We start from the raw sequence: 57671 nt of genomic DNA on the forward strand, positions 1-57671 counted from the left end.
TTCTCATCATCATGAATCGATAGGATGATTACGCGTGAATCAGGATGTCTTTCAAGCAGCTGTGCTGTTGCTTCAACCCCGTTCATTGTCGGCATATTGATGTCCATGATGACGACATCTGGATGATATGTATCTACAATGGAGAGTGCATCTGGTCCATCATCTCCTTCGGCTACGACTTTAAAAGACGATTCAAAATCAAGAATACGCTTTACACCTTCACGAAAAAGCTGATGGTCATCTACGATTGCGATTGTTGTTGTCATTATGTCTCCTCCATTTCTCGTACATTTGTCTATCACTATTATATTCTTGATTTTCCTAAAACTACAAACATTTGCCAAAAATATAACTAGATAACTATTTTCCTCATTTATTTACACTTTAGATGATGACTTTAGCGGAATTTGTATATAAACCAATGTTCCTCCGCCAACACTTGACTGGATTGTCAATTCTCCCTCAAGTGTGTCGACACGCTCATTCATACCCATAATGCCGAATGAACCCTCTGTATGCTTCTGCGGAACAAAGCCTTTTCCGTTGTCACGTACGGTCAGTGTTCCTTTATCATTCAAAAGCTCTAATTTCACAATAATAACGGACGCTTCCGCATGCTTAATCGCATTTTGAACAGCCTCCTGGGCCAATCGAAACAAGGCCACCTCATAATTTGGCTCAAGCCGTTTCTCCTGCCCATACACCTGAAACTTAAATTCAATCTGCGGATTATACTCTCCGATTGTCTGCAAATATTTTCGCAACGTCGGAATGAGCCCTAGATCATCTAGTGCCATTGGGCGAAGATCATAAATAATGCGGCGCACTTCTGAGAGAGCGCTTCTTACCATCTGCTTCAAGGAGCGGATTTCAAGGAGTGCTTCTTCTGGTCCTCTTTCTCTGAATATTCGCTCAGTTAAATCAGAACGAACCATGACATTTGCGAGCATTTGTGCAGGTCCATCATGAATATCACGCGAAAGCTTCTTCCTCTCCGCTTCCTGCGCTTCGATAATCTTGAATCCGAAGTCCTGCTTTTGTTTAAACATATCCAATACATCAGACATTTCACGTAAATCACTGTTTAAGTATTGCAGCACGACCGTAATCTGTGACACGAGATTATCGGCCCGATCGATTGTTTCCTGTAATCCGGTCAGACGCCTCTCCAAATCATCGCGGCGCTTTCGCAGCTGTTTCTCAAGCTCCCTATTCATCGTCAAATCCACCTGGAGCATATGTGCCTTCTCATAGGCATTCCGGACCTGTTCCTCCGTAAACTCCTTAAATCGGGAAGAAACAAAGCTCAGCCGCTTCCTTGACTCGCGAGCCTTTCGTTCGAGTTCATCACCATCAGTTATAACCTTTGACACCATCGCCTTCACTGTCTCAAGCTCTGATATAATTTGATCATAATCATGCTGGCACTGTTCGCCAATCTCATAGATTTCTGATTTGCTATAATTAACCGTCTCTATCATATTATCCAGAATACGGTCTAGTGCTTTGCTGTCTATTTTAGGTACCCTCACATGAAATACCTCCTATCCATCTCTCATGCGCTAAACCAAAAGACCCTCTTTTTATATCGAACGAAAGAACAAGCATTTATATCATTCGTTAGATGTTTTCCATTTTTTGCGGGTACAAGTTTGATAATTAGGATATATTATCTGTATTACCGTAAGGGAAAATTAACATCATAGTCAAATTATAACACTTATTTTGCCAGTTTTAGTCATATAGGCACTACATCCTGTATTCATACCTACAATAAATGCGAAATAAAAAGTATACTAGACTTGATACAAAGAGAAAGGCGGCAGTTCTCATGCTGAAATCATATAAAACCGTTAAAGGATACGGAGAAGCCGAACAAACCATTCAAAAATCACGCTTCATCACCTATGTGAACCGTGTCGAATCAGAGGAGGAAGCCCTCAACTTCATCCAAACCATTAAGAAAAAACACTGGGATGCCACCCATAATTGCTCTGCCTACATGATCGGCGAGCAGGACCTCATCCAAAAAGCCAATGATGACGGTGAACCAAGCGGAACAGCCGGTGTTCCCATTCTCGAAGTCATCAAGAAAAAAGGTCTGAAGGACACTGCTGTTGTCGTCACCCGCTACTTCGGCGGCATCAAGCTAGGTGCCGGCGGCCTTATCCGTGCATACGGCGGCTCAGCCTCCCACGGAATAGACGAGACCGGCATCGTTGAACGAAGACTCATGACCATCATGAAATCAACCTTCGACTACACCTTGCTCGGCAAAATCGAGAATGAGCACCGCAACTCTCACTACGCCATCAAGGAAATTCATTATCTCGACAAGGTCATGATTGAATCCTATGTCGAAGAAGACGACAAACAAGCCTTCACCAGCTGGATGACCGACCTCTCAAACGGCCAAGCCTCCATCGAAGAAGGCGAACAGCTCTACCTGGAACACGACCTATGAGGATACAGAGATAAGGCATTCAGATACGCAGCGTATCTGGATGCCTTTTTATTTGTCTTTCTATGGAAAGGCCACCGATAGCACAAATCAAGGGATTCTGCCATCTCCAGAGTATGCTTCCAAATCAAAACAGCGTAATAGAAGAGGTTTTTGAAGAGATTTAGTTGAAAAATGACCGTTTCCCTTCAGAAAAAAAGTCAAGTCCTCAATTTTGTGTAAATTACTAAAACAACTGTTTTCCGCTAACTTAGTTTGATTGGTTTGTTGTTTCCCCCTACATTTTTTTGAGCGAAACTTCCATGGTTCCCTAGCTCACAATCAGTGAAGGTTGTCAAAGACGCCCTTTCCTTTGACTACCTTCACTGATTGTGAAATCATCATGGATGGAAGTTTAAAATAGACCTATTTACCAAGAGATTTTTTCTTGTCATAGCTAGATTCTTGATAATGCATCAAAACAGCTCCCACTAACCGAAACGCAGATTGGGTGTTTGGAAAAATCCGTATGACCTTTTCTCTTCTGCGGACTTCCTGATTTAGTCGTTCCAGTGAGTTTGTACTACGGATATGAGGATGCATCTTCGCGGGATGACTCATGTATTGGATGGTATCTTCATATCCATCATCAAGTATTTCCAGGGCCTTTTCATACTTAGGTTCGTCACTAAATTGCTTCATTAATTCCTCCTTGAAACGCCGGCTATCCTCTATTTTTACAGCTCCGAATACTCGCTTGATCATGCTCCGTATTTCTTCCGAATTCTTTTTGGGAAGCTTCTCGATTATGTTGCGCTTAAAATGGACATTACATCTTTGCCAGCTAGTCCCAATGAACTCACGCTGGATGGCCTTCTGTAAACCCTGATGTGCATCGGAAATCACGAGTTTTGGGGATTGGAGACCACGAGATTTAAGCTGTTGGAAAAATCTCGACCAACTTTCGAAGCTTTCCACATGATCTATGCTCAAGCCGAGGATTTCCCTTTTGTTTTTCTCCGTTATAGCTGTCGCTATATAGACAGCTTTTGATACAACCCGATGGTTTTCCCGCACTTTAATGTACATGGCATCCACGAAAAGATAAGGATAAGTATCCATATTTAATGGTCTATTTGCCCACTCGTTCACAACGGGATCCAACTTTTGAGTAAGAGAAGAAACAAATGATTTAGAGACACTTTCACCGCAAAGCTGTTCGATGATATGTGTTACCTTACGGGTAGAGACTCCATTGATCACCATTTCCAGCATGGATAAGATGAAGGCTTGGTCACAACGAGCATATTTCTCGAAGACCGTAGGGGAGAAGTCACCACTTCGAGTTCTGGGAACCCTCAACTCAAGCTTGCCGATACTCATCGTCAACTCACGATCATAGTAGCCGTTTCGAAAATCACGTCGCTGGTTGGTGCGCTCATAAGCCGAGGCTTGGATGAACTCATCTCTCTCTTTCTCCATGTACTCGTTTAAGACCAATACAACCGCCGATTTAATGACAGTATCTAGATTAGAATTAATAACGGATTCTTTTAAAATGTCCATATCAAGGTTAAACTGTAACTGAGTCATTTATATTCCTCTTTTCCACTAATTTTTCGTAGCTGAAAACAGTGTTGCCAAGAGTGAATAAAATGACTCTCTTTTTTTACACAATTATATGGACTTAATCAGAAAAAACCGTCAGCTTGTTCGTTTTGACCTTTGGCGGGATGATGGGCCTCTTTTTCTGCTTGGAATAAGCCTGATTTCATGGTTTATGGGCGAAATTGGAGTGGTATGGGCGAAACTGCTCCTGAGTTTAAGCAAAAACTCCAACGTATAGGTCAATTCCCCCAAGATTGAGCCAAGTGTTACGACCAGTACGCGCCACAAAACACTCAAAAAGTCCATAAAATAAAAAGACAAACCCCAAATAGGTTTGCCTGAACCATATCTCTATCCTATTTCTCTACGGACACCTTCGCATCCCATTTATCTACGACCGTGACCCCCACGTTTTGGAATGTATTCATCTCTTCGAATATATTTGGTACTTCATCTAATGAAATGGTCTTTGTCACTAAAGCACCGGGCTTTAGTTTACCTGACTCAACCATTCCGAGCATGCTTGGATAGCGGGATGGCTGCATACCGAGCGAACCGATGAGCTGAATTTCCGCTTGGACGATGAAGTCAATCGGAAGAGGAATCATTCCTTGTTCTTCTCTTGTCGTCAAGCCAATTTGCAGATGGCGGCCGCGTTTACGTAGTCCACTGATCGCTGCTTGGCATGTCTGCTTAATGCCAAGTGCGTCTACAGACACATGGGCGCCGCCTCTCGTAATCTCCCTAACAGCCTGGGCCGGGTTAACCTCCTTCGCATTCACCGTTGCGACCGCTCCCAATTGCTTAGCAAGCTCCAGCTTATCCTCTCCGATATCTACGGCAATAACATTTGCTCCGAGTGCGCTTGCAATCTGGATTGCGGATAATCCGACACCTCCGCAGCCATGGACTGCGACCCACTCACCGCCCTTTACATCTGCTTGGTCAGTGACTCCATGGAAGGCCGTCATGAAGCGGCATCCCATCCCGGCAGCCTCCACGAAGCTGATGGACTCCGGCAAATGCACCAAATTCAAATCGGCATTTGGCACAGCGGTATAACGTCCATATCCGCCCCATGTCGAAAAGCCGAGCAGTTGGATATTGGAACAAATATTATGATGTCCGCTCTGACAGTACGGACATGTACCGTCACCGACCGTGAACGGAGCAATGACTCGGTCTCCTTTCTTAAAGTTCTTCACATTCCTTCCGACCTCTTCCACCACACCTGAGAACTCATGACCGAGAATATGCGGCAAAGGGAGGGCAATTCCTATCCAGTCCCAGTCTCCCTGCCATGCATGCCAATCGCTTCGGCATACGCCATTCGCCTCAACCTTAATGACGACTCCATCATCAGCACACTCTGGATCTGGCATTTCTCTCACGACCAACGGTTTCCGCAATTCCTCCATTACTAATGCCCGCATTTTCTTCCTCCTCCACCAGATTAGAAAGCGCTTACAATATGCAATTGACAAAGGATGCGATTGAACTATTTACATTGTACTAGCCTGCTAAACAGCGGGTCAATGCCAATCGCTCTACATATTCCGCCATAACATCGGTTCAGTTTACAGCACTCGACCTTGGACACAATTTCCAGATAACCAAGCTGTAAATGGAGGTAAATAAATAGAGAATAGGTCGATTTCACAGAAAGGAGGTGAGGGATTATGTGGCTCTTTCTCGGTATATTAGCAGCGGCAGCAGCCATTATTATTCTCCTTTTGGGATTCCGGAGAACCGACCGCTTACGAAAAAGGTATTTCATCATTAGCGGATGCTTATTTGCCGTCTCCGTTATCCTAATTCTAATCTATACATTCATTATTGTGCCGCTTCATGGAATCCGTATGGAGCTAGATAACAATCCACCTGAAGAAGTCGCTTTAGCACAAGAGTCTATAGAAGTGACTGGCAAGGTGGACCACGCGAGTTCTTTGATCGTAAACGGTGAAAAGGTAACTATTAAGGACAATGGTGAATTCTCGGCAAATATCCCAGTTGAGAAAGGAAAAAACACGATTGTGTTTACCGCCAGCAATTACGTAACCGATAAGGAATACAGCTATACAGTTAAACGGAAGAATCCTGATATTCCGCTTACCCTTAAATATGATAAAAACATTGAAGTCTTAACGTATACGATTAAGGGAACAACGGAGCCTGATGCCAAAGTCACCCTCATTCAGGATGGAGCGAAGCTGGACGAAGCAACCTCCGATCAAGATGGGCATTTTTCTTTTACCGTAGATACGACAGATGAAGGCACCTATCAATATACCATCGTATCCACTAAAGAGAACTTCACGACCATTACAAAGGATGTGTCCATTAAACGGACGTTGACCGACATTCCACTTGAGCTTTCTTATGATGAGGAGATTACAGTACCAAGCTATCAATTGAAAGGGGTTACAGAGGCTGGTGCGATGGTCACCATCACTGATAAGGATGGTAAAGTAATCGATAAAGTGAAGACCGGCAAGGATGGCAGCTTTTCTTTCAAACTTAATACCTTTAAAGAAGGAACTTACACTTATACCATTTCTTCATCATTACGCGGCTATAACACCAGCACAGAGGAAATCACGCTCGATAGAACCTGGACAGCTGTTAAGCTGGATGTAGATTACGAGAGCAGTATACAAACAAAGACAACGACCATCAAAGGAACAACCCAAGCCGGAGCATCGGTCACCATCCATAAAGGTGACTCAAAAGTCGGCGCAACCAAAGCTGGTAAAGACGGAAAATTCTCCATGAAGGTGGATACGGCTGAGGAAGGTACGTACGACTTTACAGTTGAAGCTAAGCTCAAAGGCTATAATGCCCATTCGGAAGATATCTCTATTGAACGGACAATGTCAGCAGCAGAAAAACGTGCCAGCGCTAAGACCATTTCGTTTGCCCAGCTTGAGAAAAATCCAGATAAATATGACGGAGAATATGTGAAATATACCGGAGAAATTCTCCAAATCAGCGAGGGCTATTTCATGACCGGCATCCGTCTTGCTGTTACGCAAACATCCTATGGATGGTATTCAGCAGATGATGTTATTTGGGTTGAATATGTCGGAACGACCGACTTTGTTGAAGAGGATGTTGTGACCGTCTATGGCGAAATTACGGGCACCTATTCCTATACATCTATTGCTGGATGGGAAATTACCATTCCTGCGATGGAAGCCGACACCATTGAATAAGCCAAAAAAGAAACCATGCTCCTACGAGCATGGTTTCTTATCTCAAGGCACTTTTTCGGATTTGATTTTGAAATCGTTCCAAGGAATCCTTCCAGGTTGGAACATAAAATCCTGTTTCCTTCACCTTATCAAGTGACATGACGGAGTATGACGGCCTTTTGGCCTTCTGCGGGAATTCCTCTGAGCTGACAGGCAAGACCATTACATCAATATTCTTCAGAATCTCGACAGCAAATTCATACCAGCTCGCCTCTTCATCATTGGAGAAATGATAGATTCCGCTTTCCGGCCTTACCTCAATCACATGCTTCATAAAGCTGGCTAAATCAGGCGCATAGGTAGGGCGCCCATACTGATCGGCTACGCCCTTTAAGACATTTTTCCTCTCTGCTGATTTCAGCATCGTATAGACAAAATTCTGCCCATGCTCGCCAAACACCCAGGATGTGCGGATGATATAGGCATCCGGGCAATAGTACCGAACCGCTTGTTCACCCGCCAGCTTGGCTTTCCCATACTCATTGAGCGGATTAGGCTCATCCTCTGGTGTATAAGGACTTGTTTTCCTACCATCAAACACATAATCCGTGCTGATAGTCATAAGCTTTGCACCGACCTCATGAGCAGCCTTACTGATATTGACTGACCCCTCACGGTTGATTTTCCAATTCGCCTCTAAGCCATCACCTTCTGCCTGTTCGACATTCGTATAGGCCGCACAGTGCAGAATCCAATCCGGACGAAAATCGCAGACCTTTTTCATGACTTGCTCTGCATTCGTAATATCAAGCTCTTGTCGATCAAATCCCCGCACCTCATAGTCGCCGTCCTGGCTCAATAGGCTGACTGTCTCTGTCCCTAGTTGTCCGTTCGCTCCGGTTACGAGTATTTTCATCATTAAATTCCCAACTTTGCGCGTTCTTTCAACGGACGCCACCATTCCTCATGATTCAAATACCATTGAATGGTTTCAACAATTCCTGTATCAAACGTATATTTCGGTTTCCAGCCAAGCTCGGTCTCCAGCTTAGTCGGATCAATGGCATAACGCAGATCATGTCCAAGGCGGTCCTTCACGTATTTGATCCGGCTCTTTGGAATCTTTAAGTAATCGGTGATCATCTCAACAATCTCATTATTCGTCCGCTCATTATGGCCGCCGACATTATACACTTCCCCGCTTTTCCCTTTATGAAGGACAAGGTCAATAGCGGCACAATGGTCGGTGACATGGAGCCAGTCACGGATATTCTTCCCGTTTCCGTATATAGGCAGGTCTTCCCCGTCCAATCCGTTCGTAATCATAAGCGGAATTAGTTTCTCCGGAAAATGATAAGGACCGTAATTATTGGAACAGCGGGTAATATTAACGTTCAATCCATACGTTTCATGATAGGAGCGGACTAATAAATCAGCCCCTGCTTTGCTGGCTGAATAAGGGCTGTTCGGGGCAAGCGGTGTATCCTCGGTGAAATAGCCGGTTTCCCCTAATGACCCATACACTTCATCTGTTGACACCTGGAGATAGCGCTCAACACCACAGCTCCTTGCCGCCTCAAGCAGATTCAAGGTTCCTTGGACATTCGTTTCAATGAATATGCCAGGGTTTTCAATACTCCGGTCCACATGGGATTCAGCTGCGAAGTTAACAATGGCGTCAATATCATGGTCCTTGATAAGCTCTGGCACAAGCAATCTATCCGTAATATTCCCTTCAACAAAAAGATGATTTGGATTGTCTTTCAAATCATCCAAATTATGAATATTGCCCGCATACGTCAATAAATCCAGATTCACGATTTTCTTATCAGGGTAGCTCTCCAGAATATGCCGGACAAAGTTGCTGCCTATGAACCCTGCCCCGCCAGTCACTAATAGATTCACGTTCAACCCTCCCAAACAAAGTTATTTTCAGCTTCTGCTAATACTGGGTGCATGCTGTCTTTTTTCGATAGGATTGGTTCTGAAACTGGCCAATCAATCGCAAGCTCAGGGTCATCCCAAGCAATTCCTCGGTCATACTCGGGTGAATATAATTCATCCACCTTATACAGCACATTCACATTCTCCGTGATGGTACAAAATCCATGGGCAAATCCCTCGGGAACAAGCAGCTTGCGCTTATTATGTTCACTTAATATGTACCCTTCCCATTGCCCATAAGTTGGAGAACCTTTTCTCATATCAACAACCACATCATAAATAGCCCCTGTTACGACACGTATAAGCTTAGCCTGTGCCTTCGGGGCCAATTGATAATGCAAACCTCGAATGACGCCTGCTTCCTTCGACAGAGAATGATTATCCTGGACAAATTTCTCAAGGATACCGATTTCATGGAACATGGTCTCATTATAGCTCTCAAGGAAAAATCCACGATAGTCTCCAAAGACTTTCGGTTCAATCAGCTTTACCCCTTGCAGCAAACTGTCAATAACCTGCATCCTATTCCTTCTTTCGCTATTATTTGTTCTTGTTCAAATGAGTTGATGATAATAAATCTTAGGCAGAATCTATCCATCTTGAAAACACGGAAATTTTGTACGTTATAAAGAATCTACATCCCTATCGTATTAAATATAGAGAAACTAATCTAGAGCTTCGACATTATCTTTCAAAGTTTTTACAGCATAAAAAAACTGCCCCGTTACAGGGCAGCCTTTGACGATTATTTAAGCACCATACCGCTTTGTTTCTGAATCGCTCTTTCACGGAAAAGCTTACGTTGCACATCATCCATCGCTTTATATTCTTTCACAAAACGCTTGTACTCCGGTAATACTTCATCCGTTGTTCCGTATTGCTTCAATTCACCATACTCCAGCCAAATGGCTTTGTTACAGAAATCATTGATCTGCTTCATCGAATGGCTGACAAAGAAGATGGTCTTTCCGCTGTCACGGAAGCTATACATCTTTTTCTTAGATTTCTCTGCAAATCCTTGGTCACCGACCGACAAAGCTTCATCAATGATGAGGATATCCGGATCAACGGTGACCGAAATCGCAAATCCTAATCTTGATTTCATCCCGCTGGAGTACTTTTTGACAGGCTGATCAATGAATTTGCCAATATCAGCGAATTCAATGATATGCGGCTCCATTTGCTTGATTTCTTTTTTCGAGAAACCTAGCATGAGGCATTTCAGCTCGATATTTTCACGACCGGTCAATTGATTGTTCAGCCCAGAAGCAATCGCAATCAAGGACGTTTGCCCGATAGTTTCCACTGTCCCTGAGGAAGGAGGGATAATACCAGCGATAATATTGGAGAGCGTTGATTTTCCGGAGCCATTTACTCCGACTAGCCCTATGACATCTCCTTTACCTGCAGTGAAACTGATATCCTGCAAGGCATAGAAATCCTCTCCGCGTCCGCCTGGAAGAATAATGTCCAGCAGCTTATCAGCCGGTTTGCTATGCATACGATATTTTTTGAAAACATTCTTTAGAATGACCGTATCACTCATATTCATTCACCCCATTCTTACAAATAATCCACGAAATGATTTCTGAATTTGACATGCAGTACAGATCCGATTAATAACAGGACAAGAGTTAATCCCCAGAAGTAGAGGGTATAATTCAAATTCTCTATAAAGTACCATCCTGTACCAAGCAAGGAGGCTCGGTAGCCCTCCGCAATATAGGTGAGCGGATTAATCTTAATCAGGATCTGCAGTCCATCTGGAAGCCTGGAGCTGTGCCAAATTAATGGAGTGATATAGAAAACCATCCTCATAATCGCTTGGACAACCATTTGGATATCCCGAATAAGCATCGCAAGTGTCGAAGTAATAAGAGTCAAGGCTAATATAAAGACATACACAGCCAACATAAAGTATGGCACCTGGACATAATAAACGGAAATAGGGAATCCCCCAAATTGCAGGATAATCATCACAATGACCAAAATCATGAGATGTTGATACAATTTGGACATGATGACAAAGGACGGAATCGTACTCATCGGGAAACTCATCTTCGCAATCATATTGATTCGCTTATGGATGGACTTCGTTGCTTCCAAAATAGCTGGATTGGCAAAGAACCAAACAACGATCCCAGAGAGCATCCAATAAATGAACGGTATCCCGTCAATATCCTGTCCTCCGCGAATCCCGATACCGAAAATAAGCCAGTAAATACCTATCTGAATCATTGGGTTAATGAATTCCCAGAGAATCCCTAAATAATTATTCGTGTTGGCACTTTTCATTTCAAACATCGCCAACCGCTGTATTAAATAAAATGATTGTATTTGTTCTCGTATTACCTTAAACATTGACTTCATAAGAGTTGAAATTCCTTCCCATGTTGATGCGATTATTCGATTACAGTGCACGCTGTTTTGAAACGATCGGCTTCTGATCGAATAAATAGCTGACCAAGTTCTCACTTGAGTGCCCCTTGGAGTATTTATTCCATTTACGTGAGAATTCTTCTATTTGGTTCATATCAAAATCATTCTGTTTAATTGTGTTAATGATGTCTTCTGTTGTTTTCACAACAGGTCCCGGCACCATCTGTTCATAATTCTCCCATAATCCCCGATCAGCCTCATAGGTATCCAAATCATAGGCAAAGAATATCATCGGTTTGTTTAATAAGGAGTATTCATAAGGAATGGACGAATAATCGGTAATTAAGACATCCGTTACGATTAGCAGCTCATTGATGTCATACTCATTAGAAGAATAATTTAACACGAAGTCTGTATACTTCTTACTGTAATCTTCCGCATGCTTGATTGCCGGATGCAATCGAAGAACCAGTACATAATCATCACTTAACTCCTTATACATCTTATCGAGGTCCATTTCAAGTTTAAAGCGGTCAAGCTCATGATCACGATAAGTCGGTGCATACAAAATAACCTTCTTATTCCATAGCAGCTCATTTTGTTTGGTCATTTCATTGAATATCCGTTCTTTTTCATTCTGGTTATAAAAGAAGTCTGTTCGGGGAATACCAGTTCTAAGAATATTTTCTCCCTTAACCCCAAATGCATTCATGAAATATTGGGCCATCGTATCCGAGCCAACAATAATTTTGCGAAAACGGGAGTATACTTTATGAAAGCGCTCCTGCGCACGTTTGGAGCGATGCTTCACCGAAGAATCCATCAGACCAAACTTTTTGATTGCTCCTGAAGCATGCCATAGCTGTACACATTCCACTTCCGGCTTGAAATGAGTAACCGCAAGAAAACCATAATAATTATCGACAAAAACATATCTGGATGTTGCCAGGTGGTAAGCCATTCTCACCAAATCAATTGGATTAGCACCACCCATATTTACAACGGCAGCATCTTCATAAATTTGAAACCGATTCTGACTATTTCCTTTACATAAAAAAACCACGTCAAAAGAAATATTCTTTCGACGCATTTCTTCATAAACATATTGTGAATTATCACCAAAGGATACGACAAATGTGACTTTATCTTTTAATGGAATCCATTTAAATGTACCAAATAATAATCTAAAAACAAGCAAATACGCTTCTATTAACCATTCTCTAATCATTATTCACCTTACTGATTTCTGACATTAATTGCACCCCGAAGACACCCGTTGTCCTCGGCAAATATATGCCCTCAGATAATCAAATTTTCCTTTCTTCACTCATCCTCGATCACAATGAATCGTTCGTTCATAAGATCACTCAAGGATGATGTTGCGACCTGCTGCTTTAACAGCCTTCTTATTCTCCATTATGAACTCATTGGCAGACAAGCCAATAATCAAATAAGCGGCCAATCAGGATGATCATTCTTCTCTCCTAAGCTAGCTTGCTCGCAAACTGGCAGTTGACCTTTTCCATAGAGTGAGGTAAAACCTCTGCTATATTATATAACTCATCCCTATAAGTTTCAAACCTGCCGAGAAAGGCTTTATTGTTAAATGGTGAAATAATTTACTGTTTATCCTTATATCTATCTACATTGCTTAAGAATGGTTTTCTATGAAATTACCCATTCAACAATCGCAATAGATAGCTTCCTTGGCACCAGCCGACCGTGCCATTGGAAAGCTTCACCTTGTACCAGCCGTTACTTGTTACCGGTACATTGCTCGAATTAAGGACTAAATGAACATACTGATAATTTGAGAGCTTGCCGATAACTGAACCGGATGTGCTTGGTGTCGAGCGCACATTTAAACTGCTCGCACTCACCCGTGCCAGATTCTTTACGCTCATATAGCTGGAGTAGCTGCTCATGCTAATCTTGTTCGTATAATACGTCTTGCCGTTATACGTCACACGGAACCAATAATCATTGTATTTCGAGACTAAGTAGAACGACTTGCCGCTGGTGATGGTCGCAGCAACAGTCGAGGATCCCTTTGTCGAATAGAGCTTAATCGACGTCTTCGCTATCGCTAAAGTCCCGCTTGGGAAGGTATCACTTCCGCTTGGGAAACTAGGGTACGCTGGATAAGTTTTATTAGGTGTCCTGTTCTTCGCTCCCTCTTTGCTAAAGGGGAGGATATTCTCCATATGCTTCGCAATCGATCTTCCCCAATTAGAGTCCGATGCATAGTAAAAGTTCATCCCAGTGCTCAAGCTGTCAATCCTTTTTCCATCTGCGCCCTTCACCGTGTAGCCAAGATACGCTCCTTTATATTTCCAGGAGCTCGGATTTAAATACGTCGCCTTCATCTCTTGAGCAAGATAATTGATGCAGCTTTCAACGGAGGAGAATTTCACCGCACTGACAAAAGGCGAGCTGTCATATGCCCCGAAACCGAATAAATTATTCTTCGCCTTCGCAATCGTTGATTTCCCGTAATTACTCTCATGAATCGCATGGGCAGCCAAATAGAGCGCATTTACCCCATACTTCTTCCCGGCAGAAATAAACGCACTCCCCTTCCCGTACAATACGCTGTTGGAGGAAGTTGTATACTTCGCAATGTACTGATTAATTTGCGCAGCTGTCACCGAGGACTCAGTTCTTAAATCCATCATTAAATAAGACGTGCTTGTCTGCTCAGCGGAAGAAGAGCTGCTTGAAACGAGATAGGAGGCGGATACATAACCAGATACCCCGCCATAGGTCACCTTATACCAGCTGCTATTATACTTTGTCGCCTTAATGGTTGTTCCCTTCGGAATAAACCCGAGTTTTGATGAAGCGGTAGAGGCGGTCTTACGAATATTCAAGTTTGCCGTTGTTACGTAAGATTGAGAAACCTCTCCATCCGTTGAAGTGCCCGTGGAGTTGGTCGTGTCTTTCATCAAATAACTGCCGCTCACCCAACCGGTCAGACCATTATAGTTAACCTTGTACCAACTGCCTGATTTCGCCGTAGCTGTAACGGTCTTTCCCTTTGGAATCATGGTTAAAATATTGCCGCTCATGGAGGCGGAGGAACGCAAATTTAAATTGGCTGTTGTCTTGTATTTAGTTGCCGCAATGCTCGTCCCAGCAGAGGTCTGCTTTGAGAATTGCTTAATGTTTACATAACCCGTCTTGCTTCCATAGGTTACTTTATACCAATCCCCAATCGTGGATACCGCCTTAACCGTTGCTCCTTTTGGAATGGAGGTAAGCTTTGAATAAGCCGTACCAGCAAAGCTGTAAAGGCTGGTTGCTGTATCCGCCTTATAGGTAGCTGCAGGGATAGACTTTTCCGTCATTTTTTTCACTTGGGTTGATTGAATATAGTAGTAGGAATTATTATATAGCACCCGGTACCACGTGGCGCCCGTACTAGTGACGACCTTTTGCGTAGACTTGAAGACATTCCCAGACTTAATCGAATAAACGACTGTACTTGATGTGCTCGCAGATTTATACAGCTTGCTCGTTCCCGTTGTCGCATAATAGGTAAGACTCGTTGCCGTGGTCGTGTTATATGCCTTCAAATACGTACCGCTGACCCAGCCCGTCTTGCCTCCATACGACACCTTATACCAATTGCCTGACTTAGCCGTTGCCGTTACAACCTTCCCCTTCGGAATGAGGAGGTAGCTGGAACTGCTCGTAGAGGCCTTAGAACGGAGATACAAATTGGCTGTCGTCTTGAACTTTGTTGCCTTGATAGCCGTCTGTGATGATGTATTAGACGAGGAAGACGAGGCCTTGATATATTTGCTGCTAACATACCCCGACTTCGAGCCATATTTCACCTTATACCAGCTGCCGCTTTTTGAGACATAGGTAACCGTCTTCCCTTTCGGAATCGTCGTGACAATAGCTGAACTTGTAGAAGCCTTTGTACGCAAGTTTAGATTAGCTGTCGTTGTATAGACCTTCGTGACCTTTTTTAAGTACCGCGAGCTTACGTACCCCGTTCTTGTACCATACTGCACTTTATACCAGTCACCAGTCTTTGATATGTAAATGACTTGCTTTCCTTTAGGAATAGTCATTGAAATTTTGCTGTTCATACTACTCTTAGAACGCATATGTAAATTGGCTGTCGTCTCGTAATAGACCGTACTCGCCGCCTCAGCCTTTAAGCCGCCCAGTTTCTCCGGCAGGTCAGATCCATTGCCTAAATATAAGCCTGACGTCACTAGCATGGACGCCGCTATCAGCTTATTTGAAAATGAATTAGTCTCACTCACCTTCGTCCCTCCTCAACTTAAACTATTCTAAAATAGCACTATTATTTTTATTTTCTAATGAATAGCTTATAAAATCAAATTAAAAGGAGGTTATTATTTATATTAAAATAACAAAACCCCCTTTTCTCTCGGAAAAGAGGGTTTTAGTTTATTTAGTCAAATCACGTGCAATATAGGACCCAGATACCCAGCCATTCTTGCCACCAGGCAGCTTCACCTGGTACCAGCCATTCTTCTCGACTGGATTTTTGCTTTTATCGAGTACAAGCTCGACATAGGCATAATTAGAGAGCTTACCAACGATATCATATTGCACACCAGCACCTGAACGGACATTTAAAGAGCCAGTCGTTATATGAGCCAGATTATACACCTTCATAAACTGATGATAGCTGCTTAAGCCGATGACATTAGTGAAGTAAGATTTCCCCTTGTACTGAATCTTAAACCAATTATCATTCCATTTTTCTAGCAGATAGAAGGTCTCTCCTTTTTTAATCGTTGCTGCCGGTGCTATAGTCGAGTCCTTTGCGGCATAAAGCTTTATGGGGGTGTTCGCAGCTGCCAGTGTACCGGTCGGTAATTTATCCACCCCTATAGGCCTAGCTGGTGATGTCACACTCTTTGTGATCGGCTTTCGTCCGACTGCCTTTTCATTACGATAGGCAAGGATCCTGCTCATATGGGACTCAATCTTAGAGCCCCAGCTAGAATCACTCGCATAATAGAAATTCATGCCCTTACTCAAGCTGTCCACCCGAGCTCCATTGACATTCTTAATCGTGTAACCGAGAACGGGTCCTTTATGTTTCCAGTTTCCGCTAGATAGATAGGTTGCTTTTATTTCTCTCGCAATATACTCGATATTCTCCTCAATGGTCGAAAAACGCATCGCCCCGACAAATGGGGCTAAATCATAGGCGCCAAAGCCGAAAAGATTATTCTTCGCCAATGAGATCACCGAGGTCCCATAGCCACTCTCATGAACCGCATGGGCGGCAAGATACAAAGCATTCACCCCATATTGCTTACCTGCATTTATGAATGCTTGTCCTTTATTCGCAAGGACACTCGGCTTTCCTGTTCGCTTTACATAATCATCAATATATTGATTGATTTGCACAGCTGTCACTGAGGATTCGGTTCTCAAATCGAGTGTCAAATATGAATCCTTTTTGTTCGCCAACTCCCGATAGCGATCATACTCCGCCTTCGTAATCAAATAATGACCGGAGACATAGCCGATTTGGCCTTTATAGCTCACCTCATACCAGCCGCTCTTCGTTTTATAGGCACTTTTCACGGCCGTATGACTCGGAATATCCACTAATGCCTCTGATGAAGTCGAATCAGATGACCGTAATTTAAACGGGCGGTCAACAATGACATAAAAGACAGCTTCTGTTATTGCCTGCCCGTCCGGCTTGGCTTCAGCAGCAGGTGTCTTGTTCTCGGAATCAGCTGGCTTATTTTCCTGAACCTCTGGCTGTTTCTCTGGCTCTACGGGCTTCGTTATAGTTGGCGCCTTATATGCCTTGAGCAATTTGCCCATCACATAACCCTTCTTGCCATTATGAGTAATCTGATACCAGTCCCCAATTCTGTAAGAAGTCGTAATGACTGTTCCTTTTGCGATCTTGGACAGTTTAGAATGAGCCGTTCCTGCGGCTGAATAAAGATCTGTATCCTGAATCAGCTGATAGCTGGTCTTATTGATGGATGTGGCTTGTTTACGCACAACAGCCGTGCTTTGGATGAAATAATGCTTCTTATTATAAGTGATTCGATACCATGTTTGACCGATGCTGTTCACCACTTTTTGAGTGCTGGTCAGCAGGTAATCCTTCGGCAGTGTATAAGACAGCTTCTTCTTCGTATTCGGATTCTCGTAAATACCGGCAGATTTATTCGTAGAATAATAGGTTGCTGCTGTCGTGGAATAAGCATGGTATTCCTTTATATAATTCTTTACGACCCAGCCTGTTTTCCCGCTGTATGTAACCTTGTACCAATCTCCGAACTTTTCCGTCGCTGTCACCCTCTTCCCCTTCGGAATCGTGATAACATGCTTGCCTTTTGCGGATGCAGTGGAACGCATATGGAGGTTAGCCGTCGTTTGATAGGTTGTGGAAGTGATTTTTGTTGATTTCGCAGTAGTCACTGGAGTGGTCGTTTTCTTTATGTATTTGGAGCTCACATAGCCCGTCTTCGAATGATATTTCACCTTGTACCAGCTGCCGCTCTTGGAGATATACGTAACTTCCTTTCCCTTAGGAATCGTCAGCAGTACGCGGCTCCCCTTAGCTGTTGTTGCCTTTGACCGCATATTCAAGTTAGAGGTCGTCTTATAGACGGTTCTCGTTGCCGCCTCCTTTGGTGCCGATGCAGCCGCTCCCACCTTCTTTAAATAGGTGCTGCTCACATAGCCCGTCTTCGATCCATACTTCACCTTAAACCAGCTGCCGCTCTTGGAAATATACGTAACTTGCTTCCCCTTCGGAATCGTCATAATGATGCTCTTCTTCGTGCTCGCACCAGATCTCATATTCAGATTCGAAGTCGTCTTATAATAGGTAACCGCAGCTGCTTCTGCATGCAGACCCCCTAACGAATACCTGTCTCGCTTCCCCTCAGGCCAAATCAGCCCTGTCGATAAAAGCAAGGACATACTAATCGAAACAATCGTTACTTTAGACCTACCATTCATTCAATCTTCCCCCTTTTTCTTAAAAATAGCCTTAATAACCCCATCCATAATACTAATAATCCAATACATTATGTAATTATATGGCATTTATTAGTTAATTTTAACATACTTTTAGACTAGTTGTTTATCATTTTGGTTGATTTTCGCTTTTTAAGGTTCAGATTGTCATTACATCCATAATATCGGTAGGAAAATGACAGGATTTAAGATGGTTTGTCATAATGAAGCGGTTTGTTGCGGAGAATTAACGAGTGAAAATAGGGAGATATTTTTAAATCTTTAGCAGGGATGAGTGCTTACCCCAAATCTATGATACTTCAGAGGAGTACGCCCCCATATCAAAACAGCGTAATAGAAGAGATTTTGGAAGAGATTCAAATGAAAAATCCAGATTCCCTTACTAAAAACCCATCAGCTTGTCCATTTTGAACATTTGAGGGCTGAGCAGTCTTCCTTTTGACCGCTAGAGGGTCGATTTTCCCTATCTCTACCTATTTAACAGAGAAAAAACCCGGACAGAGTCCGGGTTCCTCATCTTACTTATTTATTCAATTCACGAATTAGATAGGTGCTGGAGCACCATCCGATTGTGCCGTCTTCCAACTTCACTTTGTACCAACTTCCGCTGGTAACAGGTGTGTTACTGGAGTTTACCACCAACTCGACATATTCGAATTTATCGAGTGTGCCGACGATCGTGCCAGTGGTGCTTGCGCTTGAGCGTACGTTCAGTGATGAAGCTGTTACGCGCGCAAGGTTTTTGACGGACATGTAATTATTGTAGCTGCTTAGGCTGATTTTATTTGTATAATAGGTTTTTCCATTATACTTAACCGTTAGCCAGTAATCATTCCATTTCTCAAGAAGATTGAAGGTAGCCCCTTTTGGAATGGTCGCAGCGACCGTGCTTGTGCTTCCTTTTGTGCTGTACAAGCTGATATTTGCCTTTGCTACGGCGATTATGCCTGTTGGGAATACATCTTTACCGCTTGGATAAGCCGGTCTTGATGGAACTGTCGTATTAGCGGCTTGGTTTTTCGCTCCTTCATTGCTGTAGGAGAGCATGCCGGTCATATGGCTAGCAATCGCATTACCCCAGTTGGAGTCACTCGCATAGTAGAAGTTCATCCCTTTACTTAAGGAATCAATGCGGGTACCATTGACGTTTTTAATCGTATAACCTAAGTAAGCACCTTTATATTTCCAGTTGCTTGGATTTAGATAGGTTGCTTTCATTTCTTGTGCGATAAATTCAATATTGCTTTTAATAGTCGAGTATTTAACCGCTCCGACGAATGGCGCCAAGTCATAGGCACCAAACCCAAACAAATTGTTCTTCGCCATTGATATGGTTGATTTCCCATAGTTACTTTCATGGATAGCATGTGCTGCTAAATACAAGGCATTTACCCCGTATTTTTCCGCTGCGGCAATAATCGTTGCCCCTTGTCCATGTAAAACACTATTGGAGGAAGTCGCACTCTTCGCAATATAGGCATTAATTTGATCCGCTGTTACAGAGGATTTCTTTCGCAAATCCAAGAATAAATAACTATCTTGATTACTTTCATAGCTCTTAATCTTTGCTGCATTTGCCTCCGTAACCAAATAATTTCCGGAAACGAATCCAGTCTTTCCGCTATAGGTCACCTGGAACCAGCCATTTGTTGTCTTATATGTTGTCGAAAGTGTCGTACCTTCAGGAACAGTCCCTAATAACGTAGACGACGATGAATCAGATGCACGTAAATTGAGATTAGAGGTCGTCACATAATTAACTTTTGCAATGGTTGTTCCGCTTGGTAAATCAGGCGTCGTCGTGTTGGTAGATCCTGTGGAGCCTGAGCCTGAAGTGGAACCAGAGTCTGAACTTGCTGTCACTTTAGAGAAATTTTTGATCCATACATAGCCCGTTTTTCCGCCGTAAGTGGTTTTATACCAGTTTCCAACGCGGTAAGTCGTGCTTATCGTAGCACCCTTCGGCACTGTGGTAAGCTTTGTATGTTTCGAACCTGCATAAGAATAAAGAGCTGATGCAGTATTCGCTTTATATGTCAGTTTCGAGAAGGATGAGGCGGTTACCTTGGTCACAAATGTCGATTGAACAAAGTAATTCTTACTCTTGTAGCTAACCCTGTACCAGGTTTCCCCTATACTATTAACAACCTTCTGTGTGGATTGAAAAACATTGTCTGCTGTTATGGAGTAGACAGAGGCTTTCTTTGTATCCGGGGTGGATCGAAGAGTTGCCGTTTTCGTGGTCTTATAGAGCGTTTTAGCTGTCGTTGTGTACTTGTAATACTCTTTCACATATGTACTTTTGACCCACCCAGTCTTCGAACCGTATGTAACCTTATACCAAGACCCTGATTTAGCCGTTGCCGTAACAACTTTACCTTTCGGGATCGTGGTCAAAACAGATCCTGATGTCGATGCTTTTGAACGCAAATTAACATTAGCAGTTGTTTTGAATTTGGTCTTCTTAATGGCTGTTGAAGTCGTTGTGGTGGTCTTCTTAACATATTTTGAACTAACATACCCTGTTTTCGAGCTGTACTTAACCTTATACCAGCTTCCCGAAGTCGAGACATACGTAATCTTCTTCCCTTTCGGAATGGTTAATATTACTGATGAGGAAGTACTCGCGCTCTTACGCAGGTTCAAATTGGCCGTTGTCGTATACGTCGTCACAGTCGCTGCATCGGCTTCTCCACTTAAAGCAGGAATAGATATGCCGCCGGCAAGCATTCCCACTAACAAAAATAGAGACAGCCCGATTATTCTTAGCTGTTTCATTCCACGTCTCAGCAAAAACGAAACACCACTTTCTTTTCTGCCGGATTAAGTTGTAAAAATACCAATCTCTCAATCTCCTTTGCATTTTTTCATTTCTTTACATATTACGAGTAGAAGTTCCAAATTTTTGGGGTATTCAGTAAAAATAAAACTCTTTATATAATTATAGTATAATTAATTGTAATTTTACATGTTTTAAAATTATTTTACCCTCCAGAGAAGGAATAAGGAAAAACCAAGATATGGAGATACTTTTGCCTATTTTTTGCTCAAAGTCCGCTGACTTCTATTACTACGAAAACTCCACCCATGAAATGAAAAAAATAGATGGAGATCTCTCTCCATCTATCCAACAGGCTTTATTCAGTTACTTCACCCTCAACTGCTTCAGTAGTTTCCGGTGCTGCCGGTGTTTCCTCAGCAGGAACTACTTCCGTTTCTTCTTTTGTTTGCTCCGGCTCATTAACTTCAGCTTCCGGCGTTGTTGCAGCTGGTTCCTCTTTCACCTCTGGCTCAACGGATGGCTCTGCCTCCGTTTGCGGCACAAGTTCGGCAGCTGGTTCAGCAGGCGGTGCTAAGGCAGCCTCAATCTGCTTAACAAGCTTTTGCTTCCAATCATTCAAGCTCTTCTCATAATCCTTGTAGGTTGGATAACGTTTCGAATCGGCTTTCAGCTTTTTCGATTTGTCCTCCAGAGCTTTGAGTTTATCCAGATTCTTTTTGGCTTCCTCGTATTTCTTGTCTTTCACTTGTTTGTCCATCACAATCAGCAAATTGACGCGATCTTTTTCATACTGGTTATTCTGTCTGGTATTCTCAGCTGGCGTGATATATTTCGCCTTAAAGAGGGCACGGACTTCAGGCGTGTAGACAGAGTTAATTTTATTATTCATAGTTGTAATCGATTTTTGTAAGGTTGTGTATTTTGTATTGATATTTGTGTCAGCCTTGCCTGCTTTCATGTAATTAATCATGGCTGTTTGATTTTTCTGCAGGGTCGTTCCTTCTTTCACTGCATTCATGAAGGCTAGGGAACGTTTTTTATGGGTCTTCATACTGTCGATGTCAGCCTTGATTCCCTTTGTATATTTAGAAGGGAGTGTTTTCACTTTCTTCTCAAGGGCTGTGATATCCTTCACGACTGTATTATAGAGACTTTGATGAGCACTCGTCACTTTCACATCAGCTGTTTTCTTAATATTTGCTGCATAATAGTTTCTCAGCTTAGCAGCATTCTTCTTCTTCGCTGCGGAGTCCTTCTTCACTTGATCGGCGGCCTTCTTATCACGTGCGTCCTTCAGCTTAATGCTTTCCTGGGCCGCATATAGGCTGACCGCTTTATTTTGGCTCCATACACGCGACCAAGCAGAAAGCGGCAATTCAGTTTCCACAACATACTTCCCAATCTCAGGTGTGAATCCAGGCTTTTTCTTCTTCTCAATGAACCAATCCGTGAATCCGCCGCCAGATGGGTTCGGACCAGGATACACAAGGGAATAGCCTGTCATGCTGCCAATTTTCTTCGCATAGACGAGGTCCCGCTTTTTGTTGGTCGCATTTTGTTTATAATTCCAGTACAGAATCTCCCCACTTGAATGATAGGCAATGGCCATTTCAGGTTTGATTTCATTGACGAAGGAGACAATGGCTTTCACTTCCTTCGCGCTTTCAGGAGTCTTGCCTTTGTAGTTTTTGTAGCTTGGTGATTTTGGAGAATTCTTGATTGCACTCCAGCCGGCATTGTATTGCCTGTTCAGGTCAATCCCCTTCGCATTAGCCTTCCAACGCTTGAAGTTTTTGCTGCCGTTATTCATTTTAATTAATGAGCTGTGCGTACTTTTCGGAAAAGCATTCAGCCCCTGCTGCTGCAAGGTGACTCCATCTGGATTAACCATTGGCACGAACCATAGAGTTGAAGAGTTCAAGAGACTCTTTACATTATAGCCGCCAATTTTCTTGTTTCCTTTGTAGGCTGCAGTATACTGATCGATCAATTCCATATTCAAGCTTGTCGTCATCCATTCACGCGCATGGTGAGAACCATTGATGAAGACTTTCGCGGAACCTTTCCCAAGTCCAACCGCATAAATATTGCGTCCATATTCTGACTTGCCAATTGTCTTAACCTTAACAATATCCGGGTATTGCTGCTGCAGCTCCTTAATATCCTTGCCGAGCTGTGTGTATGTATATTTCTTACTTGGGTCAACAAATGACTTTGCTGCCGCATTTCCCCCTGTTGGCAGGAATGCCATAATGACCATAACAGCCAAAATAAATACCCCATACCTCAATCGATTCCCTTTCAAAAATGTTGTACCTCCCCGTTATTCGTTAAACTTACAAAATAAAGTATATAATATTTTTTATGTTAAAAATGTTAAAAATATAATAAATTCATATTATACTGGAAATAACCAAGGGAGGTCTGTCCATGATCATGAAAGAACGCGGTATCCCGCTTGCGATCCAAACGCTCGAAGCATTGGCACGGCGGCTGCCACTGTATCATCCATCGTATGAAATAATAAAATCCAATAAGGCCGGTCTTCGCGGAGAACAATCACTTGATTACTATTTGCAGGAGTTAGACCAGGAGTCATTCGGTATCTTCCATGACATTCGACTCACTACAAGCAACTATCCCTTCCAAATGGACACCCTCATCCTCACCAATCATTTCGCCCTCATCATTGAAGTCAAGAACATATCCGGCACCCTTCATTTCGATCAAAAGTTTAATCAGCTCATCCGTGTCTCCCAGGACGGACGCGAGAAAGGCTTCCCAGACCCATTCTCTCAAGTCAGCCAGCAGCAAAAACGGCTCCAAGACTGGCTCAACAAAGAAAAACTTCCGCTCATCCTGATTGAAACCTTAATTGTCATTGCCAATCCAACCACAATCATTAAAGCCAACTCCAGTCTAAGCACCCAAAAGCTCTGCCATGCCAACCGCCTCCCTGATAAGATTCGTATCTTCGAAAACCGGTATAAACAAGAGGTCTTAAGCACAAAGAACAGAAGAAAGCTTCAAAAAACGATACTCAAAAAATGGCTGCCCGCAAATATAGATGTTACAAAGCGATACAACATCACAAAGGCAGACATCCAGCCAGGCGTCATCTGCCCAAGCTGCTCGTCCTCCCCAATGGCCCGTATCCACGGCGCCTGGTCCTGCCGACATAGTGGCACAGCCTCAAAGGAAGCACATCTCCAAGCAATTGAGGACTACTTCCTCCTCATCTCCCCTGCTATTACAAATGGCGAGCTCCGCCGCTTTCTCGGACTGGAGTCCCGCTATACGGCTAAACGCCTACTTGCTCACCTGCCCTCATCTGGCATGCAGAAAACCACCACCTATTCCCTTCCTCGCTGACAATCCCTTTTGCTTTTACAAGTCAATCAAGTAAAATGGATAAAGGAGTTCTATTTCGAAGGAGATTTATATGCAGAAGAATGTAATAGATATACAGGGCATCCCTTTTTACTCCACGACCATGATGGATTTTGTCCATCATGAACTGAAGTCCCGTATTGATGAGGAGAAGCAAACCTTTATCGTAACGGCCAATCCGGAGATTGTGGAATATGCCCGAGTCCATGAAGATTACCGCAGCATGATTTTACAAGCCGACTATATCGTCCCAGATGGTGTCGGCATTATCATTGCTTCTAAAATAATGAACAAGCCGCTCAAGGAACGTGTGACCGGCTTTGATATGATGCATGAATTTTTCAAAATGGAGACAAAGCGGCCTTTACGTGTCTATATGCTGGGGGCTGAAGAGGAGGTCATCCAGAAGGCAGCCAAGAAAGTGAAGGAGATGTATCCTTCTGTTGAACTTGTTGGCTTCCATAATGGCTTCTTCGACCTCGAGGATGAAGAGATGGCTGAAGGAATTGCAGCACTCGAGCCAGATATTATCCTGCTTGGAATGGGATTCCCGCGCCAAGAAAAGTGGATCATGAAGTATCGGGCGAAATTCAGAAAAGGTGTATTTATCGGCATCGGCGGCAGCTTTGACGTGCTCGCCGGCAAGCTGAACCGTGCACCTGATATGTGGATTAAGCTGAACATTGAATGGCTCTACCGCCTTATCCAGCAGCCAAGCCGCTGGAAGCGGATGATTGTACTGCCTGTCTTCCTGCTTAGAGTGATTAAGCAGAAAATCACGAAATCTTGAATGATTGATGACTTTTCCGCATACCTTAATCTGGTTTGCAGAAAAGTCATCTTTTCTGTTTCGACAGAACGTGTTAATATTAACCAAATACCATTTGCAAGATTCATCATGAAACGAGATAGCAAGCTTCGTATTTTGGTAGTATTTGTTAAAAATAAATGAGGATTTTATTTTTTAGTAGTCTATTTTAGTCAAAGAGTATATAATTTATAGTTGAGATTGAGATGTGCAGGTTATCACAACACTGTTATGTTTCATAAATACTTGTCTTGGGTAAGTATAATCCAGACATCAAAAGAGGGTGGATATATTGTATCTAATCGCAGCTTTTCTAGTTGCCGTCGTAATGACTATACTCTTCACCCCATATGTTATTAAATTGGCGCATAAAATCGGTGCAACTGATTCACCTAATAAACGCAAAGTACATTCCAAGGTAATGCCAAGCATGGGCGGACTAGCTATTTTCTTGAGCTTCATCATCACGGTGTCCATCTTTATGCCGGGGCTGTCCAGCTCCCGGACATACACGTCCATCATTGTTGGCGCGACACTTATCATCATTCTAGGAATCTTTGATGATAAATTCGAATTAAGCGCGAAGGTCAAATTCTTGGGGCAGATTGTTGCGGCACTGATTATTGTAGTCGGCGGTAATATCCAGGTGAACTTCATTAACACACCTTTCGGCGACCCGATCTATTTCGGTTACTTAGCTATTCCGCTAACCGTGATTTGGATTGTCGGGATTACCAATGCAATCAATTTAATCGATGGGCTTGACGGGTTAGCAGCTGGCGTTTCAACCATTGCTTTGTTGACAATTGCCGGCATGGCTGTTTTCAAGATCGGCGATATGTTCGTTGCCTTGATTGCCTTAGTCTTGGCTGGCAGCACATTAGGCTTCCTAAGATTTAACTTCTTCCCAGCGAAGATTTTCATGGGAGATACAGGCGCCATGTTCCTTGGATTCATGATTGCCGTATTGTCCCTGCTCGGATTCAAAAACGTTACCGTGATTTCCTTGATTATCCCAATCGTCATTCTCGGTGTACCAATTTCAGATACATTCTACGCAATTGTGCGCAGGGTCCTTCACAAAAAGCCCCTGTCTGCACCAGATAAATCACATTTGCATCACTGCTTATTACGCCTAGGCTACTCTCATCGCAAAACGGTCCTCTTGATCTACGCGATGGCCGCATCATTCGGCGTAGCAGCGTTCATCTTCTCCATGGCAACCCTATGGGGCGCAATCTTCCTGATTGCCGTACTTCTGATTGCCCTTGAGATCCTGGTCGAACGTATCGGATTGCTCGGCGAAGACTATCGCCCGCTTCACAAATTATTAGTACATGTAAGAAATCGTCCATAAATAAGATTAGATAGCTGCCTCCCTGTTGGGACGGCAGCTTTTTTGTGGGGTTCCGAAGGATTCGGAAACCCGTTTTGAACGGGGATTCAAAGCTAGGGTTTGAAATGCTCGGATAGGGAATGGTTATAGTTTAGGATGTGTCGGCGCGGGGTGGATTATGTATGGGTGGTTGATTAATGGGGAGCTTGTTCTGAAGAGGGGCAAATCAGATTTCTAATCAGGGCTATCTTTGGCTTGGGGGATTCGTCCTTAAACCTGGAATCCAGGCTTTCTCACAGCAAAAGGAAGGCTGCTCTGCCCTCAAAGAATCAAAACAGACAAGCTGGCTTTCTTTTTGGGAAGAAATCCGGTTTTTTTCATAAAAATCTTTCAAAAACCTCTTCCATTACGCCATTTTGATTTGCACGCATACTCCGGGGAGCGCAAAGTTACAGATTCCCCATAAAAAAACAGGCAGAGAGCCTCAGCTCCCTGCCTGTCCTTCATCTATTTTATTCAATCTCGCTGCTGCCAGCGTATTCGTCTGTTGCAGAAGTATCTGTGCTGGAATCAGCTGTTTTGTTTACGTCCATGTGGACTTGCAGCTCTTCAATCGTAGAGGCTAGGTTGGCTTCATCAAGCTGGTAGTAGTATACGTTGTTGATGTAGGAATCTGAGCCCTTGAGATTGAGTGATTCGATGCTTAGATCACTTGCCATGACGTAGTTCGTGAAGCCTTTCATTTCAGCGAAGGTCATGTTTGTTTTCATATTTTTGCCGATGCCTTGGATGACATTGGCATATTTCGTGATGGATGAAGCGGATGAAGCTTTTTCTACAATAGCTTGAATGAGCTGTTGCTGGCGTTTTCCGCGTTCGATATCACTGTCTTTCTTTCTTGTACGGGCGAAGGCGAGTGCTTCTTCCCCGTCAAGTGTTTGTGTGCCTTCCTCAATCGTGATGGCACCTGCTTTGTCTTTGGAGTTTTGCTCAGAGATTGTATAGGGAACATCCACTGTGATTCCGCCAAGGGCATCAACAACATCAACAAATGCATTGAAATTCATTTTGACATAATAATCTACTGGGACTTGGAGAAGGTTCTCGACAGTGTTAATAGTGTATTCCACTCCGCCGTATGCGTGGGCATGGGTAATCTTCGAGTACGTACCCTTGTCAGGGATGTATACATAGGAGTCACGCGGGATACTTAACAATTTGACGGTCTTGTCATCATCGTTGAATGTGGCAAGCAATAATGCGTCAGTACGGGAGCCCTTTCCGCTGTTACGGACATCACTGTCATCGACACCCATGAATAGAACGGATACATTGTCATCTGCCGGGTTTACAGCACGCTCGCTGACGGTTGAACCATCATAGGAATCCTTTAAAACATCTGATGCTGTATAGTATAGGTATGCGGCGTATCCACCAACGGCTAAGATGAGCGTTAAGATAGGTAATACAATAAATGCTACGATTCGACGTCTTCTTATCTTTTTACGCCTTTTAATGCGTTCTGCCTGCCTGTTTTGCATATTGTTCTCCTTTATTCTATAGTAAAAAGGTTTTTGTTTGATTCCTTAGTATCAGTATCCATTCTACCCCTTTTCGCACGCCCCGTAAATTTTTTTTTTACTTCAGAATAACTTGTTATTCCCATGCCTATAAGAAAAACCACTTAAACATCATGATTAAGTGGCTCTTTCTCTTATTCATCTATTAATGTAGCTACCAGAATGTACCGGTCCGGTGCATCCCCAATATAGTCAAAGGGATAGCAGGTAGTGACGGTCAAGGTAGCGCGCGGCTTTGGTACGATGACGGTGCGGTCATCCGCATCGACAATCCGCACTTGCCTTACCTTATACGTAAATTTCCCCGCCGTGGTTTTCACCACGAGCTTATCACCGACCCCGACCTCGCCAAGCCGGCGAAAGACGGTATCACGGTGTCCTGAGAGAACCGAGTTATCCTTCTCCCCTGGAAGGACGCTGTTTGCATAATGGCCGACGCCCCTCTCAAGCTCGTCCTCATCCGTTCCCTCGACAATCGGCAGGCTGGCAGAGATCTTCGGAATAATCAATTCACCGAACGTCTCTCCCATGCCCGGATATTCACTGTACAGTTCTTCTTGTTTGACTTCATTCGGTGCCTCTTTTGGCTCAGGCTTTTCTTCCTTTACTTTCACCTCAGGCACATCAGCCTGTACAAAGAAGGGTATGCTATTTTTGACGACCAGACCAAGTCCCGTGAGGATGAGCAAGATGGACAACACTAGGGTTAATCTGGCTTTGCTCATTTAAGCGGACTTCCTTTTACGATAGACAAGCATGCCTGCTCCAAGACCAGCGATAGCAGCGCCAAGCAGAATGCCTTCTGTGTAGTTGCCGGCTGTATTAGGCAATTTACCGCCGTTTTCCGTTTTCGTTACCTTCTTTACTGGTTTTACCGGCTTCTTGACCGGATTTTTCTTTTCTTCTTTCACTTCGGTGATTGGTTTGATTACTTTGCCGACCTCTCCTTTAATGACGTCAGAACCGAAGAGCTCTGCTGTGAAGAGCAGGTCTGCAAGGAATTCACCTTGAAGATTATACAGCTCGATAAGCAGGTCCGCGTCATTAGTCGTTTCAAGGTGCATCAGCTCGTTTAAGGTGATTGGCTGCTTAGAATCCCCTTTGACAAGATAATACTTCGCATTCAACTGGAAGATATTCAAGATTTCGTTAAAAACAGACACGATTTCATTCATTTGCGCTTCTGTCAGGTCATCAGAACTCTCGAAGTCAGGCAATTGATTGACGCGGTCCTCAAGAGCGAACAGACGGTCAAGAATCGTCTCGTCTTCCTCCGCTATACGCATGAAATGCTCAAACAGTCTCTCTAATTCTTCTTCAGTAAGACCAATTTCTGCGAAGTCTCCGGCGATTTCGCTAAGCAAATCCTCCATAAATTCTTCATCGTCATAAAAATAATCCATTAAGAATAAATCCAAATCTTCAATATACGTAAAGTTTGCTAAGCTTTCACCCATCTCATCCAAGATGGCATTCAGCTCTTCGCGCGTGATTTCGTAATCATCGAGAAGCGCCTGCAAATTCTCATCTGTGATTGGCGTCAGATCTGGAGATTGGTAATAATCGAGATGCATATCAAGCGCATTGATATAAATGAAGGTCTCTTCTAATGTACTGCCCTCTTCCATGTCGCCATACTCAATCAATTCATCGATCAGCTCCTGCTTGCTCCCATATCCATAGGAAACAATCAGCTCTTCGACATTCTTATTCGTAATCCTCGCTCCAAGAATTTCTTTCAGTTCATCCACAGTCTTGACGTCAGAAAGCTCTTCAAGAAAATAATATTCATAAAAGTCCTCAAACTCTTCTACACTTGTGAAGCCCTCTTCCTGAACAAATGCCTTCAGTGCAGCTTCGTCTGTTACGGCAAATCCAACTGCCGGCTTCAAGTACGTAAACAGCATCAATCCCACAACTAGCAACAACCATTTCTGTTTCATTACATATCCCCCTGAATAATGACATTCTATTACATAATTATAGGTCATATTTACAAATATTACTATTCTATTTTTTTAGAACTTTTCGCTTAATTGCTTTGCTTTGGTTGCCCGCCTCATCTGTTAAGTATAGGTGAATGGTTGTGCCGGCTTTTTGTTTACTGATCTTCACAGAGAACTTGCCATCCTTGCCGGCTTTAACCGTTTTGGCTATAGACTTGCCTCCAACCTTCAAGATGACCTTTGCCCTTGCTTCCGTCTTGCCGGTTACCTTTGTCGTGGACGCCGTAATTTTGCTGATTTGCGCTAATGCAGGGGGAGTCTTATCCTTTACGACGACTTTCGCTTCCTTACTGACATTCTTTGCTTGGTCAGCCGCTGTGACCGTTAAGGCAGTACCGGCCTTTTGCTTTGATTTCAGCTTTAGGGTGAACTTGCCCGCTTTATCCGCCTTGCCGCTCACAACCGTTGTCTTGCCTTTTTTTACGGTGATGAGCGAGGCGGCTTCAGCCGTTCCGGAAATGGCGGTGCTATTATCAGCCACAGCTTGGACCTTCGGCGCATTCGGTGCTGTCACATCCTTGACGGTTTTCGTCACCGGCCAGCTTTCATTTCCTTCACGATCGATGAGCTTGATGGTGATTTTTCTTCCTGCAGCTTGTTTCCCTATCTCGATTGCCGTTTTAAAAGCAGTGCCATGGTTAACGGCTTTCTTCACCGTTTTGCCATTAGCGGTGACAGAAATGGTCCCGCGGAATGCGCTTGAATAGCTCAGACTCACCTTTGAATGCTTGTCCGTGATATCCGTTACCTTCGGTGAGGCAAGCAGGTGATACTTCAGTGCCTTAGCTGCATCGACCCGCGGGTATTCATACAGCTTTCCGGTCCGTGGGTTCTTCAGCTTTGCGGCAGTTTGTAAAAGCCGATATTCGACTTGAGCATTCGTCAGCTTCGGCTCCTTTGACCAAATGAGCGCAGCGACGCCGGCTACGACCGGTGAGGCCATTGAGGTACCGGAATAGGCTCCGTATTTCCCGTTTGGAAGAGTCGACAATACATCCGTACCGGGTGCTAGTATATCGACGGTTTTTCCGTAATTGGAGTAACGAGCCATCACGTCATATTGGGTCGTTGCTCCGACAGAGATGACATTCTGGTAGCCAGCAGGGTAATTAATCAAATAGCTGCCTGTATTGCCCGCTGCGGCTATGATGACCGTTCCTTTTTTGTGGGCGGCTTGGACTGCCTCATTAAGAGCTCTGGAATAGAACTCCATCCCTAAGCTCATATTCAGGATATCTGCCCCGTTTTTGACGGCATATTCGATTCCTTGAATGATTTCTGATATATAGGCCACGTCATCCTCGAAGACATTAATCGGCATGACCTTGACACCTGGCGCTACACCAGACCCTCCAATGCGATTATTGGCACTTGCCGCAATGATTCCGCCGACATGGGTTCCATGCTCTCCGACAGGAATTTTGGCATTTTTCGTTAAAACATTATATGGTTTGACGATATTATTTTTGAGGTCAGGATGCTTCATATCCATTCCGTCATCAATGACAGCGACAATCGTTTGATTGCTGCCCATCGTGACATCCCAGGCTCTCTCACTCTGAATGGTCTGATGATGCCACTGTTCACGATATTTCACATCATTCGGGATCACACTGCGGGTCAGCTTGTAATCAGGCTCTGCATAAAGAACACCCGGACGTTTCTCTAATTCTTTCAAAAAGGCAGACATCGATTGATTGACTGGTTTTTTAAGAGAGACGAGTTTCTCCTTCTCAGCTAGGACGGTCGCACCAGCCTTCAGCAGGCGAGTAATTCCTTTGAAGCTCTGCATCTTTACGATAACCCTGCCTGAAGTCTCATTGACAGACCTTTCGACAGATTCCGCTGATGACAGATGTGCCATTGGACTCACGAACAAGAAAATCAGCGCCACGATAAGGGAAATAAGTCTTTTCAAGTAGCTTCATCTCCAATATAATACCTATTTTCCTTTATTTTACCATTCTATCAGAGTAATAACATGATACTTTTTACGCATTACTGTAGAAATATGTTTTATCAATATTTTACCTGTGTTACTATAATATAGGAGACAATTCCCGAAAGGAGCGAAGTCGTAGAAATGAAGAAACAAGCAGTCGCATTTGCTGCCGTTGCCGTTATGGCAACTTCATACGCCGGTTCCGCTTCCGCTGATTCCCTAACCTACACAATCAAAAAAGGCGATACACTATCAGCCATAGCTAATAAGAGCGGAACCACTGTTGCAGCATTGAAGAAATTAAATAATCTAAAGTCTGATCTCATCTATCCGAACCAAGTTCTTCGTCTTGACAATAAGGCAGCAGTTAAACCGGACAAGCAGGCCAACACCGGCTCAGGCTCATCCAGTTCAACTAAGACCTATACGGTCGTTGCCGGGGACAGTCTCTCCAAGATTGCCTCCAAGCATAAGGTCACTGTCAATAATCTTATTGCCTGGAATAATTTAAAGAACACAATGATCTATCCTAGACAAGTATTGAAGGTATCCGGACAATCAACAAGCACGCCCGTGAAGAATAACCCGCCGAAAAGCGGCAGCACAGCAACCTACACCGTGAAGAGCGGCGATACACTGAGCGGCATCGGGAAGGCATATGGAATGAGCGTCTCCTCCATCAAGTCCTTGAATAACCTGAAATCAGACAGGATTTATGTCGGACAGAAGCTCAAGCTCTCTGCCGGCACGACATCCAATCCGTCTACAAAACCGAGCACTCCTGCGAAAGAGGAGGTATCGAGCGGATCGAGCGCCTTTGTCAACAAGCTCATAACCGAAAGCAAGAAGCTAATTGGCATTAAATACGTCTTCGGCGGAACAACGATCAATGGATTCGACTGCAGCGGTTTCATCTATTATGTATACAATAAAGCTGGCTATAAGATGGGCCGTCATTCTGCTCAGGGCTATTATGACCGATCCTATTATGTGAATACACCAAAGCCTGGTGACCTCGTATTCTTTGAAAATACATATAAGAAGGGAATCTCCCACTTAGGTATTTATATCGGGAATAATCAGTTCATCAATGCAGATAACAGCGGTGTGAGGATTGTCAGCTTAGATAATTCCTATTACAAGAAACATTTTTCTGCATTTAAACGCTTGTATTAATAAATTTTTTGACAAAAAAGCGCTTATTTCGAGCGCTTTTCTTCTTTTCCATTTAATTATTCCTAGACAAAACGGGTATATATTTCGTAAGATAGTAAATATGTTACGTACATCCATTGGATAACGTTCATGAAAACATCAATCGTCTCACAGCCTTTAGAATATAAATGCCATTTATATAAATGACATAGGAGGAGACCCATAATGAAGAAAGTAATCACATACGGCACCTTTGATTTATTGCACTGGGGCCATATCAACTTGCTGAAACGCGCGAAAGAAATGGGCGACTACCTAGTTGTTGCCATATCATCTGACGAATTCAATAAATTAAAGAATAAGAAGTCCTACCATAGCTTCGAAAACCGAAAAATGATCCTTGAAGCCATCCGCTATGTGGATGAGGTCATTCCTGAGAATACTTGGGAACAAAAGGTTCAAGATGTTATCGACCATGATATCGACATTTTTGTTATGGGCGATGACTGGGAAGGGAAATTTGATTTCCTTAAAGAATATTGTGAAGTTGTTTATCTTCCACGCACAATCGGCATTTCAACTACGAAGATCAAGGAAGATTTGTTTACTGCTACGAATAAATAACCAGCATCCGGTTTTAACCGGATGTTTTTTTGTATCTAGATTATCATCACCCGCTACAACTAATGTATACATTCAACCATTACTAGGCAAAATGTGATAAAATTCAGTATTAGAATACACTAACTATGTAATTAAGGAGTATGACATGAGCACGAACGATAAGCCGAACATCATTGCCAAAGCCATCCGGGCTCTAAAAAATGGAGGTCTCGTACAAAGGGCATACAAAGCTTTATTTATCCTAATTAGCAAAAGGCCGCCCAAGAAGAATTTAGTCGTATTTGAGAGCTATCTTGGGAAACAATATAGCTGTAACCCTCGTGCCATCTATGAATACATGGCAGCGAATAAACCGGAATACGAACTAGTTTGGAGTGTCGACAAAAACTATACCGAATCATTTGACCGCCAAAACATCCCTTACGTGAAACGTCTATCGCTCGGCTGGCTATTCACATTGGCGAAAGCAAAGTATTGGGTGGTTAACAGCCGGATGCCGCTTTGGATTCCTAAACCAAAGCACACAATCTATGTGCAAACATGGCATGGAACACCATTAAAGAAGCTGGCTAATGATATGGATGAGGTTCATATGCCTAATACGACAACAGAGGGATATAAGCGGAATTTCACCAGAGAAGCAAGCAATTGGGATTATCTCATCTCCCCAAACGAATACTCATCTGCCATATTCCGAAGGGCCTTCCTATTCAATAAGACGTTGATTGAATCGGGTTATCCGCGCAATGATCTGCTTCATGCCCCGAATATGGAGGAACGCGCAGAGCAGATTAAGGAAAAGCTGCAGCTGCCCCAGGATAAGAAGGTCATTTTATATGCTCCTACTTGGCGCGACAATGAATTTTACGGAAAAGGCAAATATAAATTCAAGATTAAACTGGATTTAGATAAGATGAGAGAAGAGCTCGGGGATGAATATATCATTCTTCTGAGGATGCATTATCTCGTGTCGGAGAACTTCGACCTATCCGCTTATGAAGGCTTCGCCTATGACTTCTCCTTGTATGGGGATATTAGCGAGCTCTACCTGATTTCAGACATTCTCATTACCGATTATTCTTCCGTCTTCTTTGATTATGCAAATCTGAGACGCCCGATTATCTTCTTCACCTATGATATAGACATATACCGCGATCAATTACGCGGCTTCTACTTCAATCTCGAAGACAGCGCACCAGGACCACTATTGAAAACGTCAGATGAGGTCATCCAAACGATTAAAGAGCTTAATCCTCATGAGATTCACCCTAACTATGATGCCTTCTACGAACGATTCTGCAGCTGGGAGAATGGGGACGCGGCAAAAAAAGTGGTTGAGACCGTATTTGATTAATTCATTTACCTGAAAAGAGTCAGTTTATCTGGCTCTTTTTTCTTTTGGCAAGGATGGACTAATCGCACTCCATTTTCCTTTAGATTTTCTCTAGACAGACCTCATCCCAATTACGTATGATAGGGTATATATTAAATTAGAATATTATATTAGTTTTAACTATTGTTATAGCTCTGAATAGGAGTTGTAGACAACTAGAATGGAGGCATTTAATCGTAATGAAGAAAGTAATCACTTACGGCACATTTGATTTGCTGCATTGGGGTCATATCCATTTACTGCGAAGAGCAAAGGAAATGGGAGATTATCTCGTTGTAGCCATCTCTTCTGATGAGTTCAATAAGCTGAAGAACAAGAAATCCTACCATAGCTTTGAGAACCGAAAAATGATTCTCGAAGCCATCCGCTATGTCGATGAAGTTATTCCAGAGCATACATGGGAGCAAAAGGTACAGGATGTGCAGGATCATCAGATTGATGTATTTGTCATGGGTGATGACTGGGAAGGGAAATTCGATTTCTTAAAGGACCACTGTGAAGTCGTTTATCTGCCGCGCACAGAAGGCATTTCAACCACACAAATCAAGAATGATCTTCTTGCAGTAAGCAAATAATCCATACAGCATCTGCAGTCTATCACTCAAATAAGAGTGAGTTGACTGCAGATGCTTTCATTTAGATGTGAAAAAAGATGCATCCCTTACCACACGGGGAGCATCTTCTCTTGAACCTCATTTAAAATCTTCAGGTCGGTCGGATTCCATCCCATTCGCATAAAGAATCGACCGGACAATCCTTCTTGCCGCCTGTCCGTCTCCATATGGATTGGAGGCTTTCGCCATCTTATCATGCTCCGCTTTATTTGAGAGCAATTCGTCTGCCATGGAGAAGATGGTCTCTTCATCTGTGCCCGCCAACTTCAGCGTGCCTGCCTCTATTCCTTCCGGCCGTTCAGTTGTATTTCTCAGTACGAGCACCGGCACACCGAGGGACGGAGCTTCTTCTTGGACACCGCCTGAATCGCTCATAATTAAATAGGCCTTGGCGGCAAAGTTATGGAAGTCAATCACATCAAGCGGCTCAATCAGATGAACGCGGTCATTATCGCCAAGAATCTCATCTGCCAGCTCTCTGACAACCGGATTCATATGGACAGGATAGACTACTTGAATGTCCGGATGCTTTTCAATCAATCGATTGATTGAATTGAACATATGGCGCATTGGCTCCCCCTGGTTCTCACGGCGATGGGCTGTCATCAGTACTAAGCGGTCATCTCCAAGCTTCTCCAATACCGGATGCTGGTAGTCTTCTCGTACGGTTGTTGCAAGAGCATCAATGGCTGTATTGCCCGTCACATAAATCGCACTCTCTTGTCTATTCTCCTTGAGCAAGTTCTGCTTCGCCTGATTAGTCGGAGCAAAATGATAGTCAGCAAGAACGCTAGTCAGCTGTCGATTCATTTCCTCCGGATAGGGGGAGTACTTGTCATATGTTCTAAGTCCCGCTTCCACATGCCCGACGGAAATGGATTGATAGAAGGCAGCAAGGCTTGCGGCAAAGGTCGTTGTCGTATCCCCATGAACAAGCACAAGGTCCGGCTTTACTTCCCTAAACACTTCATTCAAGCCTTCCAGCACCCTTGTCGTGATTCCTGTTAAGGTTTGTTTATCCTTCATGATATTCAGGTCGTAGTCAGGTTTAATTTCAAATATATTTAGCACCTGGTCAAGCATTTGGCGGTGCTGAGCAGTCACGGTGACATACGGTTCTATGTATTCAGGGTATTTCTCCAGCTCCTTCACTAGCGGAGCCATTTTGATGGCCTCTGGTCTTGTACCAAACACGGTCATAATCTTTAGTTTTCCACCCATTATCCACACTCCCTTATTTACCTAAGCTACCTTAAGTATAATGTAGGCCGCCCGATGGAGCCACCTGATTATACGCAAAGCCTTTCATTTGATAAGATTATACACTTTTTGATCCCGTTTACCTAGTTCATCGTCCATGTATGAAAAAAGGCTGCCGTAAAGTCCACTCGGACATTAGGGCAGCCATCTCTTCAGATGGTATATAAATGATATAATGACAGGTTTTATTTCTCTGCGACCAAATTATTTTGCAGCATCTCTTCCATGAACGTAAGGACTTCATCACGAAGATCATCATGCTGAAGCGCAAACTCAATAGTCGTTTTGACGAAGCCAATCTTCTCTCCGACATCATGACGCTGGCCTTCAAAGTCATATGCATATACATCCTGGGATTGGTTTAATGTCTGAATGGCATCAGTCAACTGGATTTCTCCACCGGCACCTGTTTCTTGGTTCTCCAGGATATCAAAGATCTCAGGTGTGAGGAGATATCTTCCCATAATAGCCAAATTAGATGGTGCTGTACCTGGCTCTGGCTTCTCAATGAAATTGACTACTGGAGATAATCGTCCTACATGCGGCTTAGGATCGACAATTCCATAGCGATGCGTTTCATTCTCCGGTACTTGCTGTACGCCGATAACGGAGGAACCAGTCTGTTCATACTGGTCAATCAATTGTTTGATGCAAGGGACATCACTTTGCACGATATCATCCCCAAGAAGAACCGCAAATGGCTCATCCCCTATGAAATTACGTGCACACCAAACCGCATGACCAAGCCCGCGGGCTTCTTTCTGTCTGACATAATGGATATTCGCCAGCTCTGAGGAATATTGAACCTTCTCAAGAATATCAAGTTTTCCCTTTTCAAGGAGATTATGTTCCAGTTCGAGGGCACGGTCGAAATGATCCTCAATGGCGCGCTTCCCTTTACCAGTGATAATGATAATATCTTCTATACCTGCTGCAACAGCTTCCTCAATGATATATTCAATGGTTGGCTTATCAATAATCGGGAGCATCTCTTTTGGAACAGATTTCGTTGCTGGCAGAAATCTTGTCCCTAATCCTGCCGCAGGAATAATCGCTTTTCTTACTTTTTTCAACATAGATTCTCCTTTATGTGTTAAATTTTCATAAATTCTATTATATCAAATTATTATTCTAAAATAATTCAAGTTAAAAATCTCTATACATTATCATTATTTAATAATCTTAATTAACTCTGACTTAATCTCCTCTACTAGCTCGGAAACGGTTCTATTGTCTGATCTTGTACTGCTTTCATAAACCGACTTGACGAGATTGGCAAATTCTCTTTGTTTATCATGATCCTTCTTTCCTGCGTATTTAGACATATTTCAATAGTCCTCCTGAAATGTTGAAGTACTTCCTATTTTAGCACATATTGGTATCGGATTGTTCGTTGTTTGAATTTTCTATTTATTATAATCCTTTATACGCTAAAAAGGTAGTCATTTTTCAGAAAATATCATGAAAATGGCACCCTCATTTGACAAAGGATGCCATTTTTCTTTATAAAGACGAATAGGACAATTGACCTGCATCATTATGAATCGTTATCACAGCTTTTTCCGTCTGGAAGAGGAAGCGCGATTGGTCCTTCGCTTCAATTAGTTGATGATCTGCCAGCGAGAGTTCTCCACTCGTAATTGGCTTGAAATCGTGGAAAATAATTTCCTCTACATTCTCTTGGTCATCCAGAACATAATAGACATTCTCATGAGCCAAATACAGTTTCTTTATGCCTTGCTCTTCTACTTCCTCGATTCCATTCATTACACGAAGCAAAGTTGCCTTATCAGAATCAATAAAGGAGAGCAGGTATTCATAGGAGGCCGCCGCATTTGAAGAAAGATATCCACTCAATTCTTCCATGGATACAGTTGCGGGCTCCATAGGTTCTGCTTGCAGCTTGATATCCTCCTTACTCACATGTCCGGAGATGCCTGCCGCCTCAATATAAACCAGTTTATCGCCCATTTGAGTGACGAGGATGCTCGTACCAAATGAAAGGCTTCCTACACGCTCCGTCATCCCTTCTTCTGCATATACATCCGCCTCATCAGCGATAATATACCCTTTCTCGGAAACCTTCTCTGTTTTCTCCTCCGCAATAGATTCAGCAGGTGCCGCTGAATTCGCACCAATCAGCCCAAACGAGGCAATGGTACGAAGCGGCTTATCACTGAACATCGTAGCCGTTATGCCAATGAAGAGAAAGAAGATGACGAGTACAGGGATGAATGGATTACTTTTCTTCTCTCTCTTCTTCGTCCTTCGGCTTGTCAGCTCATTCTCCAAGATACCTGAATGAGAATGGCCGATTGAATGCTTCCGACTCTCTTTATTCTTGGCATTGTATTCATCTTTTTCCTTTTTTGATAAACCATTATACCAATGAACGAATTCTTTATATTCCTTCACTACGACCTTTGTTTCATCAAACATGCGCAATTCACCGTAATGCATCCAAATGACGCGGTCGCAAATCTTCTCAATTTGTCCAATGGAGTGACTGACAAAGAAGATGGTCTTCCCTTGCTTTTTGAAATCGGTAATCTTATTGACACACTTTTGATAGAAGGTTTGATCGCCGACAGATAGGGCCTCATCAATAATGAGAATATCCGGCTCGATATGGACAGAGATAGCAAAGCCCAGCCTTGATTTCATCCCACTTGAATAGCTCTTGACTGGCTGATCAATGAAATCCCCGATATCCGCAAATTCAACAATGGAATCGTACAGCTCATCAATTTCCTTTGAAGAAAGCCCCATCATTAAGCATTTCAAATAAATATTGTCTTTCCCTGTTAACGCATTATTTAGGCCTGCGGCAATCGCAATCAATGACGGCTGTCCATTCATCACAAGGCTTCCCTTAGTCGGGGGAATGATCTTCGCGAGCATATTCGATAATGTTGACTTACCGGAACCATTGATACCGACTAAGCCAATCGTCTCTCCCTCATTGACATCAAAGGAAACATTCCGGACTGCATAGAATCCATCCTTATCAAATCGAGAGGAAATCATGCTCTTTAATTTATCTACCTTCGTTTTCGTTAAATAATACTTCTTCGATACATTCTTAAAAGATACCTTACTATTCATCGTTCTCTCCTATCGGTTATAGAAAATCAACAAATCGATCTCTAAATTTCATATGCATGATGGAGCCAACCATCAACAGCAATAAAGTTAGCAGCCAGAAATACAGGCCATACTTCACATCATTGAAGAACCATGACTCATACAGAAAGGTATTTCGGAAACCATCAATAATATAATAGAAAGGATTAAGCTTAATTAAGGTACCAACAGGCCCTTCTAAATGATCCATACTCCAGAAGATCGGCGTTAGGAAGAGCAATAGCCTTGTAACCGCCTGAAGCATTTGCTGATAATCCCGGACGATGATGCTGATGGTGGAGTTAAACAAGCTAAGCGAGAACATAAATGCCACCATGCAGAGCAAATAGTAGAAATACTGGAGCCAATAAAGAGTTGGGTAGTATCCGTTTAACAGGAGAATGATGACATAGATGATAATCATAATGAAATAGGTAAATAGATTTGTGACGATGGCGACTGTCGGCAGTGCGCTGACAGGGAAATTCATCTTCGCCACCAGGTTTATTCGTTTGTAAATACTGCTTGCTCCTTGCAAAAGGGTCGGACTTATAAAGAACCATGGGATGATCCCTGCGAGCATCCAAATGATGAATGGGTATCCTCCCTCGACCGATGCTCCTTGCTTCAACCCCGTACCGAATACAAACCAATAAGCGAGAACCTGGATAAGCGGGTTCAGCCACTGCCAGAGAATACCCAAATAATGAATTTGATATTGTGATTTCATATCATATACAGCCAAACGAGCAATCAGCGGTATTGAACGCCATTGTTCACGGATAATGTGAAAGCTTTCCTTCATAATCTTATACATCCTCAACAAAGAAATTATGGCAATGAACCGTTTTCACTATTCTTGATTATTCTCAGGAAAAACAAAACCAGACATATATCACCACAATTAAATATTTTATCAAATGTCAGATAATAATTCATTATATGTTTTTTCTAGGTATCTCGAACTTTCCTGACATTGTCTAACAGATTTCGATAATATTACCCACAAAAAATCATATATTCTCTCTACAAGATCTTTCATATATAATAGATATGTGTAATAAAATTCAGAAAATCAGGGGTTGCAATATGAGAGCAGAAAAGAAAAGAAAAAAGAAAAAAACATGGGTAAAGGTTCTCCTTATCACTTTAGCTGTCTTATTTATTGGCATTGGTACCTATGCATTTATGGTTTATAGCTCCTTAAGCGATGCAGTCAATAATATGCAGGAAGAAACCAACCGCGATGGCTCGAGCAAACGGACTGAGCAATTAAGCTTGAAGGACCAATCACCTTTCTCTGTACTATTGCTTGGTGTCGATGAACGCAAGGGAGACGTCGGACGCTCTGACACAATGATTGTCTTGACTGTCAATCCAATCTTGGAATCCATCAAGATGGTCAGTATCCCACGTGATACAAGAACAGACATCATCGGCCGTGGCACAACCGATAAAATCAACCATGCCTATGCCTTCGGCGGCACAGAAATGGCCATTGACACCGTAGAGAACTTCCTTGATATCCCCATTGATTACTATGTGAAAGTCAATATGGATGGATTTGAAGATATCGTTAATGCAGTCGGAGGGGTGACGGTTGTCAATGACCTCGACTTTTCCTACGAAGGCTTCCACTTCGCCAAAGGAACGATTGAGTTGAACGGAGAAGAAGCACTCGCATACTCCCGCATGAGGAAGCAAGATCCTCAAGGGGACTTTGGCCGCCAGAAACGCCAGCGTCAAATCATTCAAGCAGTAATTAATGAAGGGGCAAGCCTTTCTACATTAACCAACTTCGACGATATATTTGATGCACTAGGAGATAATGTGAAAACAGACATTACATTCTCACAAATGGTTACCATTCAGAAGAATTACAAGCAAGCTGCGAAATCACTAGAGCAAATTCAAATAGAAGGAAGCGGCACGAAAATTGATGGTATCTATTATTATGTCGTAGATGAAAATACAAAAACACAACTGCAAGATAAACTGAAGAAGCAATTAAACCTATCAGTAAAATAGCCAAAAGGGAGTACAGCACTTTGTCTGTACTCCCTTTCTCTATTGGTAGATGTATCATTCATTCTCAATAGCATTTGAATCTAAACTCTTTATTAGATCATCCCATTTATTAACGTACTGCTCATATGTGTAATTATCCAATACTTTTTGATGAGCTTCTATACCCATCGATATGGCCATCTGAGGATTAGCCAGTAAACGCTTCATTTCCTTAGCTAACTGTTCAACGGAATTATCAAACACAAGTACTCCATTAACATTATGATCAATGATATCTCCTGGACCAAATGATACATTGTAGCTGATAACTGGTGTTTTTTGATACATCGACTCTAACACAACTAGACCGAAACCTTCATATTTAGAAGTTAATACTGTAAACAAAGATTTACCATAAACTTCTGTCAGTTCTGTTGTAAAACTATTAATTGATACACTATTGTCTAAACCTAATTCAGAGACTAGTTGACGAAGAGCCGCTTCCTCTGGGCCGCTTCCGAATAATTGAAGCTTAGCATTAGGATATGATTCTTTGACAATATTAAACGCTTTAATAGCCTCATCCATAATTTTATCCGAATGGTACCTTCCAACTATGGATATAAGATTGTAATCCTTTTCCCCTTCAAACAATTGCTCTGTCCTCGTGGCATTTGGAATTACATATGCATTGTTATAATCACCAAACTGTTTGCTCACTTGTTTTTTTTGAGTTTCTGTCAATAAGACCAGGGCATCAATATTTTTAATGTTCTCAAGTAGGTGCACATGGCTTTTTCTTAAAGGAGACCCAAATACATAAGGAGCATCAAAGTGGTTAGTATGAATTGTACATACTTTATATGCGAGTTCCTTTTTCACCCTTAAAATCGTATGCGTCAAGAAGATTCCATCATTAATAAGGACCGGCTTCTCTTCATGTGATGCACAAATTTCATTTAGCCAATGGGTATGAAATAATAGCATTGGATTAGCTGTCCCAAATGAAATTGCATTGTTTTTCTCTCGATCAAACAAGAAAATGAGATATGGCTTCTTTGTCTCAATATTCAATTGGATATTTAAATAACAAAATCCATCCTCTGTATAGAATACTTCTTGCTTAGGTATTGTTTTTACCTTATCAAAGTAGGTGACTTTTTTTAGGTAACCCTTAGGATGATAGTATTCTCTTTTGTATTTCGCCCTTGTCTCATCAAAATAATCAACAAATTCTAACTTTCCTTGTTTGGACCACTTTTTATACTTTACGTATAGACCTTCCAGGGTGAAATATCTTGCTTCTTTCTTTTCCCCATATAGTCCATCTTCAATGATATAACCTGATTCATACAATTGAGATAGAGTGTCATATACCTTCAGCTGTGTTTCAGTAACTGATCCTCTAGTATTTTTCGCTTTATAATAATTGTACACATTTAGTATATTTACTTTCTTTGATAAACGTTTTGAATCATGCAATTCTCGTTCGATATCTTCATACCGGTCGGAGTAATCTATAGTCAATAGATGAGCATCATATCCCTTTTCCGCCATATAGGATGCTCTCTCTAACATAACTCTAGTTAATCCCCCTCTATTGATATCAATGCTGTTGATTAAGTTATAGACTGCTTGCATTTTATAGCCACCCTAACACGATATAAAATATATGTTAATTTACCTTTTCAATATCTTCTTCTATCATTGAACTCTTTTGTTGGTATTTAATCACTTTATTTTTGGATATACCTAGGAACTGCTCAGCAATTCTTTTTGAGGCATTACCATCATCATACGAACAGTACTTCTGGCGAAATTGATTCATTCTAATAGAATTATGAGAGTGATCAACATTTTTTATAGCCTTTAATAACTCATCTGTATCTTTAGTAATAGGTCCAGGAGCTTCTTCAAGAATGTTTAAATACATTCCTCTTAAATTATCTCTATATTTTTCTAAATCATAAGTAAATAGGATTTGTGGTTTACTTAAAATAGCAAAATCAAACATAACGGAAGAATAATCTGTAATAAGAACATCAGATATTAAATACAAATCACGAATATCATCATAATTTGATAAATTATAAACAAATCCCGGATATTTTGGTAATGTTACAGACTTGGCAACAAAATGATGGAATTTAAATAAAATTACATATTCGCCTTTTAATTCTCTATACATTTTCTCCAGATCCATCTCAACTTTAAACCAATTCTTTATCCTCCATGTCGGTGCATAGAAAATCACCTTCTTGTCGAGAGGTATATTTAAGTTTCTCTTTAACTCCTGAATATTTTCCTCATTATTACCAGTAAATAATTTATCATTTCTAGGGTAACCATATCTCATGACTTTTTTATCAAAGTTGAATGCTCTCTTTGATATATCTTCTACATAAGCACTCGGAACTGTCAAATAGTCCCAACGTTCGCATCTTTCCAAAAATCTACTTCTCTTTGGCTCAGTATCAACATCCCCCGGTACATCTAGTCCCAAGGTTTTAAGAGGTGTACCGTGCATTGTTTGTAATTCAACTGCATTCTTTCTCTTCTTATAAAAGTCAGGGAAATTGACATTGTTAACGAAATATTTAGCCCGTGCTAAATAATAATAATAACTGAAAGAATTAACCCTTATTTTCTTACCCCCGCCTGTTATGGCAGTATTTTCATCTCTTAAGAACCAAACAGTCTCATAATCTTTAAGATTTTCATCAATGTATTCATACAGTGCTCTTGGATTACAATCGAAGGATTTTCCCCAATAACTTTCAAACACAATCGTTTTTCTTTTCAGGGGCGTAAATATTCTCATAAGTGGATACACCACTTTTCTAATTACTTCTTGCCTACGAGGGCCTCTCTCAATCCAACCCCACTCTTTCTCAACCCTGAGTGACAAACTATTATCTTTTTTCTTTCTGTAGAATTTGAAATTCGTCTCTTTATACAATCTTTTTTGATTGTCGATATTTTCTATATCATAATAAATTATGTCTTTCTGAAGGACCGTTCCTCGATTATCCAAGACAGATAAATAAATACTCCAAATACCCATATCCAAGTTTTGGAACGCCTCATCCACCATGATTTCGCAAGAAACAATGACTTCATCATGCTGTTCCTTTGAAACATATGTATCAAAGTACACTTCTCTGCGTAACTTATTGTTAACCATGAGAACACTAATTGTTTGTTTCTTTTCTTTGGAAATATAGCCTGTAGATACTTTCAAATCTAACTTCAACATTTCTTCATTGAGCTCTAATTTCTTGACATTTACTGTATGTTGCGTGACCATAAGTTGTAAATTGGCTGCTGGACTATGCGAAATATTCAATTCATTGGATCCAAAGCTTATCTTTTTCCCAAGTAGATTGATATCGGTAGTAAGTGGAGTAAATTCATTATTATAGTATATATGCCCAAACCAGTTCCCGCGGCTCGAGGATTTTTTCAAATCTGAGATAGGTATATTGGCCAAAAATTTCGTAGTGCCTTTACTGGTTTTTTCTACACCTCTAATAGATCCTTTGATGTCTTTTCTAATATCATAGTTTCTTAAGCAAATGAGACTACCTTCTAACGGAAGCTTTGTTTCCCCATGAACAATAAGCTGTCCATCACTTACTTCCACTTTGTCCATTCTAGTAATTAAATCTTCTTTTGTAATAATCAAGTCCCAAGCTGCATTATATTTAACAAAGAAAATATCTTTCTTAAAAATACGGAACTTTGGCTTTGATACACGGCCGCTTACCGGTTCCCCAATAGTGAATCTCCTATTAATGCCGTTCGCCGTAATATCTAGGACTATCTTGAATTTCCCTATGCCCATATTGATTATTTCTTCTTGAGCCAGGTCAACCTTCAACTCCCAGCCAGACCACTTATAATCATACAAACGCTTTAAAGGTAATTTCGAGGCGATATCAACACCAAATCTGAAAGTGATATCAGGTCTTCGCTGTTGTTTAATATGACGAATCTCTACCTCTTCACCTGTCATTTCATTAACGAAAAAGGCCTTTAATTGTATATCCTTTGCCTTTTTAATATCGATATCTTTGATATACGCATACCCTTTAATGTTTAATACGCTTCCTTGCCATTGGACTGACTCTATCTTCTTCTTAACTAATAATTCATCATTTAATAAAAGGAGCTCTTTAGGAACAATTTCTTTGTATGGGTAGTCTCCATAATAATTAGTTCCTTCTTTTATGATTTTTTTATAGCGCAGTTGATATTTCTGAAAATGAAGGAGTTCTAATAACTTTTCTTTGTCCTGCTTTTCAACAAAATAATACTTCATTCGATCAATTGCATTCAATTTTTGCAAGGCTAATTTGCTGACACCTTTTAAGTAACTCGATACCTCTTTAAGGTAAACATCAATATACTCATCGTCTGCTGAATCTAATTGATTTAAATAAACTAAAAGATCGATCTCAAGATTCTTGAAATCTTTATCAATTTTTAATGATTCATCTATATTGTTTTTTCGGAAATGTTCATCCACCATTCGAATGGCTTTCAATCTATCAGTTAAATTAACTAAATTCGTCCTTTGCTGAGTAATAGATTGGTCACCAACATCTCTGGCACGCCAATGGTAAACAACATCACTAATAATATCGACAGACTTTGCTTTGAAATGTGCTGGAATAGTCACAGGCAAATCTTCATATAACATACCTTCAGGAAATTGAAAGTTATTTTCCTTCCAAAATGAGGTTTTGAAAACCTTATTCCAAGCAGTTGTATCATATATTAACTCTGGGTTTCTACTAATATGAGCCTTTAGCACTGTATCCTTAAACACTCTTTTATGTAGTACAGATGGAAATTGTTTTGTCGAATTATAACGAATAACATTTCCGATTGCTATGTCTGAACCTGTTTCTTTTATCGTATTATATAACTTTTTATAAGCATCTTCAGGTAAGTAATCGTCTGAATCGACAAAAGCTATATACTCTCCAGATGCAAATGGGACACCGAAATTCCTCGCCTGTCCTAGTCCCCCATTTTCTTTATCATATGCATAGAAATTTGAATATCTCTTAGCATATTCGTGCATAATTTCTCCGCTGGAATCAGTGGATCCATCATTAACCATAATTACCTCTATACCATTCAGACTTTGGTTGGCAAGAGAATCAAGACATTCCTCCAAATAACTTTCCACATTATAAATTGGCACAATGACACTTAATTTCGTCACATGACTCCCCCACTTCAATTTATATATATCCCTTATCACTAATGGGTAAGATGCATCTATTAAGATACAGTTTCTATTGACCTTATATTAAATAATCACATAAAAAAAAGGCCTTATCACCCTTCAGTTTGTAGCAAATAGGAAATACAACAAAAAGTATCAATTTTTTCACATTATATCATATAATCATATAGCATAACTTTATGACTCGAATTTTTTCTCATATATCTTAAGACCCACTTTCATTGTCTCTTGTTCCATGAATTGTTACCCCTTTATACGTTACTTTTCCTATACTCATTACACCTTAGATATGAATAATTACCTATTAAATACAATTAGCATTCAGCAAATGAAAAAAAAATGAATAATATCAAAGACTAGCTGTTGTTAAGAAACAGTAGTTATTGTTGCTAAGATTATCAACATCTAATATGATTGGACACATCTTTCTACTTACACCCAACAAAATTGTCAATACCCCTTCATTTTCTCAAAAGTTTACCTCCATAATACAACCCACTCATTTACCTAAAAATGGAACCAACAATTCAATATTATCACTTCGATTTCTGAAATAATAGAATTATTTTGACAAAACGAGGCTTTTTTACCTATATTCTTCATATATGGATTTATTATAATTAAGAAGATAGTTGCAATGGGGGCGTTTTATGGTACTAAAAAAGCGAATAAGATAGGTCTAAAGTACACCATGATTACGCAGTGAGTTATGATAGTAGAAGGAAAATGTCTTGAGTGCATACCGAACTCCTGAGGAAATGTACAAGAAGAGAAAAATTAAGCAGAATATCCTATACACTTCCCTGATCATTACGGCAGTAGGAATCATCATTGGACTTCAGTTCCTTTTATATTCCACGTAACAATGAGGATAAAAGAAGGTTATCCCGCTCATCTCATTAAAGGATGATTGCAGGATAGCCTTTTTCGTGAGATCCAAACCTCCACTTGCACACGATATCCCTCAAGCCCCTTTAGACCAACACTGTATACTTTTACCGTCACTAAAAAACTCCAAGCTTATTAAATTTTATAACTCAAAGAAATGAAAGAATGGTGTAACTCTGAAGGTAATACTAGAGGAAACAAATCGGAAGGAAAATTTGAAGACACTAGAAAATGAAGGATAAAGAATCTATTAAATATCCATCCGACATAAGTACACAAACCCCTTTAAGACCAATAATTAATTTGAAATAATAAGAAGAAAGGCCCCCCTTACATAAAAAGAGCCTCTCATTCAAACAAGCCTGTCCCACTGCTGAATATCCTGTGAAACAAGAAAAATCAGGTGGTGACAGGTACGGAAAAATGATTCTAACAAAATTGCTATAAAATAATAAAATTTTGTTAGTACAAAAATATTCAAATTATTATTAAAATACAATTGAGACCTCGTGCTAGGAATTCAAAGGGAAAATATTTTCTCGAATTAGTCCTTTTTATTTCATTTAATCATTTATGATGGTATTCTCATGCTATTATCCAGTATCCTTTCATACCTTAAAAAGTTTACCTTCATAATGTAATCCTACATATTTACCTAGAAATATAATATTCATTTTATAATTACCTCTTTCATTCATAAAAGAATACAATTCTGTTAATAAAATGAGACTATTTTCCCTATATTACTCCTATTTATTTAATTATATTAGTAACAGATAGTTGAAATGACACATTCATCAGCAAAATTTAGAATAAATCAACCAGGTCTTAAGTATCACATCATTAAGCAGCAAGTTATGATGCTAGGAGGAAAATATCATGAGTACTTACCGAACTCCTGAAGAAATGTACAAGAAGAGAAAGATTAAGCAGAATATCCTATATGCTTCCCTGATCATTGCAGCAGTAGGAATCATTATTGGACTTCAGTTCCTTTTATATTCCATGTAATAATGAGGATAAAAGAAGGCTATCCCGCTCATCTCATTAAAGGATGATTGCAGGATAGCCTTCTCTCTTTCATATCTGTTCAATGGTTTTTTTATACTTGTTTCTCCACCAATGCAGGGTGTTACGGAGACTGTCATCAAACGCATACTGAGTCTTCCAGTCAACTGCTTCCTGAAGTTTCTTGTTGCTCCCTGCAAACCGCTCCACCTCATTCGGCCGGTATTTAGCCGGGTCGACAACGACCTCTATAGATACCGTTGACAGCTCAATTAGCCGCTGCAGAATATCCCCAACCTTCCTGGCCGTCCCCGAGCTGACATTATAAATGCCGTTCGCTAGCCCCTCCTTCTCAATCAAGAGCGCATAGGCTCTTACAATATCTCGTACATCCATGAAATCACGCCAGGCTTCAAGATTGCCGACTGAGATAATCGGCTCCATCTGCCCCGCTTCAATCGCGGCAATCTGGGAGGAGAAATCACTGATGACGAACCCCTTCCTTTGATTGGGACCGAAATGATTAAACGGCCTAAGATGGATGAGGTTCACCCCATATTTTCGAGCTAGCTGCATGCCCACCTGGCCAGCAATAAACTTGCTTGATGCATACGGATTTTGGGGCTTGCATTCCACCCCTTCATGGAGCAGCTCATGCTCCTTCGCCGCTATGCCGTATTCCTCACTGGAGCCGACGGTGAAGATTCGCGCCTCAGGTACAGTCTCATAAGCTGCCTTAATCAACTCCACGGTACCGACCGCATTCACCTGAAGCGTTGCAGCCGGATCATTCCATGCAAGGGGAACATTACTCTGGCCAGCAAGGTGAAAAATCACATCTGGCTCTGTCTGACGCAGAGCCTCCTTCATCTCTTCAATTTGGCCGAGCTGAAATGAACAAGTTTCCACTCCAACCGGAATATTGCCCCATTCATTCCTCACCCCAGCAACGACTGCATGCCCCCGCCCCATGAGCTCACTCACCAGATAGGAGCCAACGAAGCCGTTCGCTCCAGTGACAAGCACCTTCATGCATTCACCTTATGCAAGCCGCGTCTGACCCGCTCCAGGTCTGCCTCCACCATCATCGTAATCAGCTCATTGAGTGAAGTGCTCGCCTCCCAGCCAAGCTTCTCTTTTGCTTTAGCTGGATTACCAAGCAGGACATCCACCTCGGCAGGGCGGTAGAAGGCTGGGTCAATGACGACATGGTCCTCATAGTTCAACCCAACGTGCTCAAAGGCAATCCGGCACATATCACGAACAGTCGTCGTCCGTCCGGTTGCGACGACATAATCATCTGCCTCATCCTGCTGGAGCATGAGCCACATCGCCTCCACATAATCACCGGCAAAGCCCCAATCCCGCTTCGCATCAATATTGCCAAGGCGTAGCTCCTTCTGCTCGCCAAGCTTAATCTTTGCGACTGCATCCGTCACTTTCCGTGTCACGAACTCGATACCGCGCAGCGGGGATTCATGATTAAATAAAATCCCGCTCGACGCATGCATCTCAAAGCTCTCTCGGTAATTGACCGTAATCCAATGTCCGTACAGCTTTGCCACCCCATAAGGACTTCTCGGGTAAAACGGCGTTTTCTCAGACTGCATTTCCTCCTGAATGAGACCGAACATTTCACTCGTGGAGGCCTGATAGAAGCGAATGGACGGGTTGGTGAGCCGGATGGCTTCAAGCAAATTAACAACGCCGACACCCGTCACCTGAGCGGTCAGAACCGGCTGCTCCCAGGAGGTGCCGACAAAGCTCTGGGCTGCGAGATTATACACTTCTGTCGGGCGGGCAATCTGGATTGCCCGCAGGAGGGAGGATAGATCCGTCATATCTCCCTCAATCAGCTCCACCTCATCCTTAACCCCTACATACTCCAGGCGCCAAATTGTACTCGTGCTTCTTCTAGCAATCAGCCCATATACTTTATAGCCCTTTTGTAGAAGAAGCTCTGCCAAATAGGCCCCGTCCTGACCGGTAATCCCTGTGATTAATGCCGTTTTCATCTATACATCTCCCCATTCTTTCGATTATTGTTTCTGAGAAGAATGACCTACGATGCTTTTGTTCTTTTTTAAGAACACCATAATTTAACTATAGTATGTCCCACATTAATTAACAATAAAAATTTCCATCCACCCTCCACCTTGTTCTATAAAAAGAATCCAAACCCAACACGAAAAGAGCGGAAAGCCCCCTTATTCAGGCGCTCCCCGCTCTTCAAAAAATCACTTCACATCATAATACTCACAGTACCAATCCGCAAACTTCTGCAGCCCATCCTCAATCGATGTGCTTGGCTTAAAGCCAAACGCCTTCTCAAGCGGCTCTGTATCTGCAAAGGTCGCATACACATCCCCCGGCTGCATCGGAAGGAACTCCTTCTTAGCGACAATTTCACGACCAGTTGCCTTGCTTAATGCCTTCTCAAGTGTCTCGATGAAATACATCAATTGCTCCGGGTTGGAGTTGCCGATATTATACACCTTATGCGGCACCCCATGCTCATCCGCTGAAGGCGGCTGATTAAGCATTCTCTCCATCGATCCGACAATATCATCAATATAGGTAAAGTCCCGCTTCATATCCCCATTGTTAAAGATCTTTATTGCCTCACCCGCAAAGATTTTCTGTGTGAAGCCAAAATACGCCATGTCCGGCCGGCCCATCGGACCATAGACCGTAAAGAAGCGCAAGCCTGTTGCCGGGATATTATAGAGATTCGAATAGGATCGTGCTAATAACTCATTGCTCTTCTTCGTCGCGGCATATAAGGAAACCGGATCATCTGTCTTGTCATCGACCGAATAAGGAATCTTCTTATTTGCGCCATAAACCGAACTGCTGGAGGCATACAACAGGTGCTCAACCGGCGTGTTCCCTTCATCATAGGAATGACGGCAGCACTCCAGGATATTGTAAAAACCAATCAGATTCGATTGGATATAGGCATCCGGATTGGTGATGCTGTAACGCACCCCGGCCTGTGCAGCCAGGTTGACGACAATCTCAGGCTGATACGTTGAAAAGACTTCATCCAATGCCTGTTTATCAGCAAGATCCACTTTCAAGAAGGTAAATCCATCATAATTAGAAAGCAGCTCAAGGCGTCTTTCTTTCAATCGAACATCATAATAATCATTCATATTATCAATGCCAACAACGCGACACCCTTTTTCCAATAGGTTCTGGGACAGATAATATCCAATGAACCCGGCTGCGCCGGTGATCAAATAGGTCTTATTAGAATCTGGCTTTTTGTCAGTCATTCTCCGATAGCTCCTTCGCACGGGACTCGTTAAGCAGACTTTTCTCCAAACAGAATAGTTAACACCAGTCTGCTTTGTCTCTGCTATATTATAGAAATCTCGTCCGATGAACTCTACAGGCACACCAACCAATTTTCAGCCTATTTCTTATCAAACAACCTTCAATCACTACACTAAACAAAAGTAAATAATCATTAATCGAGATGGTAATGCTGTCAGTTTCTCTCCAAAATCATCTTAAGTAAAGATTACAATGAGATGCTTGAATAAAAATCACCTAATTTACGGTGTTACAAACGTCGTACATGCAAAAGAAGAAGCAACTAAACAACCGATAAATAAAAAGGATAAATGAGCTTTTTTACTCATCTATCCATTGAGATAAAAATCTAATCATCTATTATACTTCTTTGACATTGAACACAAAATAATGACCAAAGAAAACTCCCATTACTATACTCACCATTTTCAACTTAATCAAAACGGCGGTCTAAATCGACAACTGTAACTTTACGACTAAATTCATGTCGCCAATCTCCATATACTTTTAACATTTTTCCCGTAAATATATATTGTACAGAATAAATTCCCACTCTATTTTCATTCACTGAATTTATTATTTTAAAATAGGAAGTAATATCTTTACCTGATGCAACATCTGTGATTCTTACACCTTCATATGGACTAAATTTTTCACCTAAGTTGATTGCCCCCTTGTCAAAACATTCAAACTTTACCTGCCTGTAAGTTATTCGCACATTTCGTGTTTTAGTGGTTATATTTCCTGCTTTGTCCGTAACTTTATAGGTAATAATTTCATGCCCATATCCATTACTCGATAAATCAGAAGTATCAACCTTGCCATAAACCTTTATTTTAGATGTCAAATCTCCATCTACATTATCAATAACGCTTACACCCTCCAATGGATCAAATTCATCAAAATATTGGAGTTCAATATCGCCAATCCCTTTGATAGTCGGGCCAATGTTATCTATCACAGATACTTTACGTACAGCATTCGTTATGTTCCCAGACTTATCTTTAACAGTGTATTTCAACGTATATATACCAATCTTGTTTACGTTCACTTTCCCCTCTACTTTGATTTTAGCCGTTAAATCTCCATCTACCGCATCCCTTGCCCTTATTCCTGAAAGAGGGTTAAATGATTTCCCAAAAGCTATAGAAGTGTTGGACACCCCCGTCAAGATAGGACGCATCTTATCAACAACATGCACCAAGCGAGTGACAGTTGTTCTGTTCCCCGTCTTGTCCTTGACTGCATACGTGAGTTTATAAGTACCTACCTTATTGGGATTCACAGTACCAGTAATCTTTATCCAATTGGTGATAGTGCCATCTAGGTTATCTGTTGCTTTAACCCCTTTCTTAGGATCAAACGAGGTACCGTAATTGATGGTTATATTACTTGCACCAGTGATTTTTGGCTTAGTTGTATCCTTTTTAACAGTAATAGTACGAGTAACCGTCGTCTCATTCTTCGTCTTATCCTCTACTGAATATTTGAGCTTGTAGATTCCTACTTCATTCACATTCACTTTTCCGCTAATCTTTATTTTACTAGTAATATTACCGTCAACATTGTCACTAGCAGTTACACCGGTTTTAGGATTAAAGGAATATCCCTTATAAACCGTATTATTCGTCGCACCAGTAATCTTCGGCTTGGTTGTATCCTTTTTTACAGTTATGGCTCTAGTAACTTTACTAGTATTTTTAGCCTTATCGGTCACTGTATATGTAAGTTTATATTTTCCTACTTTTTTGGTATTTACCTTCCCACTCACTTTAATCTGGGAAGTAAGGTTACCTGCTGCATTGTCGGTAGCCTTTACTCCAGCTTTAGGATTAAAAGAATAACCCATATAAACCGTTTTATTTGTAGCACCAATAATCTTCGGTTTTGTTGTGTCCTTTTTAACTGTTATAATCCGTTTAACCGTGCAGGTATTCTTTGCACTATCCATCACTTTGTAAGTTAGCGTATATTTACCTAATTTCTTAGTGTTCACTTTTCCTGATATCTTGATAATACTCGTTATATTACCGTCTACGTTATCCTTAGCAGTAACTCCTTTTCTTGGATCAAACGTATGGTTCAAATAAGCAACCGTATTAGTAGCCCCCGAAATAGTCGGTTTAACTTTGTCCGTTGCTGCGTTAGCTAGGCTAGGGATTAATAAACCAGAAGCTAATAAACTAAAAATTAAGGCTAAACCAGTTACAATAAAGTATCCTTTCCTTCGCACCTTTATAACTTCCCTTCTGTGATAATTAGACGATGCCATAATTCTGTTGATAGCAATCCGAAGACACCTTTATCACCAATGTTTTTAAATTCGCCCATTAACTATTTTAATATAATTATTAGATAAATAGAAAGATTGTTATAACCTGAATTAGCAGTTGTCAAACCGGCACTATTTTAAATTGAAGTCTTTGCAATATTTAGAGCTTAATTTCAAAGTGCTATAATAATGCCACTGCTCTCATACGGTTACCTTCAGAATCAAAGGGAGTCATATAGTTTAATGGAAAAGAAAAAGTCTGGTATTTACTTAGCAACGTTATCAAAGTACCTGCATAATCTCTGAAGAAGCAATTAAAACAACCGGATCTCCTCCTCTTCTCTCTTTCACATCTGCAGGGAATGGGATGTTCGGTTACCTTTCTGGCTACATCTAATAACCTCTTTAACAGCTCTAATTAAAAGCTGATTACAGCCATTAAAATGTACCACTACTGACATCGTTTTTACCAACAAACGCCAAAGATTTTACCATCGAATGACAGACAAATTACCAGCACAGTTTAACCCGGGATTTGGACACTCTGATAATTCTAGAGCCACCCAAATAAGTATGCCTGACAAGACGTGCACTTTATTTGGAGAGGCGGGCATGATAGCCTTGTAGGCTACGCCAGCTCTAGTATTGCTGGCGCCTTATGGCTGGGAATGCATGCCCGCAGAGGCTCCATGTAAAGTGACAAACCGCTACCCACTAACCATCTATAGAAAACTAAAAAGCGGTGGCTTTAATGTGTTCCATAATTAAGAATAAGTTGGAATAACAGTGCTCTGAGCAGATAAGAACATTCTTTTAAGAGAGTGGTAAATAGAATGGCAGAGGTGGTAAAAACAACTGGCTGTAATCACTCAAGATGCTTTGTATCTGCAAATGTCGCATACACATCCCCCGGCTGCATCGGAAGGAACTCTTTCTTCGCGACAATTTCACGACCATTTGCCTTACTTAGCGCCTTTTCAAGTGTCTCGATGAAATACATCAGCTGCTCCGGTGTCACTGCCGGAGTTAAAATACTCAATAACACCGATTTAAAATTCCTCACTAATCACGGATAATCGACGTATCACTACAAAAGAGAGGGATCGTCGATGTTGAAAATGGGGGATTTTATAATGATTCGAGAACTTTATCAAAAAGGATGGACATTATCAGCTATTTCAGAGGAAACAGGATTCGACCGAAAAACCATTCGAAAATATATTCATTCTGAAGAAACACCTTCTTCAAAATCGAGAATGAAACGGAAAAGCAAGTTAGATCCCTATAAGGCGTATCTCTTACAAAGAATTCAGGAAGGAACCACAAATTGCGTGGTCTTGCTTGAAGAAATTACAGCAATGGGGTATGAGGGGAAGAGTACAATTTTACGAGATTTTGTGCAGCCCTTCCGGGCACAACCAAAGAAACAGGCCACTAGGCGATTTGAGACACCTCCTGGGAAGCAAGCTCAAATGGATTGGGCGGAAGTCGGTGAAGTAGTGATGGATGGTCATCCACAAAAGGTTTATGCCTTTCTCATGATTCTGGGGTATTCCAGGATGAAGTATATTGAGTTTACGACAGATATGAAGCTCGAAACATTGATGAAATGTCACATGAATGCCTTCTCCTATTTTAACGGCATTCCGAATCAGATTCTCTATGATAATATGAAAACCGTCGTGACAAAGCACAGTCCAACAGAGATTCGTTTTAATCGTACGTTTGAAGATTTTTTAGCCTACTATGGGGTCGTCCCGAAAGCTTGTAAACCCTACCGCCCACAGACGAAAGGAAAAGTAGAAAGAACGGTGGATTACCTAAAGAAAAATTTCTTTCAACGAAAACATGAACCTACGCTGGAAGCATGGAATCATGACATACAGATATGGTTGGACAAAACAGCTAATAAAAAGAAAAATGAAACGACACAAGAACCGCCGGTTCAGCGTTGGCAAACGGAACAGCCACAGCTTCAAGCCTGGGGAATAAAGCCGTTATTCCCAACAAGCCATTGGGAAGTGCGGGAGGTAAGCAGAGATTGCTTTGTCTCTTACTTAGGAAAGAAATACTCTGTCCCTTTTCGGTATGCCGGTCAGAAAGTTAAGTTGAAAGTGACATTGGACAAACAGTTGGAAATATACGATGCACAAGACCGCATTGCCCAACATCCCATTATGACAGGAAAAGCACATATGCATATTCAGTTGGAGCACTATGAGAAGTCAGAAGAACAACAAAAAGAGCAGAAACAACAGAACTCCCCTGGTTTGCCGACCCCGGATTTCTGTCCTTCTACTCCACAGGTGGAAGCTCGATCTCTAGCCACCTACGCCGCACT

The 57671-nt window shown here is 41.8% G+C and carries 43 protein-coding genes and 1 pseudogene (2 of these 44 cut by a window edge); 14 read left to right on the forward strand and 30 right to left on the reverse strand.

The window, feature by feature from the left end; genetic code table 11:
* Positions 1-266: the 5' portion of a response regulator gene (locus tag ACY8DX_RS19595; RefSeq protein ID WP_049669410.1), read on the reverse strand. The gene continues 418 nt to the left of window position 1, outside the view; only the first 266 of its 684 coding nucleotides appear in the window; the start codon lies at positions 264-266; the stop codon falls past the left edge of the window.
* 111 nt (positions 267-377) lie between these two features.
* A complete protein-coding gene (locus ACY8DX_RS19600) occupies positions 378-1532 on the reverse strand; it encodes a sensor histidine kinase (RefSeq protein ID WP_082196976.1) in 1155 nt (384 codons plus the stop codon).
* Between the two features lie 299 nt (positions 1533-1831).
* Between ACY8DX_RS19600 and ACY8DX_RS19605 the strand changes: the two genes are divergently transcribed.
* The gene (locus tag ACY8DX_RS19605) at positions 1832-2464 is read left to right on the forward strand and encodes a YigZ family protein (protein ID WP_049669409.1); all 633 of its coding nucleotides are present in this window, start codon (positions 1832-1834) and stop codon (positions 2462-2464) included.
* 402 nt (positions 2465-2866) lie between these two features.
* Here the strand turns inward: ACY8DX_RS19605 and ACY8DX_RS19610 are convergent, their stop codons facing one another.
* Positions 2867-4033, reverse strand: a complete 1167-nt coding sequence (locus ACY8DX_RS19610) for an IS256 family transposase (RefSeq protein WP_462405874.1) — start codon at positions 4031-4033, stop codon at positions 2867-2869.
* 88 nt (positions 4034-4121) lie between these two features.
* Between ACY8DX_RS19610 and ACY8DX_RS19615 the strand changes: the two genes are divergently transcribed.
* Entirely contained in the window at positions 4122-4286 is a 165-nt protein-coding gene (locus ACY8DX_RS19615; protein WP_462405875.1) for a hypothetical protein, read from the forward strand.
* A gap of 118 nt (positions 4287-4404) precedes the next feature.
* Here ACY8DX_RS19615 and ACY8DX_RS19620 read toward each other — a convergent pair whose 3' ends face one another.
* Positions 4405-5481 carry a zinc-dependent alcohol dehydrogenase family protein gene (locus ACY8DX_RS19620; protein WP_049669408.1) on the reverse strand — a complete coding sequence of 359 codons (1077 nt, stop codon included), beginning with the start codon at positions 5479-5481 and terminating at the stop codon, positions 4405-4407.
* Positions 5482-5727: 246 nt separating this feature from the next.
* Between ACY8DX_RS19620 and ACY8DX_RS19625 the strand changes: the two genes are divergently transcribed.
* Positions 5728-7260, forward strand: coding sequence for an Ig-like domain-containing protein (locus tag ACY8DX_RS19625; RefSeq protein ID WP_462405876.1), 1533 nt, complete (start codon positions 5728-5730; stop codon positions 7258-7260).
* A gap of 37 nt (positions 7261-7297) precedes the next feature.
* On the opposite strand, the gene rfbD is transcribed toward ACY8DX_RS19625, so the two are convergent.
* The 10 genes from rfbD to ACY8DX_RS19675 all read right to left on the reverse strand — a co-directional run bounded on the left by rfbD (position 7298) and on the right by ACY8DX_RS19675 (position 23654).
* A complete protein-coding gene (gene rfbD / locus ACY8DX_RS19630; RefSeq protein WP_462406989.1) occupies positions 7298-8155 on the reverse strand; it encodes a dTDP-4-dehydrorhamnose reductase in 858 nt (285 codons plus the stop codon).
* Between the two features lie 2 nt (positions 8156-8157).
* Positions 8158-9144: a dTDP-glucose 4,6-dehydratase gene (gene rfbB / locus ACY8DX_RS19635; protein WP_462405877.1), complete on the reverse strand. Its 987-nt coding sequence runs from the start codon at positions 9142-9144 to the stop codon at positions 8158-8160.
* Between the two features lie 2 nt (positions 9145-9146).
* The gene (gene rfbC, locus ACY8DX_RS19640) at positions 9147-9704 is read right to left on the reverse strand and encodes a dTDP-4-dehydrorhamnose 3,5-epimerase (protein WP_462405878.1); all 558 of its coding nucleotides are present in this window, start codon (positions 9702-9704) and stop codon (positions 9147-9149) included.
* A gap of 224 nt (positions 9705-9928) precedes the next feature.
* Positions 9929-10735 (reverse strand): teichoic acids export ABC transporter ATP-binding subunit TagH, encoded by an 807-nt coding sequence (tagH, locus tag ACY8DX_RS19645; RefSeq protein ID WP_462405879.1) that lies wholly within the window; start codon positions 10733-10735, stop codon positions 9929-9931.
* An 11-nt stretch (positions 10736-10746) separates the two neighbouring features.
* Positions 10747-11553, reverse strand: a complete 807-nt coding sequence (locus ACY8DX_RS19650) for an ABC transporter permease (RefSeq protein WP_049669402.1) — start codon at positions 11551-11553, stop codon at positions 10747-10749.
* 40 nt (positions 11554-11593) lie between these two features.
* A complete protein-coding gene (locus ACY8DX_RS19655; protein ID WP_049669401.1) occupies positions 11594-12790 on the reverse strand; it encodes a CDP-glycerol glycerophosphotransferase family protein in 1197 nt (398 codons plus the stop codon).
* A gap of 445 nt (positions 12791-13235) precedes the next feature.
* Complete coding sequence (locus tag ACY8DX_RS19660; RefSeq protein WP_462405880.1) at positions 13236-15842, reverse strand: SH3 domain-containing protein; 2607 nt, start codon at positions 15840-15842, stop codon at positions 13236-13238.
* Between the two features lie 148 nt (positions 15843-15990).
* Positions 15991-18549: an SH3 domain-containing protein gene (locus ACY8DX_RS19665; RefSeq protein ID WP_462405881.1), complete on the reverse strand. Its 2559-nt coding sequence runs from the start codon at positions 18547-18549 to the stop codon at positions 15991-15993.
* Positions 18550-19089: 540 nt separating this feature from the next.
* Complete coding sequence (locus ACY8DX_RS19670; protein ID WP_462405882.1) at positions 19090-21345, reverse strand: SH3 domain-containing protein; 2256 nt, start codon at positions 21343-21345, stop codon at positions 19090-19092.
* A 359-nt stretch (positions 21346-21704) separates the two neighbouring features.
* Positions 21705-23654, reverse strand: coding sequence for a M14 family zinc carboxypeptidase (locus ACY8DX_RS19675; protein ID WP_462405883.1), 1950 nt, complete (start codon positions 23652-23654; stop codon positions 21705-21707).
* Positions 23655-23779: 125 nt separating this feature from the next.
* Between ACY8DX_RS19675 and ACY8DX_RS19680 the strand changes: the two genes are divergently transcribed.
* The 3 genes from ACY8DX_RS19680 to ACY8DX_RS19690 all read left to right on the forward strand — a co-directional run bounded on the left by ACY8DX_RS19680 (position 23780) and on the right by ACY8DX_RS19690 (position 26904).
* On the forward strand, positions 23780-24721 hold the full coding sequence (locus ACY8DX_RS19680) for a nuclease-related domain-containing protein (protein WP_462405884.1): 942 nt from the start codon (positions 23780-23782) through the stop codon (positions 24719-24721).
* 70 nt (positions 24722-24791) lie between these two features.
* A complete protein-coding gene (locus ACY8DX_RS19685) occupies positions 24792-25529 on the forward strand; it encodes a WecB/TagA/CpsF family glycosyltransferase (protein ID WP_049669397.1) in 738 nt (245 codons plus the stop codon).
* 307 nt (positions 25530-25836) lie between these two features.
* A complete protein-coding gene (locus tag ACY8DX_RS19690) occupies positions 25837-26904 on the forward strand; it encodes an MraY family glycosyltransferase (protein WP_439803343.1) in 1068 nt (355 codons plus the stop codon).
* 491 nt (positions 26905-27395) lie between these two features.
* On the opposite strand, the gene ACY8DX_RS19695 is transcribed toward ACY8DX_RS19690, so the two are convergent.
* The 4 genes from ACY8DX_RS19695 to ACY8DX_RS19710 form a co-directional block, all read right to left on the reverse strand.
* Positions 27396-28424 (reverse strand): LCP family protein, encoded by a 1029-nt coding sequence (locus ACY8DX_RS19695; protein ID WP_462405885.1) that lies wholly within the window; start codon positions 28422-28424, stop codon positions 27396-27398.
* A gap of 173 nt (positions 28425-28597) precedes the next feature.
* A complete protein-coding gene (locus ACY8DX_RS19700) occupies positions 28598-29188 on the reverse strand; it encodes a class D sortase (protein WP_462405886.1) in 591 nt (196 codons plus the stop codon).
* Positions 29189-30406 (reverse strand): processed acidic surface protein, encoded by a 1218-nt coding sequence (locus ACY8DX_RS19705; protein ID WP_462405887.1) that lies wholly within the window; start codon positions 30404-30406, stop codon positions 29189-29191. It abuts the gene before it with no gap.
* Positions 30407-30473: 67 nt separating this feature from the next.
* On the reverse strand, positions 30474-32387 hold the full coding sequence (locus ACY8DX_RS19710) for a S8 family peptidase (protein ID WP_462405888.1): 1914 nt from the start codon (positions 32385-32387) through the stop codon (positions 30474-30476).
* Between the two features lie 165 nt (positions 32388-32552).
* Between ACY8DX_RS19710 and ACY8DX_RS19715 the strand changes: the two genes are divergently transcribed.
* The 4 genes and pseudogenes from ACY8DX_RS19715 (at position 32553) to tagD (ACY8DX_RS19730) (ending at position 36158) form a co-directional block, all read left to right on the forward strand.
* Positions 32553-33587: a C40 family peptidase gene (locus ACY8DX_RS19715; protein WP_462405889.1), complete on the forward strand. Its 1035-nt coding sequence runs from the start codon at positions 32553-32555 to the stop codon at positions 33585-33587.
* 204 nt (positions 33588-33791) lie between these two features.
* Positions 33792-34190: a glycerol-3-phosphate cytidylyltransferase gene (tagD, locus tag ACY8DX_RS19720; RefSeq protein WP_049669391.1), complete on the forward strand. Its 399-nt coding sequence runs from the start codon at positions 33792-33794 to the stop codon at positions 34188-34190.
* A 178-nt stretch (positions 34191-34368) separates the two neighbouring features.
* A pseudogene (locus tag ACY8DX_RS19725) lies at positions 34369-35544 on the forward strand (CDP-glycerol glycerophosphotransferase family protein); the annotation flags it as partial.
* A gap of 218 nt (positions 35545-35762) precedes the next feature.
* Complete coding sequence (gene tagD, locus ACY8DX_RS19730) at positions 35763-36158, forward strand: glycerol-3-phosphate cytidylyltransferase (RefSeq protein WP_049669390.1); 396 nt, start codon at positions 35763-35765, stop codon at positions 36156-36158.
* Between the two features lie 117 nt (positions 36159-36275).
* Here the strand turns inward: tagD (ACY8DX_RS19730) and wecB are convergent, their stop codons facing one another.
* The 5 genes from wecB to ACY8DX_RS19755 all read right to left on the reverse strand — a co-directional run bounded on the left by wecB (position 36276) and on the right by ACY8DX_RS19755 (position 41385).
* On the reverse strand, positions 36276-37418 hold the full coding sequence (gene wecB, locus ACY8DX_RS19735) for a non-hydrolyzing UDP-N-acetylglucosamine 2-epimerase (RefSeq protein WP_462405890.1): 1143 nt from the start codon (positions 37416-37418) through the stop codon (positions 36276-36278).
* A gap of 224 nt (positions 37419-37642) precedes the next feature.
* Positions 37643-38530, reverse strand: a complete 888-nt coding sequence (gene galU / locus ACY8DX_RS19740; protein ID WP_462406990.1) for a UTP--glucose-1-phosphate uridylyltransferase GalU — start codon at positions 38528-38530, stop codon at positions 37643-37645.
* A 96-nt stretch (positions 38531-38626) separates the two neighbouring features.
* The gene (locus ACY8DX_RS19745; protein ID WP_462405891.1) at positions 38627-38782 is read right to left on the reverse strand and encodes a YwzD family small protein; all 156 of its coding nucleotides are present in this window, start codon (positions 38780-38782) and stop codon (positions 38627-38629) included.
* A gap of 178 nt (positions 38783-38960) precedes the next feature.
* On the reverse strand, positions 38961-40562 hold the full coding sequence (locus ACY8DX_RS19750) for an ABC transporter ATP-binding protein (protein WP_462405892.1): 1602 nt from the start codon (positions 40560-40562) through the stop codon (positions 38961-38963).
* Positions 40563-40578: 16 nt separating this feature from the next.
* Positions 40579-41385, reverse strand: a complete 807-nt coding sequence (locus ACY8DX_RS19755) for an ABC transporter permease (protein ID WP_462405893.1) — start codon at positions 41383-41385, stop codon at positions 40579-40581.
* A gap of 284 nt (positions 41386-41669) precedes the next feature.
* On the opposite strand from ACY8DX_RS19755, the gene tagU reads away from it, so the two are divergent.
* A complete protein-coding gene (gene tagU / locus ACY8DX_RS19760; protein ID WP_462405894.1) occupies positions 41670-42608 on the forward strand; it encodes a polyisoprenyl-teichoic acid--peptidoglycan teichoic acid transferase TagU in 939 nt (312 codons plus the stop codon).
* Between the two features lie 54 nt (positions 42609-42662).
* Here the strand turns inward: tagU and ACY8DX_RS19765 are convergent, their stop codons facing one another.
* Both ACY8DX_RS19765 and ACY8DX_RS19770 read right to left on the reverse strand, forming a co-directional pair.
* A complete protein-coding gene (locus ACY8DX_RS19765; protein ID WP_462405895.1) occupies positions 42663-44228 on the reverse strand; it encodes a glycosyltransferase in 1566 nt (521 codons plus the stop codon).
* A 34-nt stretch (positions 44229-44262) separates the two neighbouring features.
* Positions 44263-47820, reverse strand: a complete 3558-nt coding sequence (locus ACY8DX_RS19770) for a CDP-glycerol glycerophosphotransferase family protein (protein WP_462405896.1) — start codon at positions 47818-47820, stop codon at positions 44263-44265.
* Between the two features lie 755 nt (positions 47821-48575).
* On the opposite strand from ACY8DX_RS19770, the gene ACY8DX_RS19775 reads away from it, so the two are divergent.
* Positions 48576-48707: a hypothetical protein gene (locus tag ACY8DX_RS19775; RefSeq protein ID WP_462405897.1), complete on the forward strand. Its 132-nt coding sequence runs from the start codon at positions 48576-48578 to the stop codon at positions 48705-48707.
* A gap of 904 nt (positions 48708-49611) precedes the next feature.
* Positions 49612-49743, forward strand: a complete 132-nt coding sequence (locus ACY8DX_RS19780; RefSeq protein WP_462405898.1) for a hypothetical protein — start codon at positions 49612-49614, stop codon at positions 49741-49743.
* A gap of 69 nt (positions 49744-49812) precedes the next feature.
* On the opposite strand, the gene ACY8DX_RS19785 is transcribed toward ACY8DX_RS19780, so the two are convergent.
* From ACY8DX_RS19785 to ACY8DX_RS19805, 5 genes are all read right to left on the reverse strand, one after another.
* The gene (locus ACY8DX_RS19785) at positions 49813-50772 is read right to left on the reverse strand and encodes a GDP-mannose 4,6-dehydratase (protein ID WP_462405899.1); all 960 of its coding nucleotides are present in this window, start codon (positions 50770-50772) and stop codon (positions 49813-49815) included.
* On the reverse strand, positions 50769-51755 hold the full coding sequence (gene gmd, locus ACY8DX_RS19790; protein WP_462405900.1) for a GDP-mannose 4,6-dehydratase: 987 nt from the start codon (positions 51753-51755) through the stop codon (positions 50769-50771). Before gmd ends, ACY8DX_RS19785 begins: the two co-directional genes overlap by 4 nt.
* A 222-nt stretch (positions 51756-51977) precedes the next feature.
* Complete coding sequence (locus tag ACY8DX_RS19795; RefSeq protein ID WP_462405901.1) at positions 51978-53018, reverse strand: GDP-mannose 4,6-dehydratase; 1041 nt, start codon at positions 53016-53018, stop codon at positions 51978-51980.
* A gap of 473 nt (positions 53019-53491) precedes the next feature.
* A complete protein-coding gene (locus tag ACY8DX_RS19800; protein WP_462405902.1) occupies positions 53492-55291 on the reverse strand; it encodes an immunoglobulin-like domain-containing protein in 1800 nt (599 codons plus the stop codon).
* Positions 55292-56195: 904 nt separating this feature from the next.
* Positions 56196-56369, reverse strand: a complete 174-nt coding sequence (locus ACY8DX_RS19805; RefSeq protein ID WP_462405903.1) for a hypothetical protein — start codon at positions 56367-56369, stop codon at positions 56196-56198.
* Between the two features lie 70 nt (positions 56370-56439).
* Here ACY8DX_RS19805 and istA point away from each other — a divergent pair, with 70 nt between their 5' ends.
* Positions 56440-57671: the 5' portion of an IS21 family transposase gene (istA, locus tag ACY8DX_RS19810; protein WP_049669382.1), read on the forward strand. 22 nt of this gene lie beyond the right edge of the window; the window shows 1232 of its 1254 coding nt (coding positions 1-1232); it begins with the start codon at positions 56440-56442; its stop codon lies beyond the right edge, outside the window.

Source organism: Gracilibacillus sp. Marseille-QA3620 (assembly GCF_054950035.1).

Bases quoted from the DNA above. Each gene is read 5' to 3' on its own strand.
- ACY8DX_RS19605 (WP_049669409.1), top strand. From the start codon at position 1,832: ATGCTGAAATCATATAAAACCGTTAAAGGATACGGAGAAGCCGAACAA.
- ACY8DX_RS19610 (WP_462405874.1), bottom strand. From the start codon at position 4,033: ATGACTCAGTTACAGTTTAACCTTGATATGGACATTTTAAAAGAATCC.
- ACY8DX_RS19615 (WP_462405875.1), top strand. From the start codon at position 4,122: ATGGACTTAATCAGAAAAAACCGTCAGCTTGTTCGTTTTGACCTTTGG.
- ACY8DX_RS19620 (WP_049669408.1), bottom strand. From the start codon at position 5,481: ATGCGGGCATTAGTAATGGAGGAATTGCGGAAACCGTTGGTCGTGAGA.
- ACY8DX_RS19625 (WP_462405876.1), top strand. From the start codon at position 5,728: ATGTGGCTCTTTCTCGGTATATTAGCAGCGGCAGCAGCCATTATTATT.
- rfbD (WP_462406989.1), bottom strand. From the start codon at position 8,155: ATGAAAATACTCGTAACCGGAGCGAACGGACAACTAGGGACAGAGACA.
- rfbC (WP_462405878.1), bottom strand. From the start codon at position 9,704: ATGCAGGTTATTGACAGTTTGCTGCAAGGGGTAAAGCTGATTGAACCG.
- tagH (WP_462405879.1), bottom strand. From the start codon at position 10,735: ATGAATATGAGTGATACGGTCATTCTAAAGAATGTTTTCAAAAAATAT.
- ACY8DX_RS19650 (WP_049669402.1), bottom strand. From the start codon at position 11,553: ATGAAGTCAATGTTTAAGGTAATACGAGAACAAATACAATCATTTTAT.
- ACY8DX_RS19655 (WP_049669401.1), bottom strand. From the start codon at position 12,790: ATGATTAGAGAATGGTTAATAGAAGCGTATTTGCTTGTTTTTAGATTA.
- ACY8DX_RS19665 (WP_462405881.1), bottom strand. From the start codon at position 18,549: ATGAATGGTAGGTCTAAAGTAACGATTGTTTCGATTAGTATGTCCTTG.
- ACY8DX_RS19670 (WP_462405882.1), bottom strand. From the start codon at position 21,345: ATGAAACAGCTAAGAATAATCGGGCTGTCTCTATTTTTGTTAGTGGGA.
- ACY8DX_RS19680 (WP_462405884.1), top strand. From the start codon at position 23,780: ATGATCATGAAAGAACGCGGTATCCCGCTTGCGATCCAAACGCTCGAA.
- ACY8DX_RS19685 (WP_049669397.1), top strand. From the start codon at position 24,792: ATGCAGAAGAATGTAATAGATATACAGGGCATCCCTTTTTACTCCACG.
- ACY8DX_RS19695 (WP_462405885.1), bottom strand. From the start codon at position 28,424: ATGCAAAACAGGCAGGCAGAACGCATTAAAAGGCGTAAAAAGATAAGA.
- ACY8DX_RS19700 (WP_462405886.1), bottom strand. From the start codon at position 29,188: ATGAGCAAAGCCAGATTAACCCTAGTGTTGTCCATCTTGCTCATCCTC.
- ACY8DX_RS19705 (WP_462405887.1), bottom strand. From the start codon at position 30,406: ATGAAACAGAAATGGTTGTTGCTAGTTGTGGGATTGATGCTGTTTACG.
- ACY8DX_RS19715 (WP_462405889.1), top strand. From the start codon at position 32,553: ATGAAGAAACAAGCAGTCGCATTTGCTGCCGTTGCCGTTATGGCAACT.
- tagD (WP_049669391.1), top strand. From the start codon at position 33,792: ATGAAGAAAGTAATCACATACGGCACCTTTGATTTATTGCACTGGGGC.
- tagD (WP_049669390.1), top strand. From the start codon at position 35,763: ATGAAGAAAGTAATCACTTACGGCACATTTGATTTGCTGCATTGGGGT.
- wecB (WP_462405890.1), bottom strand. From the start codon at position 37,418: ATGGGTGGAAAACTAAAGATTATGACCGTGTTTGGTACAAGACCAGAG.
- ACY8DX_RS19745 (WP_462405891.1), bottom strand. From the start codon at position 38,782: ATGTCTAAATACGCAGGAAAGAAGGATCATGATAAACAAAGAGAATTT.
- ACY8DX_RS19750 (WP_462405892.1), bottom strand. From the start codon at position 40,562: ATGAATAGTAAGGTATCTTTTAAGAATGTATCGAAGAAGTATTATTTA.
- ACY8DX_RS19755 (WP_462405893.1), bottom strand. From the start codon at position 41,385: ATGAAGGAAAGCTTTCACATTATCCGTGAACAATGGCGTTCAATACCG.
- tagU (WP_462405894.1), top strand. From the start codon at position 41,670: ATGAGAGCAGAAAAGAAAAGAAAAAAGAAAAAAACATGGGTAAAGGTT.
- ACY8DX_RS19765 (WP_462405895.1), bottom strand. From the start codon at position 44,228: ATGCAAGCAGTCTATAACTTAATCAACAGCATTGATATCAATAGAGGG.
- ACY8DX_RS19780 (WP_462405898.1), top strand. From the start codon at position 49,612: ATGAGTACTTACCGAACTCCTGAAGAAATGTACAAGAAGAGAAAGATT.
- ACY8DX_RS19785 (WP_462405899.1), bottom strand. From the start codon at position 50,772: ATGAAGGTGCTTGTCACTGGAGCGAACGGCTTCGTTGGCTCCTATCTG.
- gmd (WP_462405900.1), bottom strand. From the start codon at position 51,755: ATGAAAACGGCATTAATCACAGGGATTACCGGTCAGGACGGGGCCTAT.
- ACY8DX_RS19795 (WP_462405901.1), bottom strand. From the start codon at position 53,018: ATGACTGACAAAAAGCCAGATTCTAATAAGACCTATTTGATCACCGGC.